The 57,671-nt window shown below is 45.9% G+C and carries 53 protein-coding genes and 1 other annotated feature (1 of these 54 running past the window's edge); of the genes, 19 read left to right on the top strand and 34 right to left on the bottom strand.

Annotated features, from left to right (window positions below; genetic code table 11):
- From ACWQAU_RS11745 to hisJ, 13 genes are all read right to left on the bottom strand, one after another.
- Nucleotides 1-410 carry the 5' portion of a TerC family protein gene (locus ACWQAU_RS11745; protein WP_003642722.1) on the bottom strand. It extends 364 nt beyond the left edge of the window, so only the first 410 of its 774 coding nucleotides appear in the window; its start codon is at nt 408-410; its stop codon lies off the left edge, out of view.
- A gap of 175 nt (nt 411-585) precedes the next feature.
- Complete coding sequence (locus ACWQAU_RS11740; protein WP_013355772.1) at nt 586-1,140, bottom strand: sugar O-acetyltransferase; 555 nt, start codon at nt 1,138-1,140, stop codon at nt 586-588.
- Between the two features lie 185 nt (nt 1,141-1,325).
- Nucleotides 1,326-2,396, bottom strand: coding sequence for a histidinol-phosphate transaminase (gene hisC, locus ACWQAU_RS11735; RefSeq protein WP_013355773.1), 1,071 nt, complete (start codon nt 2,394-2,396; stop codon nt 1,326-1,328).
- Between the two features lie 11 nt (nt 2,397-2,407).
- Nucleotides 2,408-2,728, bottom strand: coding sequence for a phosphoribosyl-ATP diphosphatase (gene hisE, locus ACWQAU_RS11730; RefSeq protein ID WP_003642719.1), 321 nt, complete (start codon nt 2,726-2,728; stop codon nt 2,408-2,410).
- Nucleotides 2,729-2,868: 140 nt separating this feature from the next.
- Nucleotides 2,869-3,195, bottom strand: a complete 327-nt coding sequence (gene hisI / locus ACWQAU_RS11725; protein ID WP_003646591.1) for a phosphoribosyl-AMP cyclohydrolase — start codon at nt 3,193-3,195, stop codon at nt 2,869-2,871.
- On the bottom strand, nt 3,192-3,950 hold the full coding sequence (gene hisF, locus ACWQAU_RS11720; RefSeq protein ID WP_027821874.1) for an imidazole glycerol phosphate synthase subunit HisF: 759 nt from the start codon (nt 3,948-3,950) through the stop codon (nt 3,192-3,194). Before hisF ends, hisI begins: the two co-directional genes overlap by 4 nt.
- Nucleotides 3,944-4,663 carry a 1-(5-phosphoribosyl)-5-[(5-phosphoribosylamino)methylideneamino]imidazole-4-carboxamide isomerase gene (gene hisA / locus ACWQAU_RS11715; RefSeq protein ID WP_003642716.1) on the bottom strand — a complete coding sequence of 240 codons (720 nt, stop codon included), beginning with the start codon at nt 4,661-4,663 and terminating at the stop codon, nt 3,944-3,946. Before hisA ends, hisF begins: the two co-directional genes overlap by 7 nt.
- Nucleotides 4,644-5,270: an imidazole glycerol phosphate synthase subunit HisH gene (gene hisH, locus ACWQAU_RS11710; protein ID WP_003642715.1), complete on the bottom strand. Its 627-nt coding sequence runs from the start codon at nt 5,268-5,270 to the stop codon at nt 4,644-4,646. The genes hisA and hisH overlap by 20 nt, the downstream gene beginning before the upstream one ends.
- Nucleotides 5,271-5,855, bottom strand: a complete 585-nt coding sequence (gene hisB / locus ACWQAU_RS11705) for an imidazoleglycerol-phosphate dehydratase HisB (RefSeq protein WP_003644682.1) — start codon at nt 5,853-5,855, stop codon at nt 5,271-5,273. It abuts the gene before it with no gap.
- Between the two features lie 72 nt (nt 5,856-5,927).
- Nucleotides 5,928-7,214: a histidinol dehydrogenase gene (gene hisD, locus ACWQAU_RS11700; RefSeq protein WP_027821873.1), complete on the bottom strand. Its 1,287-nt coding sequence runs from the start codon at nt 7,212-7,214 to the stop codon at nt 5,928-5,930.
- Nucleotides 7,214-7,870: an ATP phosphoribosyltransferase gene (gene hisG, locus ACWQAU_RS11695; RefSeq protein WP_003642712.1), complete on the bottom strand. Its 657-nt coding sequence runs from the start codon at nt 7,868-7,870 to the stop codon at nt 7,214-7,216. The genes hisD and hisG overlap by 1 nt, the downstream gene beginning before the upstream one ends.
- Nucleotides 7,863-9,014, bottom strand: coding sequence for an ATP phosphoribosyltransferase regulatory subunit (hisZ, locus tag ACWQAU_RS11690; protein ID WP_027821872.1), 1,152 nt, complete (start codon nt 9,012-9,014; stop codon nt 7,863-7,865). The genes hisG and hisZ overlap by 8 nt, the downstream gene beginning before the upstream one ends.
- A 175-nt stretch (nt 9,015-9,189) precedes the next feature.
- Nucleotides 9,190-9,421: a binding site (T-box leader), on the bottom strand.
- A gap of 58 nt (nt 9,422-9,479) precedes the next feature.
- On the bottom strand, nt 9,480-10,316 hold the full coding sequence (gene hisJ, locus ACWQAU_RS11685; RefSeq protein WP_027821871.1) for a histidinol-phosphatase HisJ: 837 nt from the start codon (nt 10,314-10,316) through the stop codon (nt 9,480-9,482).
- 221 nt (nt 10,317-10,537) lie between these two features.
- On the opposite strand from hisJ, the gene ACWQAU_RS11680 reads away from it, so the two are divergent.
- The 3 genes from ACWQAU_RS11680 (at nt 10,538) to ACWQAU_RS11670 (ending at nt 13,055) form a co-directional block, all read left to right on the top strand.
- Nucleotides 10,538-11,701, top strand: coding sequence for a VanZ family protein (locus tag ACWQAU_RS11680; RefSeq protein WP_003646586.1), 1,164 nt, complete (start codon nt 10,538-10,540; stop codon nt 11,699-11,701).
- A gap of 83 nt (nt 11,702-11,784) precedes the next feature.
- Complete coding sequence (locus ACWQAU_RS11675) at nt 11,785-12,693, top strand: magnesium transporter CorA family protein (protein WP_079111830.1); 909 nt, start codon at nt 11,785-11,787, stop codon at nt 12,691-12,693.
- 14 nt (nt 12,694-12,707) lie between these two features.
- Nucleotides 12,708-13,055 (top strand): DUF1801 domain-containing protein, encoded by a 348-nt coding sequence (locus ACWQAU_RS11670; RefSeq protein ID WP_003642707.1) that lies wholly within the window; start codon nt 12,708-12,710, stop codon nt 13,053-13,055.
- Nucleotides 13,056-13,205: 150 nt separating this feature from the next.
- Here ACWQAU_RS11670 and ACWQAU_RS11665 read toward each other — a convergent pair whose 3' ends face one another.
- The 4 genes from ACWQAU_RS11665 to ACWQAU_RS11650 form a co-directional block, all read right to left on the bottom strand.
- Nucleotides 13,206-13,715, bottom strand: a complete 510-nt coding sequence (locus ACWQAU_RS11665; protein ID WP_003642706.1) for a MerR family transcriptional regulator — start codon at nt 13,713-13,715, stop codon at nt 13,206-13,208.
- 48 nt (nt 13,716-13,763) lie between these two features.
- Nucleotides 13,764-14,588, bottom strand: coding sequence for an SDR family oxidoreductase (locus ACWQAU_RS11660; RefSeq protein WP_027821870.1), 825 nt, complete (start codon nt 14,586-14,588; stop codon nt 13,764-13,766).
- 38 nt (nt 14,589-14,626) lie between these two features.
- Nucleotides 14,627-15,142, bottom strand: coding sequence for an SRPBCC family protein (locus tag ACWQAU_RS11655; protein ID WP_003644685.1), 516 nt, complete (start codon nt 15,140-15,142; stop codon nt 14,627-14,629).
- Nucleotides 15,143-15,459: 317 nt separating this feature from the next.
- Entirely contained in the window at nt 15,460-16,521 is a 1,062-nt protein-coding gene (locus ACWQAU_RS11650) for an aspartate-semialdehyde dehydrogenase (RefSeq protein ID WP_003642703.1), read from the bottom strand.
- Between the two features lie 230 nt (nt 16,522-16,751).
- Between ACWQAU_RS11650 and ACWQAU_RS11645 the strand changes: the two genes are divergently transcribed.
- Nucleotides 16,752-17,705, top strand: coding sequence for a linear amide C-N hydrolase (locus tag ACWQAU_RS11645; protein ID WP_027821869.1), 954 nt, complete (start codon nt 16,752-16,754; stop codon nt 17,703-17,705).
- Nucleotides 17,706-17,753: 48 nt separating this feature from the next.
- On the opposite strand, the gene ACWQAU_RS11640 is transcribed toward ACWQAU_RS11645, so the two are convergent.
- The gene (locus ACWQAU_RS11640; RefSeq protein ID WP_003642701.1) at nt 17,754-17,972 is read right to left on the bottom strand and encodes a hypothetical protein; all 219 of its coding nucleotides are present in this window, start codon (nt 17,970-17,972) and stop codon (nt 17,754-17,756) included.
- Complete coding sequence (locus ACWQAU_RS11635) at nt 17,972-18,748, bottom strand: TMEM175 family protein (protein WP_016527251.1); 777 nt, start codon at nt 18,746-18,748, stop codon at nt 17,972-17,974. Before ACWQAU_RS11635 ends, ACWQAU_RS11640 begins: the two co-directional genes overlap by 1 nt.
- A 5-nt stretch (nt 18,749-18,753) precedes the next feature.
- Here ACWQAU_RS11635 and ACWQAU_RS11630 point away from each other — a divergent pair, with 5 nt between their 5' ends.
- Nucleotides 18,754-21,438: an MMPL family transporter gene (locus ACWQAU_RS11630; protein WP_027821868.1), complete on the top strand. Its 2,685-nt coding sequence runs from the start codon at nt 18,754-18,756 to the stop codon at nt 21,436-21,438.
- 461 nt (nt 21,439-21,899) lie between these two features.
- On the opposite strand, the gene ACWQAU_RS11625 is transcribed toward ACWQAU_RS11630, so the two are convergent.
- Together ACWQAU_RS11625 and ACWQAU_RS11620 are read right to left on the bottom strand one after the other, a co-directional pair.
- Entirely contained in the window at nt 21,900-24,074 is a 2,175-nt protein-coding gene (locus ACWQAU_RS11625) for a SpaA isopeptide-forming pilin-related protein (protein ID WP_027821867.1), read from the bottom strand.
- Nucleotides 24,075-24,435: 361 nt separating this feature from the next.
- The gene (locus ACWQAU_RS11620) at nt 24,436-24,873 is read right to left on the bottom strand and encodes a GNAT family N-acetyltransferase (protein ID WP_011101834.1); all 438 of its coding nucleotides are present in this window, start codon (nt 24,871-24,873) and stop codon (nt 24,436-24,438) included.
- Nucleotides 24,874-25,063: 190 nt separating this feature from the next.
- Between ACWQAU_RS11620 and ACWQAU_RS11615 the strand changes: the two genes are divergently transcribed.
- Complete coding sequence (locus ACWQAU_RS11615; RefSeq protein WP_003646579.1) at nt 25,064-27,217, top strand: LTA synthase family protein; 2,154 nt, start codon at nt 25,064-25,066, stop codon at nt 27,215-27,217.
- A gap of 381 nt (nt 27,218-27,598) precedes the next feature.
- Nucleotides 27,599-29,392: a glycerophosphodiester phosphodiesterase gene (locus tag ACWQAU_RS11610; protein ID WP_003642695.1), complete on the top strand. Its 1,794-nt coding sequence runs from the start codon at nt 27,599-27,601 to the stop codon at nt 29,390-29,392.
- A gap of 1,113 nt (nt 29,393-30,505) precedes the next feature.
- Here the strand turns inward: ACWQAU_RS11610 and ACWQAU_RS11605 are convergent.
- On the bottom strand, nt 30,506-31,501 hold the full coding sequence (locus ACWQAU_RS11605; RefSeq protein WP_003642692.1) for an NAD(P)/FAD-dependent oxidoreductase: 996 nt from the start codon (nt 31,499-31,501) through the stop codon (nt 30,506-30,508).
- A 123-nt stretch (nt 31,502-31,624) separates the two neighbouring features.
- On the opposite strand from ACWQAU_RS11605, the gene ACWQAU_RS11600 reads away from it, so the two are divergent.
- Nucleotides 31,625-32,386 carry an alpha/beta hydrolase gene (locus ACWQAU_RS11600; protein WP_003642691.1) on the top strand — a complete coding sequence of 254 codons (762 nt, stop codon included), beginning with the start codon at nt 31,625-31,627 and terminating at the stop codon, nt 32,384-32,386.
- 272 nt (nt 32,387-32,658) lie between these two features.
- Nucleotides 32,659-34,347, top strand: a complete 1,689-nt coding sequence (locus tag ACWQAU_RS11595) for an Ig-like domain-containing protein (RefSeq protein WP_079111831.1) — start codon at nt 32,659-32,661, stop codon at nt 34,345-34,347.
- Between the two features lie 122 nt (nt 34,348-34,469).
- Here the strand turns inward: ACWQAU_RS11595 and ACWQAU_RS11590 are convergent, their stop codons facing one another.
- A complete protein-coding gene (locus ACWQAU_RS11590; protein WP_003642687.1) occupies nt 34,470-35,354 on the bottom strand; it encodes a polyphosphate kinase 2 family protein in 885 nt (294 codons plus the stop codon).
- Between the two features lie 20 nt (nt 35,355-35,374).
- The gene (locus ACWQAU_RS11585; protein ID WP_011101839.1) at nt 35,375-35,935 is read right to left on the bottom strand and encodes a nitroreductase family protein; all 561 of its coding nucleotides are present in this window, start codon (nt 35,933-35,935) and stop codon (nt 35,375-35,377) included.
- Between the two features lie 199 nt (nt 35,936-36,134).
- Between ACWQAU_RS11585 and ACWQAU_RS11580 the strand changes: the two genes are divergently transcribed.
- Both ACWQAU_RS11580 and ACWQAU_RS11575 read left to right on the top strand, forming a co-directional pair.
- Nucleotides 36,135-37,091 carry a nucleoside hydrolase gene (locus ACWQAU_RS11580; RefSeq protein WP_003644692.1) on the top strand — a complete coding sequence of 319 codons (957 nt, stop codon included), beginning with the start codon at nt 36,135-36,137 and terminating at the stop codon, nt 37,089-37,091.
- A gap of 147 nt (nt 37,092-37,238) precedes the next feature.
- On the top strand, nt 37,239-38,123 hold the full coding sequence (locus ACWQAU_RS11575; RefSeq protein WP_027821865.1) for a ribonuclease H family protein: 885 nt from the start codon (nt 37,239-37,241) through the stop codon (nt 38,121-38,123).
- 86 nt (nt 38,124-38,209) lie between these two features.
- Here the strand turns inward: ACWQAU_RS11575 and ACWQAU_RS11570 are convergent, their stop codons facing one another.
- Both ACWQAU_RS11570 and ACWQAU_RS11565 read right to left on the bottom strand, forming a co-directional pair.
- On the bottom strand, nt 38,210-38,980 hold the full coding sequence (locus tag ACWQAU_RS11570; protein WP_003642683.1) for a Cof-type HAD-IIB family hydrolase: 771 nt from the start codon (nt 38,978-38,980) through the stop codon (nt 38,210-38,212).
- An 18-nt stretch (nt 38,981-38,998) separates the two neighbouring features.
- Complete coding sequence (locus ACWQAU_RS11565; protein WP_003646569.1) at nt 38,999-39,937, bottom strand: LacI family DNA-binding transcriptional regulator; 939 nt, start codon at nt 39,935-39,937, stop codon at nt 38,999-39,001.
- Nucleotides 39,938-40,097: 160 nt separating this feature from the next.
- Here ACWQAU_RS11565 and ACWQAU_RS11560 point away from each other — a divergent pair, with 160 nt between their 5' ends.
- Nucleotides 40,098-40,961, top strand: a complete 864-nt coding sequence (locus tag ACWQAU_RS11560) for a MurR/RpiR family transcriptional regulator (RefSeq protein WP_027821864.1) — start codon at nt 40,098-40,100, stop codon at nt 40,959-40,961.
- 95 nt (nt 40,962-41,056) lie between these two features.
- Here the strand turns inward: ACWQAU_RS11560 and ACWQAU_RS11555 are convergent, their stop codons facing one another.
- Nucleotides 41,057-42,034 carry a Gfo/Idh/MocA family protein gene (locus tag ACWQAU_RS11555; protein WP_024002666.1) on the bottom strand — a complete coding sequence of 326 codons (978 nt, stop codon included), beginning with the start codon at nt 42,032-42,034 and terminating at the stop codon, nt 41,057-41,059.
- Nucleotides 42,035-42,259: 225 nt separating this feature from the next.
- Nucleotides 42,260-43,279: a Gfo/Idh/MocA family oxidoreductase gene (locus ACWQAU_RS11550; protein ID WP_003646566.1), complete on the bottom strand. Its 1,020-nt coding sequence runs from the start codon at nt 43,277-43,279 to the stop codon at nt 42,260-42,262.
- A gap of 244 nt (nt 43,280-43,523) precedes the next feature.
- Here ACWQAU_RS11550 and ACWQAU_RS11545 point away from each other — a divergent pair, with 244 nt between their 5' ends.
- The 3 genes from ACWQAU_RS11545 to ACWQAU_RS11535 all read left to right on the top strand — a co-directional run bounded on the left by ACWQAU_RS11545 (nt 43,524) and on the right by ACWQAU_RS11535 (nt 48,529).
- A complete protein-coding gene (locus ACWQAU_RS11545) occupies nt 43,524-45,527 on the top strand; it encodes a Na+/H+ antiporter (protein ID WP_027821863.1) in 2,004 nt (667 codons plus the stop codon).
- Nucleotides 45,528-45,796: 269 nt separating this feature from the next.
- A complete protein-coding gene (locus ACWQAU_RS11540; RefSeq protein WP_013355797.1) occupies nt 45,797-47,548 on the top strand; it encodes a 1-deoxy-D-xylulose-5-phosphate synthase in 1,752 nt (583 codons plus the stop codon).
- A 426-nt stretch (nt 47,549-47,974) separates the two neighbouring features.
- A complete protein-coding gene (locus ACWQAU_RS11535) occupies nt 47,975-48,529 on the top strand; it encodes a cysteine hydrolase family protein (RefSeq protein ID WP_003642674.1) in 555 nt (184 codons plus the stop codon).
- A gap of 60 nt (nt 48,530-48,589) precedes the next feature.
- Here the strand turns inward: ACWQAU_RS11535 and ACWQAU_RS11530 are convergent, their stop codons facing one another.
- From ACWQAU_RS11530 to ACWQAU_RS11520, 3 genes are read right to left on the bottom strand one after another with little or no spacing between them, the layout of a single operon-like run.
- On the bottom strand, nt 48,590-49,363 hold the full coding sequence (locus ACWQAU_RS11530) for an ABC transporter permease (RefSeq protein WP_003642673.1): 774 nt from the start codon (nt 49,361-49,363) through the stop codon (nt 48,590-48,592).
- Nucleotides 49,353-50,063: an ATP-binding cassette domain-containing protein gene (locus tag ACWQAU_RS11525; protein WP_003642672.1), complete on the bottom strand. Its 711-nt coding sequence runs from the start codon at nt 50,061-50,063 to the stop codon at nt 49,353-49,355. Before ACWQAU_RS11525 ends, ACWQAU_RS11530 begins: the two co-directional genes overlap by 11 nt.
- On the bottom strand, nt 50,044-50,433 hold the full coding sequence (locus tag ACWQAU_RS11520) for a GntR family transcriptional regulator (RefSeq protein WP_003642671.1): 390 nt from the start codon (nt 50,431-50,433) through the stop codon (nt 50,044-50,046). Before ACWQAU_RS11520 ends, ACWQAU_RS11525 begins: the two co-directional genes overlap by 20 nt.
- A gap of 187 nt (nt 50,434-50,620) precedes the next feature.
- On the opposite strand from ACWQAU_RS11520, the gene ACWQAU_RS11515 reads away from it, so the two are divergent.
- Nucleotides 50,621-50,902, top strand: a complete 282-nt coding sequence (locus ACWQAU_RS11515; RefSeq protein WP_003642670.1) for a bacteriocin immunity protein — start codon at nt 50,621-50,623, stop codon at nt 50,900-50,902.
- A gap of 842 nt (nt 50,903-51,744) precedes the next feature.
- On the opposite strand, the gene ACWQAU_RS11510 is transcribed toward ACWQAU_RS11515, so the two are convergent.
- The gene (locus ACWQAU_RS11510; RefSeq protein WP_003644698.1) at nt 51,745-52,668 is read right to left on the bottom strand and encodes an alpha/beta hydrolase; all 924 of its coding nucleotides are present in this window, start codon (nt 52,666-52,668) and stop codon (nt 51,745-51,747) included.
- Between the two features lie 116 nt (nt 52,669-52,784).
- Between ACWQAU_RS11510 and ACWQAU_RS11505 the strand changes: the two genes are divergently transcribed.
- From ACWQAU_RS11505 to ACWQAU_RS11495, 3 genes are read left to right on the top strand one after another with little or no spacing between them, the layout of a single operon-like run.
- Nucleotides 52,785-54,584 (top strand): M3 family oligoendopeptidase, encoded by a 1,800-nt coding sequence (locus ACWQAU_RS11505; RefSeq protein ID WP_027821862.1) that lies wholly within the window; start codon nt 52,785-52,787, stop codon nt 54,582-54,584.
- Between the two features lie 17 nt (nt 54,585-54,601).
- On the top strand, nt 54,602-55,018 hold the full coding sequence (locus tag ACWQAU_RS11500; RefSeq protein WP_003642665.1) for a helix-turn-helix domain-containing protein: 417 nt from the start codon (nt 54,602-54,604) through the stop codon (nt 55,016-55,018).
- A gap of 9 nt (nt 55,019-55,027) precedes the next feature.
- Complete coding sequence (locus tag ACWQAU_RS11495) at nt 55,028-55,879, top strand: hypothetical protein (protein WP_027821861.1); 852 nt, start codon at nt 55,028-55,030, stop codon at nt 55,877-55,879.
- 127 nt (nt 55,880-56,006) lie between these two features.
- Here the strand turns inward: ACWQAU_RS11495 and ACWQAU_RS11490 are convergent, their stop codons facing one another.
- Both ACWQAU_RS11490 and ACWQAU_RS11485 read right to left on the bottom strand, forming a co-directional pair.
- Complete coding sequence (locus ACWQAU_RS11490; protein ID WP_027821860.1) at nt 56,007-56,363, bottom strand: DUF6483 family protein; 357 nt, start codon at nt 56,361-56,363, stop codon at nt 56,007-56,009.
- A 14-nt stretch (nt 56,364-56,377) separates the two neighbouring features.
- Nucleotides 56,378-56,692, bottom strand: coding sequence for a LasU family protein (locus ACWQAU_RS11485; protein WP_027821859.1), 315 nt, complete (start codon nt 56,690-56,692; stop codon nt 56,378-56,380).
- Nucleotides 56,693-57,671 lie beyond the last annotated feature (979 nt).

Raw genomic sequence — 57,671 nt, 5'->3', positions numbered from 1 at the left:
ACCGACCAGAAGTTGCTTAGTCCGAAGAAGCGTCGTTGTTGCTTGGGTTTCTGTGCCACCTTGGCCCCATTTTTCGGCTGACTAAAGTATCGATACACCAAGTACCCAAGGTAAGCCGCACCTAACACTTTGATCTCCCAAAAACTGATCAAATACGTGCCAATCCCAATGATTAAAAACCGAAAGATATAGGCCCCCCACAAGCCATAGAATAACGATTTTTCCCGCTCTTGTAAATTATCTAAACTCTGGGTCTGAGCAGCTAAGACAACGGCATTATCAACTGATAGTAAACACTCAATAATTGCTAACGATAAAATGATTAACCAGTCATTAGCAGATGTGATGACGTTACCCCAGTTAGTCGCACTGAAGAAGGGTCCATACAACTGTTCGATTAAATGTAACAAACGGCATCCTCTTTCTCTTAATATTAGTTTGTTAATCTAAGTATACCTGTAAAAATAATTGGTGCCGCTTACGTGGACTAATTTTCAAAAATAAACCTTATTTTCGTCGTATTTACGACTCATCATGCCAATGAGTAAAATAAGTGCCCAAAAAGCTAGCCAATTGCGACCTTTCTTATTCTAATTGTCGAATAACTTTGGCTGGTACCCCGGCCACCAACGTATTATCAGGCATGTCATGAGTAACGACTGCTCCAGCCGCAATCACAACATTATTACCAATCGTCACGCCAGGCGTAATCACCGCTCTCCCCCCAATCCAAACATCATGACCAATCGTGACTGGATGGCCCTGGGCCAAGTTAGCGCGTCGACCACTAGCCGTCAACGGGTGATTGACCGTATAAATATCAACATTGGGGCCAATCATCACGTTATCCCCTATATGAACCGGCGCGATATCCAAAATAGTTAAGTTATAATTACTAAGAAAATTATCACCAACATGAATATTACGACCATTATCACAATTAAAGTCTGCTTGAACGGAAAGATTGCGACCGTAACTACCAAGAATCTCTTGAATCTTGGCAGTTTGCGCATCTGGATTTGTTGCATCGATCTGATTGAACTCTTGGCATAACTTGGCAGCCCGCGATTTTTGAGCGGCCACCTCAGCATCTTTAAATTGATACCATTCCCCGGCTGCTAATTTATCTAATTCTGACATTGTTGTCCCTCCTATATTTTATCACCCTAATTTTACTGCTTAGAGTGGCGTCGAAGTCAACACTTGAGTTAATGGTTTAGCAGGTGTTATTGACAACTATCCTTTCGGACCAGCTGCCTCGAATTTGTTCAGCAGTTAGGGCAACAAAAAAAGAAACCGATTGCTCAGGTTTCTTTGCGCCAATTCTAGGCCTTAAAATCACGAATTAATTGTTGGAGTTGCTGATTATCGCTAGCCGTTCCGACCGTTAGTCGTAACCACCCTGGCCGTAAGCCAGTGCGAATCAGATACCCATGGTGCACTAAATAGTCAGCCAGTTGCGTGGCACTCGGATACTTAAAGAAAATGAAGTTCGCGCCAGATTGATCGTAAGTGACACCCTGATCATCAAAGAATGCCATCCACTTAGCACGTTCCGTCGCATTTTTTTGGACCGTTTGTTTCACAAAATTAGGATCATCGATTGCCGCCAGGGCTGCCACTTGAGCCAAGGAATTCACATTGTATGGAAGCCGAATAGTTTGCATCGTTGTGGCATATTTGGTATTAAAAACGGCGTACCCGATTCGAAAGTTAGCTAACCCATATGCTTTGGAGAATGTCCGCATGACCACTACATTCGGGTACTTGGCTGGTAACTGCATGGCCGTTACTTGAGCCGCGCCCGGTGTAAAATCAATGTAGGCTTCATCAATCAGGACCATCGTCTCCGGGGGTACTTGCTGGACGAACGCTTCAATTGCCGCTAATGATTCCACGGTGCCCGTCGGATTGTTCGGATTGCACAGCCAAACCATCTTCACGCGGGGCGTAATGGCCTTCATTAAGCCTTCGAAGTTCACATGGTCATTAGGCAACGTTGGCACACTGATTAATTGCCCCCCCTCGATTTCAGCATGTAGTCCATATTCTGAAAACGTCGGTGCGGACACTAGCACCTGGTCGTTGGTGGCTAAGAACGTCCGTGATAACATCACGATCATCTCATCAAGACCTACACTAAAAACGATGCTATTCGGGTCGATTCCCTGTTGCTGGGCCACTGCTTGTCGTAACTCCTGTGCGTCGGCATCGGGATAACGATTACTCTGGGTGAAGTCCCAATTCTTCACAGCGGTCGCCACTTTTGGCGAGGTTCCATACGGGTTCTCGTTAGCTGATAACCGGACTAATTCTGTCAATCCTAACTCAGCTTGGAGGGTCGCCAACGGCTTTTCGGGCACATAGGGTTCTAACTGTTCAATACTAGCTTTCATTCGGCTACCTCCTATAGGTTCTTAATTTCGGGCCGATCCTTATAGTCACTCATCTTACCTTCACGTTTAGCCAATTCTTGCTTAATCTGGTCAAAACTAACACCACGTTCGACCAATAACACTAAAACGTGATACAACAAGTCGGCTGTCTCATAGGTTAATTCGTCGTCACCGGGATTTTTGGCCGCCACAATAACTTCGGTTGATTCCTCACCAACCTTTTTTAAAATCTTATCCAGTCCCTTAGTAAATAAATAATCTGTGTAGGATCCCTTCTTAGGCGTTGCCTTCCGTTGTTTGATCAGTTCGTATAATTCTTCCATATTTTGCATATTCGACACCACTTTCTTCTATAATATATTCATCAATTTAATACGGGTTAAAAACAATCCTGCTTATCGACCGTTGGGACCGCATTTTCCAACCAATCAGCCATCTAACTCACAACTCATTCGGCTATCGTCATCAATCCTTAGGCGCCCTGTTCTAGTTCAACCGGGTTAAAGAAACAACTCGTATGTCCCGTATGACAAGCGGGACCATGCGGATGAACTGCGACCAATAGTGTATCTTGATCGCAATCCAACGTCATACTAACGACATCTTGTAAATTGCCGCTCGTAGCGCCTTTGTGCCAAAGTTCTTGCCGAGACCGTGACCAAAACCACGTCTGGCCCGACGCCAATGTCCGTTGATAGCTTTCCGCGTTCATCCACGCGACCATTAAGACATCCTTCGTATCCGCGTCGGTGACGACCGTTGTCAGTAAACCGTCACCCTTTTCAAAGTCTGGTTTCATCTTACGACCACTCCTTGTTTTCTTAATGTCGCTTTGACATCTGCAATCGTTAACTCGCCAAAGTGAAAGACGGAAGCCGCCAATGCACCATCAACCGGGGTTGTGCTAAAAACATCCACAAAGTCTTGTAAGTTACCCGCACCGCCGCTGGCAATGATTGGCACATTGACCGTTGCTCCCAGGGCCTGATATAACTGGGTATCAAACCCCGCCTTAGTGCCATCGCGATCCATGCTAGTGACCAATAACTCGCCAGCCCCTAAGGCGACCGCTTGCTTGGCCCACGCCACTGCATCGAGGTCGGTCGCTTGCTGACCCCCATGTGTATAGACACGATATTGACCAGCTGCCGCATCCCACGCCGCGTCAATCGCAACAACAATGCACTGGTTGCCAAATTTTTCAGAACCGGCACGAATCAGTTCAGGGTTGGCAACTGCAGCCGAATTAATAGCCGTCTTATCAGCACCCGCACGTAAGATTCGTTGCATATCAGCAACGCTTGTAATTCCGCCACCAATCGTCAGTGGCATGAAGACCTGAGCTGAGACTTGTTCGACCATGGCGGCCATCGTCTCGCGGTGCTCATTGGTGGCTGCAATATCTAAAAAGACAAGTTCATCCGCGCCCTGTTGCTGATAGGCAGCTGCAATCGCCACCGGATCTCCGACATCCGTCAAGTTGACGAAATTAACGCCCTTCTTGACCCGACCATCCGCCACATCCAAGCACGGAATAATCCGCTTTGCTAACATTCAGTCACCCCCGCTAATTCGGCCAGTGTCACACCGCCTTCAGCTAACGCCTTGCCAATAATAACATCCTTGAACCCACTGGCTTGTAACACTTGAACATCGGTCAAATTCCGAACGCCACCGCTGGCAATCAGGTTGGCCGTGGGCACCTGTGCTTGTAGTTCTTGGTATAACGCAAGGTTAGGGCCTTGCATCGTGCCATCACGGGCGACATCGGTCACGATAAAGTGCTTGGCACCACTCGTAGTCATTGTCTTCATTAATGTACTCATCTTGGTCTGTGACTGCTCCAACCAGCCTTTAATTGCCACATAACCATTGGTTCCGTCTAACCCAATCACAATTCGCTCACCACCAAACTCACTTAACAGTCGTTTGACCAGTCGTGGATCAGTCAACGCAACTGACCCCAAGATTAAGCGATCGATTCCTAATTCGAGATAACGAGTCGCCAGCTCGTAGGTTCGAATACCTCCACCGAGCTCGATCGTCCCGGTAAATGCTTGCCGGATCGCCGTGATTGTCGCGAAGTTTTCTGGGCGCCCTGACTTGGCACCGTCCAAATCGACCATGTGTAATTGCTGCAAGCCCGCTGCGTTAATTTGTTGGGCTTGAACGACAGGATCAGGATTAATCAATGTCGCCTGTTTAAAATCACCTTGGTAAAGCCGGACACTCTGACCGGCTCGTAAATCAATTGCTGGAAAAATCATTTGCACTCACCATTTCCTTAAAAGCTGCTAGTTGTTGTAATCCGACTCGACCACTCTTCTCCGGGTGAAACTGCATCCCAATCACATTTTGATGCTGAACAATACTTGGAACCTGGACGCCGTGTTGAACTGTCGCCACGATTTCAGTTGCCGGACATACCGCATAGTACGAATGAACGAAGTAAGTATAGGCCGCGTCAATACTGGCAAAGGGACTGTCAGGACGCCGAAGCTCGTTCTGATTCCAACCCATCTGTGGGACTTTGACATTCAAGTCCGTTGGCAAAGCGCTAACCCGGCCGCTTAACAAGCCTAGTCCAGCATGCTCACCGTACTCGGAACTACTTTCAAACAAGAGCTGCATGCCTAAGCAAATACCGAGAACGGGTTTGCCACTCCGCGCCAATGCTTGTAACACGCCGACTAACTGGCGCTCTTTTAAAGCGGCCATTGCAGCTGCGAAAGCTCCCACACCGGGTAAAATAACTGCGTCAGCGGCCGCTAATTGTTGCGGGTCAGCCGTTAAGATGGTTGACACTTGCAGGTAGTCAAAAGCTTTCTTCAAATTACGGGTATTACCCGTATCATAATCGACGATTGCAAACATTTAAATCACGCCTTTCGTAGAGTTGACCCCCTGAATATCTGGATTAATCGTGACAGCTGCGCGCATTGCCCGCCCAAACGCTTTGAACAAACTTTCAACTTTGTGGTGAGTGTTACGGCCGTACAGGATGCGTGCGTGCAAATTCATTTCAGCAGCAAAGGCCACGGCTTGGAAGAAATCTTCGACTGTCTCCGTATCTAAGCCACCGAGCCGCGGATTCGTGAGCTCGGCATCAAAAACTAAGTATGACCGTCCACTTAGGTCGACACTGACCTGACCTAAAGTCTCATCCATTGGCACAAATTCCGTCCCGTACCGTTCAATTCCCTGCTTATCACCCAACGCCTGCTTAAAGCATTCGCCAAGCACGATTCCCGTATCTTCAGTAGTGTGGTGCGGGTCAACGTCGAGGTCGCCGTGACACTTCACGACCAACCCGAAGCGCCCGTGCTTCGCAAATAAGTTCAACATGTGGTTCAAAAAGCCTATCCCGGTATCGATTTCGATACCGCTCTGTTCGTCTAAATTCAAACTGATTTCAATCTGGGTTTCTTTCGTTTCACGTTTAATCGTTGCTTGTCGCATATTCATTTCCTCCTCATCTGCTAAAACGACTACCGGCTGTGATCACAATCAGTATCAACTACTAATTACGCCTTAATCGTAATAGGTGTCAAAACGACTCTCAATCGCACGAGCATGGCCTTCCAGACCTTCGACCCGTGCCAACGTGGTAATCGCCGGAGCTTCCTTAGCCAAAGCGTCCTTAGTGTATTGGATAAAGGACGTTCGCTTAACGAAATCATAGACGCCAAGTGGTGATGAGAAACGGGCCGTGCCACTCGTTGGTAAGATGTGGTTCGGACCAGCAACGTAGTCACCGAGTGGTTCAGAGGCGTAGCGTCCTAAGAAGACCGACCCGGCATTTTTGATTAAATTCAAGTACTGAGTTGGATTCTTCAATTGCACTTCCAAGTGTTCTGGTGCCACCGTATTCATCAAGTCAAACATTTCTTCAACCTTTGCGACAACGGCAATGAAGCCTTTTTCGTTAACAGCGTCGGTAGCGATCGCTTCTCGTGGCAAAACTTTCAACTGTGACGTCACGTTATCACTGACGGCCTGCGCTAAGTCGGCACTATCCGTAATTAGGATTGGCCGGGCTCGACGGTCATGTTCTGCTTGACTCAATAAGTCAGCCGCTAATTGCCGAGGATCAGCTGAATCATCCGCTAAAATACCAATTTCTGACGGGCCGGCCACCATGTCGATCGCCACCTGACCAAAGACCTGCTTCTTAGCAGTCGCCACAAAAATGTTCCCAGGACCAATAATCTTGTCGACCGCTGGAATCGACTCAGTCCCATAAGCTAACGCAGCAATTGCTTGAGCGCCTCCCACTTGATAGATGGCGTCGACGCCAGCGATTTTGGCTGCAGCAAGAACGGCTGGATTGATGCCATCGACTTGTGGTGGCGTCACCATAATGACTTCATTAACGCCGGCAATCTTAGCGGGCAAGGCACTCATCAGTAAAGTCGATGGATAGGCTGCCGTGCCACCTGGAACGTATAAGCCAACCCGATTAAGCGGCATTAACTTCTGCCCTCGTAGAACGCCAGGCTGTTCAGCATCAATAAAGCCAGTCGCCTTTTCCTTTTCGTGAAAACTCGTGATATTGCGTTTAGCTAACAACAAGGCGTCCTTCACTTGCGGGTCCAGATTGGTATAAGCATCATCAATAACAGTTTGTGACAACTTAAAGTCGGTCAAGGTGACCTTATCGAATTGGGTTTCGTAATCCTTGACGGCGGCATCCCCGTTTTTAATCACATTGGCAATAATTTCGCGAACCGCTGATTCAACCTTTAAGTCAGTCAATTGTTGGGTCTTCGTTTGAACTAAGCGTTTTAAACTAGCTAAATCTTCATTAATAATTTTCATTAGACAAACTCCTTTGGATTATTCGTATCAACAACTGTGGCCAACCGATCAACTAAATCAAAGATGGCGGCTTGTTGCTGTTTTAAGGCTAACCGGTTGACCACTAGGCGGGTCGAGACTGGTTGTAAATAGTCATAAATTTGTAAATGGTTCTCACGAATCGTGGTCCCCGTCTCGGTGATATCTACGATGGCGTCGGCTAAGCCAGTCAGTGGTGCTAATTCAACCGAGCCTTCAATCTTAATAATTTCAACATCTTGGCCCAAGCGATCAAAATACCGTTGGGTAATCAATGGGTACTTGGTGCCGATGATTTTGCGTCGTGGTGCAACGGGATCAAAGTCGGCCGTGGATGCTAGCACAAATTGGCACTTACCAACCCCCAAGTCTAACAGTTCATATTGGGTACTCTCGTGTTCAGTCAAAATATCGCTACCAACGATGCCGATATCAGCAGCACCCCGTTCGAGGAAGGTCGTCACGTCCGGCCCTTTCGCTAAAATAAACTCATATGGTTGCGTCTCAGAATCAAAAATCAACCGCCGTTGCTTGTTGCGGACTTGCGAACAATCCAGTCCAGCTTCTTCCAGCAACGGCAGGACTTGTTGTTCGACGCGGCCCTTAGTCAAGGCAATCTTTAAACGTGGTTCAGTCATTGGTCATACCTCCAGTTAAATCAATCAGTTGGGCATTCAAACATTGTGCTTCGATGCGCGCACCTGCTAAGTCATCCGCCAAACTCAAAATGGCGTGCGGTTGTTTCGCTAAGTATGCCTCCGCTTGTGACCACTGTTCAGGCTCAAAGTAAATCAATTGTTCAGCATAAGCGGTCTGTTGGTCGGTGGCTAAAGTCGTTAACAAGTCAACGTTTAACCCCATTCCCACAGCCGGTTCTGCTTCAGCTTGAAAGTTCGTTAACAGTTTGTCGTAACGGCCGCCGCTGAACAGGTAGCCAGCCCCCGCTTGTGAATAACCCCGAAAAGTCAGGCCGGTATAGTATTTTTGTGGTGCTTGGCTACTCAAATCCACCGAGATGACTTGCTCCGGCATCGTTTGTTGCATCCAGGCCACCACCGTTTGAAGCCGTTTCAGACTTGGTTGGACTGTTTCAGGTAGTGGTGCTGCCGCTAATTCTTTGAAGATACGTTCTGGACGCCCGAACAAACGCGGCCATGCTTTGAGAAAATCGTATAAAGGCTGTGCGCGGTACTTGGCAATCAACTTCGTGTAGCGTGGTACTTGCTTATCGAACAGTGCGGTTAAAATGGCTTGTTGTTCGCCTTCGTCACCAGTCAAGCTGGCCACGACCCGTTGTGCAAATTGGGCATCTCCTAATTCGATTTCAACAGCATCGGCAATCAGCTCACTTGAAAGCTGGTTGGCAATCGTTAAACATTCAAATTCGGCTTTCAGCGATGCGTAACCGACTAATTCGACTCCCGCTTGTGTGATTTGGTTATATGAACCTGATAATTGACGGCTTACTCGAAAGATATCGCCGACATAACCAAACTTTTGCGGTAAGGGGACATTCGTCGCGCTAATGAAGCGAGCAACTGGTAAGGTCATGTCCGGCCGTAAGACCAAGGTGCGACCATCGTTGCCAAATAAGCGGTATAGTTGGTAGTTACCCATCTGATATGGATCAAACACCGCTTCGTTTTCTAATAACGGCGTTGCAATTGGCGCGAGCCCGCGTTGTTTAAAATGGGCTTGGATCACCGCGATCAAGTGTTGTTTGGTACGTGCCCGCCGACCAAATTCATCCCGGGTTCCTAGTGGTAATAAGTGTTTCAACATAATTTACGCCTCCTAAAACGTCGTTATTTTTAAAACTAATCAGTTTAATTCATATCGTTACTTATCAATGTGCTTAATCAATTGCTTACATGCTAACCGGAGCGACTTGCGATTCCGTCACGCAAACTTACCGCATGGATCGGTGAAACTAAAAAACGCCCCCTTAGCAATTTGCTAAAAGGACGTTTACGCGTGGTTCCACCTTATTTCATCTACCGTTCGCACGGCAGACCTCATGTTGATCAAGTCAACTTGGATAACGAAACCAATTCGGCTAAGGCTAATGAGACTGGTTCACCTTAGCAGTTCATAGATGTGTGTTCGTTAAGCCTGTCTGTCCGGTTCTCAGCTACCCGGGCTCTCTGGATGAGGAAGACTTAATTACTTGTTCTAATCACAACCGTTTATTAAAATTTGATTAGTCGTTTAATTTATAATTCATTGTAATCACTAAACTGACGGCTGTCAACCCTCAATTAATTTTTTTATAAGATGATAGCCACGCCCCACACTGGCTATGTCGTGGGCATCAGAGCCATAAACCAGCGGAATGTCAAGCTTTTGAGCGCGTTGTAGAATCTGTTCACCGGGATAAAAATCATTACAATACGGTTTGTAGAGACCAGCCAAATTCAAATCTAACTGCCGCCGTTGCTGCTTCACTAACGCCAACGTCTGATCTACTAATTGAAGATTATGGACATCCAAGGGTTCAGTCAAGCCAAAGTAATCCTGATATTTGCGGACGAGACTCATGTGGCCGATCCGTTGTGGTGCGTAAGGGCCCAGATCTGCTTGTACTGATGCCAAGACCGTCTGATAATACTGTTCAAAAACACGTTGGGGCGTCTTAAGCCACTGCCCAAAACCGGCTGCAAAATCATCCGTTGACATGTCAACACACCAGAAATGCTGCCGTAACCCCCGCATGAAATGGACTGACAAAATACTTTCCTGCGTCCGAGGACCATAGGTATTCAGAAAATCACGCGTCCAAGCAACATGCTCTGGTAAGAAATCAACTTCAAAACCCACTGAGATCTCGATTTGCCCGGCATATTTGGTCTTCAGTCCGTTAGCCAGTGCCAAATAATCGGCTACTTGGTCCTCACGCAACGACGCCTCAGTATAACCGGCCGGCGTCCCTTCATACTGGTCACGAAATGCCGGTGGTAACGGTGCGTGCTCCGTAATACAATACCGCTGAAAACCTAGCTGTATCGCCCGTTGAACCATTTTTTCCGTTGCTTCACCACTCCCATGCGGACATAGTTCCGTGTGGGTATGCCCATCCATTAGCATATCCTCACCATCCTCTCATAATTTATGCTTATTCAACCATATTTTTTTTAGATAAGCAAGTATGGTCGAAACGGTCATTCGCGACAATACGCTAGCAGTCACGGCGAAAGTCTAACAATTTACTTATTTATTTATATTAATCGTCACAATTTCTTTATACCATGATATAGTCAACACTAGTTAAAGAACAACGCTATTCCAAAAAAAGGGGGGGACCAGCCATGCACGAACTCATTACAAAACTTTATCAACTCGCACTTTCCAGTCACATTGTCAGTACGTTGCTGGAACCCGTGCACATCGTTATCTTAGCTTTACCCATCATGACCTTACTACTCGCCATGATTATCCTGACTATCCAACTCCGAACACGTCAAACACTGAGTGAGCGTAACTTGATCAGTACCTATTCGTTTATTTGGTACTTGGCAGCAGCCTACTTACTAATTATTCTGCCACTCCCGACTCGCTCATCCGTGGCTAGCCTAACAACTGCTGAGTATAATTTACAACCCTTCTACTTTCTCACCCAGTTGAAGGCGCTCACGCCGTTTGAACTCGGGGACCCCAGTACTTGGTTAGCCGCCTTCAAATCTGACACGTTCTTCCAGCCGTTCTTCAATATTCTATTATTTATGCCGATCGGTGCCTACTTAAAGTGGCGGCACCGCTGGCCGCTCTGGTTGATCACCCTGACGAGCTTCTCGATTTCATTGTTCTTCGAAACCACGCAGTTAACCGGATTATACGGCTACTACTCACGAGCCTACCGGATGTTCGATGTCGACGATTTAATGATGAACACACTTGGTGGGATTGTCGGTGCTGGGTGTCTACATCTGATTCCTAATCAGTGGCGCAATCGCGACCACAGTACCCGGTTGAATTGGCAGGAACACCCCATCAATTGGCGCCGCATTGGGGCGTTGGTCATCGATTGGCTCGCAATTGCCGCCTTTGACACCGTCTACTTCGTCTTAGTCAAACATTTTAATTGGCCATTACCACATGATTTTCGCTGGCTATACCTGGCCGATATCATCCTCTTCTTCATTGGGCCCGCCTGGTGTTGGCATGGTAAAACCATTGGTGGTCGCCTGCTCAATAGTCAGATCGTAACCATCAGTGGTCACCAGGCCAATCTCTGGCAACTGCTTATCCATTACAGTGGGCTCTACTTAATCGGCCTGCCACTTTTATTCTTGGATTTATGGTTATTCAATCGTCTAGGCAACGTTCCTAGTGCCACCCTTAACCGCCTGGATGTCTACCTCGTCGTCGTTTCAGTCATTTTACTGATTATCAGTTATGATTTATTGTTAGCGCTTTTCAGTCGCAGTCACCAGTTATGGTGTGAAAAGTTAAGTAGAACAACTGTTAAATAATTAGGTGGCCTTAAAACTTCCTTTGCGTTGTCTCGCAACTCATGTTAAATTGAAGATATCTCAAAACGCTGGAAGTAAAAACAATGATAAAAGTCCATGAACTAAGCGACGATTTTCGCTGGGTCGCTGTTAATAATTACACTGAAAATGATTATCATCAACTCGTAAGTGAGGAACACGTTACCGACGAAATGTTAGGCTACGCAACCGATCAACACGAACGAGGCCGGTTGGAATATGACGCCAAAAGTGCCATCACGACCATTATTTTTGACGTGGTCACAGAAGACGTTGAGGAAGGTACTTATACCGCCCAAGTCAGTTTCATGTTGATTGACCACACCCTACTGACTTTTACGACCGATAACACAATATTCGTTGAGGATATGTTGGCAGACGAAATCGATGCCGATTGGGAAGATGTCCTGCATCCATACGACCATATCTTTAACGTCTTGTACAAGCTATCACGGCAATATTTTTCGGCCATCAACAAGATCAATAAACAACGCCAAGACATTCAGATAAAGATGAAAAAGCAAATTCAGCGTTCGGTCATTATTCAATTGATGGACTTAGAAACAACGCTAGTCTATTTCCTCACGTCCCTTAAAAGTAATAACGACATGTTGCAGTCACTCAAACGGTTTGTACCGGTCAAATTCTCGGCGGCCCAATTAGAACGGCTCGACGATATTATTGTCGAGGCACAACAAGGATTGGAAATGGCCAACATTGCCTCAGACATCATCGGCCGGGTGTCGAACGCCTACTCGAACATTCTAGACAACAGTTTGAACAACACGATGTGGGTGCTGACGATTTTCTCCATCGTCCTGACAATGCCCAACATTGTCTTCGGTTTTTTCGGGCAAAACGTCGACTTACCGTTCATGAAGAATCCATTCGGTTGGGAGATTACGGTATTCATCGCCGTTGCACTATGTGCCCTAACCATTTGGTTGCTACGACGCAATTCATTTCGTAAATAAAGGAGGTTTTAAAAATGCCTAGTCGAGTTAAAGTCACGGACACCAACGATTACATCAATAAAGCTGCAATCGCTGCACAACCAATCTTGAGCACCCTTGCCCAACTGATTACATCGGAATTGCTTGACTTTACTGCTAAAATCAAGTGGAATTTGCCGTTCTATGAACATGACAAACAATACGTTAGCATTGCTGCTTATCAGGCCCACGTCAGTCTAAGTATTTCAGCCGACCTTGACGATGCGACCCTCACTGCTGCTAAAACTGCTGGTTACGCAACCGGTCAAAAGCGGCTGAACATTGGCCTGGATCAACCCGTACCAGTGGCGCTAGTTAGACAAGTCTTACAACTAATTGCTTAAATATACGCTGCTTTTAATTTCAAAAGGTTCCGAACTGTCAAACAACTGACAATTCAGAACCTTTTATTTTGGTTATTCTTATCCAATATCCAAGCTATCAAAACCAGTTTTTCTGTACAGTTTCATCGATTAAACTGAAACTGCTAAGGACTATCGCTTGCGCAACCGATAATCCTTTACATTAGCAAATCGAGACAGCTCAACCAGTTGACCGGTCGCCTTCAAATACGCATCATATTCCTGGTCAAGACCGGGAAGAACTTCATTAGTACCCGGTACAAAATGAATATCCTCATGTCCGGCAGCCGTAGCGGTCTCATAATACCACTCCTTAAACTTCAAATAACTCATCGTATCCTGTAAGTCGGTAATCCGCTGTTGTAATTCCTGCTCATGCGTTTTGAGTAATTGGTAACGATCGTTTAATGTCGTATCACCTTCGAGTCTGAGCGCAATAAAAGTAGCAATGTCAGCTACTGACACACCCGCATTTTTGAGACATACAATGGTCCTCATCAAATGTAGATCATTATCAGTAAATTCACGCCGGCCAATTGAATTACGCTTCACGAATGGCAGTAATCCCGACTTATCATAGTAACGAATGGTATCAATCGTTACTCCTAACTTATCAGCTACTTGTCCGATTGAATAACTCATATTGAACTGAACCTCCTCGATTGTCGTTTAACCACTATCTTAACGCAGCTAGTCGTCTGTCGATAATGAAAGGTCCTCACGTGACTTAATTTCACGAACAATGCTTTGTAAATTAGCGAGTCCACCTTGATAGGCAAATTCACCTAATGGCAAGTGTGCCGGTACCTCTGCCAAATTGGCCTGATCAAACATAACCTGAGCAATTCGGTGCGGATTGCCCGGTGCCTGAGTAACCGAGTCCGATACCGTCGTAATCGCGTCACTAAACGCGGCGTAATCTGCAATTGTCGGTACCATCTTTTGGGATGACCGCCCTGACCACTGCGTTCGAGCGCCACTTGGTTCAACCGTCATAATTTGAATCCCCAAGTCTTTTACTTCTTGCCGCAAGGTATCACTATACCCCTCAACTGCATACTTTGTCGCACTGTAAAAGCCCATAGTTGGTAGTGTCGTCAATGCCAACGCCGATGATAAATTAATAATTATCCCAGCATGGTGTGCCCGCATGGTCGGTAAAACGGTCCTAGTCACGTTAGCGAGTCCCATAACGTTAACTTCAAACATGTAGCGAACTTTCGCCATATCGCTTTCTTCAATTGTTGAAAAATAGCCTAAGCCAGCATTGTTCACTAAAACATCAATAGTTCCAAAACGTTGAATCGCTTGAGCGACCCCAGTTTTAATTTGTGATTCATTTGTCACATCAATGCTTACTTTCTCAATACGCGTCGCGTCAAAAACATCTAGGTAGGCTAAATCATCGGTGTGGCGGGCAGCCGCAATCAGCTGAGTGTCAGACTGACGTGCAACAATTGTCGCGAGTTCCTTTCCAAAACCACTTGAAGTTCCTGTAATAAACCATGTTTTCATCTTTTAATCACTCCTATTAATCTTGCTGAGCTACTACTTTACTCAGTCATAGTCCTTTTAGCAGCCTTGACTAACCCGTCTAACCAGCTTTGGTGACCATTTAACATCGGATTGGGTGTTTGATTAGCTAAGTCTTTAGCAGGCTGTCCAACTTGCGATTCTTGTGTTAATAATCGAATCCGGCCATCTGTCAATTTTTCAATTAAGAAAGCGTGATAGACATCAAATTGAGTATCTGCATCACCATTTTGCCAGCCATGCCATGCTAGTCGTGCTGTTTCACCATCCGTCGGTTCAACGAGTTCCATGACCTGGGCATCGATAGGAAAACCAAATGTATCAAATCGGAAATGTTCCGCAAACTTTAGTTCAGTATTCGTTTGATCATCCAAAATAATGTTAGTCGCATTGTCATAATACGTCGTCCACTTCGATGTATCGACTAAATTTTTCCAAACAGCCGCTAAAGTCACACCGTCTGTAATGACCTCGTTTGACACGAAATTATCAGTATGCCCTGGTAAATAGTCCGTTGACCAATTAATTGATTTCATTATTAATTCCTCCATATTCGCGTTAAAATTTTATTCTAGCTAGCAAATTAACATCATGACATCTCATTGACCATTCACTAACTTTGAATAAACTTAGCTTATATGCTGGAGCTGACTCCAGGACAAGGATAAAGGACACTCATCAGTTTTAGCTTAACAAATTCTTAATATTGCTTTCTAAAACGAACCTAATTTCAACATGACGCTTATTATATTTTATCTGACTCTAACGCTCGAATAATTCGACATCAAAAAAAGCTGGTCGCCAGAATATTGATTCTAGCGATCAGCTTTTCATTACCCTTAACAAATTAGTTTTATTGCATGTGCAATAAACCCATCTTGTCCATGGTTTCCGCAATCTGAACTGAGTTCCAAGCAGCACCCTTTAAGAGGTTGTCGGAAACGTTCCACATGTGGAAGGCTTGTGGCGTTTCTTGGTCAGGACGAACCCGACCAACGAACGTGTCTTTAGAACCTTCCGCATTATGCGCTTGCGGATAAATTTGGTTATCAGGGTCGTCTTGTAAGACCACGCCTGGTGCAGCTGCCAAAGCATCTTGAATGCCCTTGACGGTTGCCTTAGGATCTTCAACTTCAAAGTAAACTGATTCGGAGTGACTCACTGGCACCGGAATCCGCACACAAGTTGCCGTTACTTTTATATCCTTACTGTCCATGTCGCCGCCACACATAATCTTTTTGGTTTCATGGATCATCTTCCATTCTTCATGGGTGTAGCCATCTTCTTCAAACACGTCAATTTGTGGTAACGCATTGAAGGCAATTGGATAATGCTTCTTGTCGCCCGCAACAGGTAAGATATGAGCTTCCATCTCTTCACCTTTTAAGTAGGCTTCCGTCTCATCATGCAATTCCTTCAAGGCCCGGTTACCAGCACCACCAACGGCTTGATAGGTTGAAACAATGACCCGCTTCAAACCAAATGCCTTGCGCACTGGTTCCAAAGCAACGACCATTTGGATGGTTGAGCAGTTCGGGTTAGCCACGATTCCATGATGAAGCTTCAATGCTTCAGGGTTAACTTCAGGAACAACTAACGGAATCTTTGGGTCCATCCGGAAAGCACTTGTATTATCAACAACTACGGCACCCCGTTTGACTGCTTCAGGGGCGAACTTCTTAGATACTGAGCCACCCGCTGAGAAGAGGGCTAAATCAATTCCTTCGAATGATTCAGGAACGGTCTCTTCAACAGTTAAGGCTTGACCATTGAACTGTAATTGTTTACCGGCTGAACGGCTTGATGCCAAAAGTTTAACTGAGTTGACAGGTAAACTCGTCTGTTCCACCATTTTGATCATCCGCGCGCCAACTGCACCAGTTGCACCGACAATCGCGACGTTATATCCACTCACTATGAAGACCTCGCTTTGATAGTTATTGAAACCTCATTATAGCACGTTTGTAAAGATTAGAAAATAATGAGTTCCATCCGACCATAAATTAATCTGTCACTGATTGCACTGCCAGCTATTTTGCACACGCAGATCATCAAAAAAGTAACCGTTACCATCGTTAATTAAACAGTCATTTAGCTGTCGCCTATTTTGACGTATAATGAACCTAATTCAAAGGAGGCCGCGCCATGTGTACCAGCTTAACTTATCTTGATACTGACAATCACCGCTACTTCGCCCGCACCATGGACTTTCCAACAACGACACCTTGGCGGCCAATTTTTTTGCCGCGCCGTTATCCGTGGCCAACTGGGTTAGCGACGACGCGTATGACGCAGTATGCCATTCTCGGTGGTGGCCGGCTACCTGACCACTTTAAGGCTTGTTTGATGGCTGACGGCATTAACGAAGCTGGTTTGATGTGTGCTGAACTGTACTTGCCCCACGCCGTTGAATACGCCACTCAACCACAAGTCAACCAAATTAATTTAACACCTCAAGCCTTCATCAACTGGGCTTTAGGTGAACACCAATCAGTCGCAGCCGTGATCGCCAATCTGCCAAGTGTTAACCTGGTCGGTGCGTCCTGGGGTGATGACACTGGTGAAGTCTATCCCTTTCACTGGTATCTCAGTGATGCACACACCAGTGTCGTCATCGAACCCACTGGTGGCCCACTGACGGCGCAACCGAATCCAGCCGGCGTCCTGACCAATACACCAGTCCTAAGCGACCATCAGCGCCGACTAAATCTTTATTTAGCAATATCTGGCAACCAGATTACAACTGCCACTCGTCAGGCTGCTCAGCACGTGATTCAGACTAAGCAACCATTACCGAGTGGGCCGATTCCCACTGATCGTTTCATTCACATGGCACTTCGACGACTGGGAACACCGCAGTTAGCACCGCAACAAGTGCCGACCACTTTATTCCGCTGGTTACAAGAAGTAAGCTTGCCATACCACGCCGACCGTCGCCATCTCATCAGCCACAACTACACGCACTATCGTTGTTTGATCACGTTAGCGACTCGTACTTACCGCTTTATTCCACGCACGACTGGTCACGAACAACGACTGACACTAACACCTGAAATGGCAGCAACCTGGCGAACACCGTACCTCTTCCCTGCCGATTGAAACTAAAAAATCACGATGTTGAGACTGAACTCACATCGTGATTTTTAATTAATGACGCTGTTTCAAAAAATGATCAAATTCCTGATTGATTGCCGCTCGTACTTGGGGCTCATGTAAATCAGCTTGCGCTGCATTCGGACCACCCGTAACTTGACTAACCACTTGCAAATAGCCGAACAAGACCTGGCTGGGGTCAAGATGATACTGCTTGGCTAACGTCACGGCGAGATCATAACGATCAGGTCCTAATAAACTTGAATAATCCATTATGCCGTCCCTCCCTTCGCCTGTTCTAGCTGGCGACTCATCCGTAAGTAGGCCAAAAAGTGAAAAATGATGCCACCTGCTAGTAAGATTGCACCTAACCATACCGACCAAAACGTTGCCACGATGGCTAAGCCATAAATCGTGACACTTCGAACCGGATCAAACTTAATTGCGGCGTAAAAAGCCATTGAGATTCCCGGCTTCTTTAGGTCCTGGTGATGATGCAGATAAGCGTACATGAAATAAAATGTCGCCGAAATAAACAGGGCAACCAAATCATAAACAATAAATGCCGTTTGCATATCCTGTCGATTACCAGTTGTCAACGCATCTGCCACTAATGACATCGGGTAATCCAATAAGGTGATACTAAAGAGCATTAATAAGTTTAGCATATTAACGTTGCGATCAATTCGTTGTAGCATGTTGAAATAATCATGATGAAATAACCACAGCGTGCCAACGTAGAAATACGAAAAGACGTACGACAAGATCAACGGCCATTGCGCTAATAGTGCCGCCAGTAAATGTCCCGGTTGGTAATCAGGAATGTGAAATTCTAAGACTAAAATTGTAATTAAAATGGCAAAAATACCATCACTGAACGCCTGAAATCGATCTGTTTTCAAAATCAGCACCTCCCACAGCGTTTTAGGATACCATAACTCACAAGTAATTACTGTAATTAACTTTTCAAACTGACGACCAAACCGCTTCTCTAACACCTGATATGGTAAGATTAAGTCAAAATAAAGTAATTGATGTGGGGGCGTCAAGACGAATGCGAAAATTATTAAAACCAAAGTGGTTGTTCTTATTTTTCTGGGGAATCGTGGTGTTTGCAAGTATTCTGATTTTACCGAACATTACCACGTTTGTGAATGAACAAACCGCAATGCCACAAGATGCAACAACGAGTCCTAAATATCAACAACAATGGGGTCACGGGTTAACCAACAGCCAGTCCTTAACGTTAGTCTTCAACAATTCAAATGGTAAATTATCCAAACAGCAACGCCAACAAATCTCCACGACCCTAGCCAAACTTAATCGCCGAGCCGATGATTATGGCATTAACCAGCTTCGAACGCCAACCGGTATGACTAATGACCGGCACTTATTACGTTCCAATGATGGTTCCACCGAATTAGCCCTTGTCGCCGTTCAGACATCCCGGGCTGACCTATCTGTGATTGCAAATCAACTTAATAATGCGATTGCAATCGCCGACCTCAATACGAGTGTCACCAGTACGGACTTGATCTACCAACAACACGTGCAACAACAACGTCGCAACTTGCTGATTAGCATGCTTGTCGGTAGTCTGCTCAGTTTAATCATTCTCGGCCTCATCTTCCGCTCACTGTTAGTGCCATTACTGAACTTACTGTGTCAAGTGGTCACTCTGATCACAACGATTAGCTTTATCACTAACGCGCGTTTAGCTTGGCATTGGCCACTGACGGCTAATGCGCTGAGCCTTGCTGGTCTAATCAGTTTAATACTGACTAGTCTATTGACATGGCACTTTATGTACGCGTATTGGCAATCGAGCGCACCAACCGCACCGACCACTGTCAGTCTCAAAATTCTGACACTTCAATATCGACAGTGGGCACTTGTTTTTATCCCATTAATACTCATAACCATCACTTTACACTGGACTGCCTTCATCTCATTAGCCGCTGCTTGGGCCATTACTGTAGCGCTTGGAATTACCTTACTGGCGGTACCGCCGCTCAATTACGCCTTTACCGCTTGGCTCGGTGATAATTTATTTTGGCCAGGAACAACGGCTTGGCCGACCCGTCCACGCAATCTATGGGGCCAATTGAGCAAGTTCGGCTACTGGCAGCCAGCGCTTGGGAGCTTGGCCGTCGCACTGTTACTACTCCCCGGCCTCATTCTTGCTAACGGCCAGTTTGCCGATGACAACTTACGACCCTGGCGCCAAAATCAGCTTAGTAATGCTGAATTAGGTCAGCAATTAGTCCAAGCTCACTTCGGTACCGGTGCCACGGCGCCAATCACAATTACACTACGAGCACCGCAGAATTTAACGCAGCAGCAATCATTACAAACAATCGATCACCTGACGACTAAACTGCGGGCCGTACCAAATGTGGCTCAAGTCATCTCAGTGACCCAGCCCACCGGCCAACCACTAAGTAATTTCTACGTTAACCAGCAACTTGCGACTATCAACATTGATTTGGCTGGTAAACTGACGAGTATGGCGAAACTCAAGAGCCAACTCACGACTGACCAACAAAGTCTGGAACAAGCAGCGACTAGTCGCCATACCAAGTCGGTCGACCAGTTGTCCGACCGCATCAATGATTTGGCTGAACTGAATGATCAAGTGCAACGGCAATTACAGGCTATTGACACGACGCTAACGACATCAGCTGAGGCTGAACCCGATTTAACCAAAGTCAATCAGCAGGTCACCAAGTTAGATCACCTGACTGACCGCATGACAACCGCACTAAATCACGTGGTAACGGCCCAAACTACGGTCGCAACCGAAGCTGGACACGTTGATCAGCGTGTTCACCACGTCAACCAATCATTGAAGCAGACCGTTCAACCCTTAACCACCTTACTCGCTTCACTGAAAAATACGAAGACCTATCTACATGATTTAGCCGCTAGTCAAGTTGGCCGGAGTTTTTACCTGCCTGCTAACGCGGCTACTAATCAGGCCTATCAAAACAGTCTTTTTACTAATATTAGTAGTGATTTAAGCATGACACAGCTAACGGTCACTTTGAAATCAGCGCCGGCTAGTGCGGCTAGTCGCAGGACCCTGCAACGACTTCAGGCAGTCACCCACGACATCCTACTCGCCACACCCTTAGCGCACGCCAAAATCCTAACAACCGGGGTAACACAGCAACAGCACTATCAGCATACCCTGATTGCGACCCACGCACTGAGATGGCTCACAATCGGATTAATCATCGGCATAGTTGTTTTATGGTTCGGCCTGCGTTCATTGACCTTCAGTCTGTTAATGACCGCGTGCTTAACTGGCGTGACGTTAACTAGTTGGGGTTGGACCCAGTTAATATTAACACGCTGGTTGCAAACCGGGCCGCTCAGTAGCAGTGTCTTGCTTGGTAGCTTGATGTTGTTGACACTGCACTGGCTAATGATTACCACCGCAACCAGTTACCGTCAAAGTTGGTTACGACACTTGGAACCCACTCAACTGCAGCAACACTTTTATACTAGTGGACGATTTGTTTGCCCGGTAACAATGATTGAATTGACCTACTTACTGCCACTGCTTTTGACGACCGCACCAACCTTAAAGGGACTTGCACTCATGAGTCTCATTGGGATTACGATAAGTAACCTCATCGTTCCATTGGGATTTTCAGGGTGGACACGTTGGGCTAATGAGCCACCAGCTATAGCCACGCTTTGGCAGCACTTTCGCCCATCATCTACCAACCGCTAGCAATTGATTAGCCTAATCTTTGAGTAAAAAAAGTTGCTTTTCCAGACGTCAAATCTGGAAAAGCAACTTTTTTACAATACTAAATTGAATCGTAGCAAACTGCCAATCGTTTATACTTAATGATTGTGTGAGCACCGGTAATCTGATAGTCACCGCTGACTAACTCAATATCGTCATACTAGCAACGACAAAGACTAATAAGGTCATCGCCATCCGCCATTCACTGTGCCAAAGATTTTGCGTGTGCCACCACACGGCTAACAATCTCCACATCAGCTAGCTAGACCATATTGCTTAATCGTAACTCACACGATGATTCAAATTTATTGATTGAAATTCTGAACTGACCCCGTAAACAATGTTAGCTCTACACATAACCAAAACAATGCCCCAGAAACCATAAAATTTCTGGGGCATCATCAATCCCTACATGATACTTTAATAAATCAATTCATGCGTCTTCAAGCACGACGGCGATAACCGATTCCCACCGCGGCAATTAACAAGCCCAAAAGCCCGGCAAAAATCACCCAAATCGGCGACTGCTTCTCGCTGGTTTGCGACAAAGTTCCGTGGTTATAGCCAGCTGATGTGCTTTGGTCACTACCAGTTGGCGTTCCAAAGCCGTTCATACCAGTTGTCACACCATTACCCACAGTGCCACCAGCACCATTGACACCCGTGCTTGGTTGCTTGATCAGTCCTGGTAATGCCGGTTGACCTAATCCAGATTGTCCCGGTTTAGGTGCAGCGGGTTGGCTTGGACCGGGTACAGCTGGTCGTTCCGGTTGTGGCGCGGTTGGCCCCGTGGTTCCAGGGTTACCTGGCTCAGTCGTTCCTGGTTCGCCTGGTTTGCCTGGTTGGCTTGGTTCAGTTGTTCCTGGTTCACCCGGTTTACTTGGCTCAGTCGTCCCTGGCTCACCCGGTTGGCTTGGTTCAGTTGTTCCTGGTTCACCCGGTTTACTTGGCTCAGTCGTCCCTGGCTCACCTGGTTTACTTGGTTCAGTCGTTCCTGGTTCACCCGGTTTACTTGGCTCAGTCGTCCCTGGTTCACCCGGTTTACTTGGCTCAGTCGTCCCTGGTTCACCTGGTTGGCTTGGTTCAGTCGTCCCTGGTTCACCTGGTTGGCTTGGTTCAGTTGTTCCTGGTTCACCCGGTTTGCCTGGTTCAGTTGTTCCTGGTTCAGTGACCGGTTCATCAGTTGCTGCTACCGTTACCACTGCCGTTTGATTCGGCTTGATTGTAAATGATAACGGTGCCGCATTAAGCTGATAACCACTAGGCGCTTTAGTTTCAACAAATTGATAATTGCCCGCGGTCAGACCAGATACGGTAAGTTGACCAGTGGTATCCGTCGTTAATCCCATCTTGAGCACTTTGCCAGTGGCATCTTGCAATTCATAAACGGCCCCAGCCAATGCCGCCTTGGTCGTGGCATCAGTCTTGGTTAACGTGACATCACCAGTTGTCGGCACAACTGGTTGCTTGACATCATCCTGACTTACCTGAAAAGCAACCTCTGGCTTAATACCGCCGAGAGTAAATTTTACTGGGGTGGTATTAAGTTCATACCCAAGCGGAGCCTTGGTTTCAACGAACTGATAATCACCAGCACGTAGATTTTTGACAATCAATTGTCCCTGCGAATCAGTCGTCAACCCAGTTTGGATTACCTTGCCCGTACTATCTTGCAATTCATAAACGGCTCCAGCCAACACGGCCTTGGTTGCCGCATCATGCTTCGTTAATTCGATGGTATAGGTCATCCCTGCTGTTCCATTGCCACCATAGGTAATATCGGCCGTCGCATCAACGCCTAGTCCGTCCAGTGCAGCCGTATTATGCCATTTAGCTGTGTCAGCCGGATTAAAATTCTCAACCTTAGTGTTATAAGTAATCACAAACGGCGAATGAATGTTGTTAAACGTAAAAGTAATTACGTTACCATTAGTTGCAACAGTCGGTGTTAACGGTTGCTGTGGCACTTGGATACCATTGATAATTTGCACGGCCTGTGCCGCAACCGAATCTGGAATGAATGTCTGATTGGGCCCTAGCGTATCTGTAACCACAACCGTCGAGTTATTGCCCGGTGTCACGGTAATGTGCCACCCCAATACCGTTGGCGCACCATCACTTCCCGACGAAACAACCAAGCCACTTTTAGCAATTTCGGCTGATCCTTCCGTCGCCGTCGCATTGCCCTTCGCATTCATGCTCAGTGTGCCAGCCCGACTATTGAGTGTACCCAACGCATCCGTAAACGTGATCGTCCCAGTACTGGCACCTTTCGTATACGTAAACGTGCCCAAGGTTTGCCCAGCAGAATCTGTTAACGGCATCACAACATCATGATCGATACTGACGTACGTTGGAATCTCAACGGTTGCTGTATCACCGGCCTTAAACACTTCAGAATCTGGAATACTCCAATGATACGTTAATTGGTAGCCAGCCTTATCATTCAACGTACTTGTGTCAGTAACGGGCTTGCCATTCGCATCAAGTACGATGGCATTGCCAGCCGTTAAACCCGTAACACTGATTTCTTTAGCATGTGCAGTACTCCCCAGCATAAATAGCGCTAATATTACCGTCAACATGCTTAGCATATACCCAACTAGCTTTCTTCGCATACGCTCCTCCCCCATTCAAAAAAAGCTTTGTCTTTGTCATTCTCACAACCCAACACACCCTCACAGTCGCGTATGATTGTCAGGGTCGGCCACCAGTTAGTGATTCACGCTAATCAGCTCCATATGTACAATACTGCAACCAACTAGTTTACTACGAATCAAAACTTTTATTTGCGAACTATCCGAACTAATCGTTTAGCAAAAAAGGCCTCTAGAACTATGCCTAGAAGTCTACCGGAAATTCCATTTACATTGTCTCGCTAAAAACAGCCACAAAGCTAAGCCTTAAGTTGAAGGCACCTTTATTCTGGAATATGACTCGAATCAACAACCTAACCAACTGAAAGTTACGTCAATATGCTTACGATAATGCCAATATCATCGTCTGATGTCGCAAACCCGCCTCCATAAACGGGCGCCCTTGTGGCTGATACCCTAATTGTGTATAAAACCCTTGTGCAGTGACTTGAGCGCCTAGTACCAACTGTCGCCAACCACGGCTCAGCCCATCCGCTGCAATACGTTGAAGCAATTGCCGTGCATAGCCCTGCCCTCGCGCCGCTTTCAACGTGGCAACTCGTTGAACATGTCCCGTCCATTGGTCGCTAGGTGTCACTCGCGCTGTGGCCACCGCCTGCTTTTGATCATCATACAAGACGTAGTGCCACGTCGCTGGAGTGACCGTATCAATTTCCAAAGTTTCATCGATATGTTGTTCCTGCACAAAGACTGCCCGCCGGATTGCAATGGCATCCGCATAAACTGATGAATCAACCTGGTTACTCATTTTTATCTGCATCACGTTATCACCCGTTCTTCTGAAATACTTTGAGAATACGCGTTTCACCGGTTATCGTCAAACTAACTCGAAACGAAATTAACGCATTCTTAAAATTGTTAGCGATTACGAGTTCCGATGTTATGTTAAAATGATTTGATGACTGGTTATCGAGTCATATCCAAATTTGTTAAAAATGAGGTCTTTATCGATGTTTACCAAATTTCGCCAATACGTTAACACGCGAATTGGATTTTTTTGGCTACTAGTCTTCTTATTCTGGGCCAAAACGATCTATGCGTACTTAACCGAATTTTCACTAGGCGTTGCCGATCCACTCCAGGCATTCCTGATGCTCGTGAACCCGATTGCAACGACGGTCTTTCTGTTTAGTCTGGCGTTCTACATTCGTAAAACCGGTGTATATTACTATATTTTGCTATTCATTGATGCACTCGACACCATTTTACTGTATGCCAACGTTATCTACCATCGTGAATTCACGGATTTCATGACTGTTAGTACGATTACCGGCGTGTCCAAGGTCAGTCAGGGACTTACCGGCTCATCGTTAGCCCTAGCGAGTTGGGGCGATGTTCTTTACTGGGCGGATATTATTGTCATTCTGGCCTTGGTCATTCTTCATCGGATTAAGCAAGACACACGACCAATTAAGAAACACACGGCCTTTGCGTACACCTCTGCCGCGATTGCAGGTTTCGGTCTTAACTTGACCTTAGCAGAATCCAACCGACCACAACTACTAACCAGAACGTTTGACCGCACTTATATCGTCAAATATCTTGGTATAGATGCTTTTACAGTCTATGATGGTATCAAGGATGAACAGACCAATCATCAACGCGCCAGCGCAAAGAAATCAGAATTAGATACCGTTAAAGATTATACTGAATCACACTATGCCGCGCCAAACGCTAAGATGTACGGTCTGGCGAAGGGTCGCAACGTCATTGTGATTCATCTAGAAAGTTTTCAACAATTTCTTATTGATCAGAAAGTCAACGGTAAGGAAGTTACGCCGTTCTTAAATAAACTGTATCATAGCAACTCAACTTACAGTTTTAAGAACTTTTTCCACCAAGTTGGTCAAGGGAAAACTTCTGATGCCGAAAATATGCTTGAAACTAGTACTTACGGGCTCTCAACTGGCTCATTATTCTCCCAATTAGGCTCAGATAATACGTTCCAGGCCGCTCCCGCGATTCTAAACCAACGGGCCAATTATTCCTCCGCCGTCTTCCACGGTAACGTGGCCAGTTTCTGGAATCGAAATAACACGTATAAGAATATGGGGTACCAATATTTCTTTGATGCCAGTTATTTCGATACGACTGGTGATAAATCAACTGGATATGGTCTAAAGGATAAGCTGTTATTTAAGAATTCAGTTCAGTATCTTGAACGGCTACAACAACCGTTCTACGTCAAATACATCACGGTAACGAACCACTTCCCATTCACACTTGATAAGGAAGACACGACGTTTAAGACAACGGATACTAGTGATTCCGCCATTAACGGTTACTTCCAGACCGCCCACTACCTCGATCAATCCGTCAAAGAATTCTATACCTACTTGCAAAAGGCTGGTTTATTAAAGAATTCGATGATCGTACTCTATGGTGACCACTACGGCTTATCCAACAGTGAAAACTCGACCTTGGCACCTATTCTCGGTAAATCTGCGGACGATTGGACTTCCTTTGATAGCGCCCAGCTTCAACGTGTGCCATTCATGATCAATATTCCAGGAATCAAGAGTGGTAAAGTCGAATCGACTTATGGCGGTGAAATTGACGTCCTACCAACGATTCTGCACTTACTAGGGATTTCAAGCAAACGTTATATTCAGTTTGGGACCGACCTCTTCTCTAAACAACACGATAGTACCGTTGCGTTTAGAAATCGCGATTTCGTCACGTCTAAATACACCGTCCTTAGCGGCAAAATTTATGACAACGCAACTGGCGAAACGATTGATGATGATGAGGCAGTTCAGAAGACTGTTGATAAAGATCAGAAGAAAGTCGACAAAGAATTAAGCCTCTCTGATTCACTTAACAATAAAAATTTGTTACGTTTCTACACCCCTAAGGGCTTCAAGAAAGTCGACGCTTCTAATTACAATTACGCCGATGGCCTTGAAAAAGAAATTCAAATTCAAAATAAATTAGCTGGCAAGTCAACCAGTCTCTACTCGAAGAATGGTAATAAGTCAACGGACTCGTTGTATACGACCGACGCACCGGAAGCTTCGCATAAGAAGACTGATTCTACTCGTATCAAGATTACCAACCCTGATGATACGGATAGTACCACGACTAGCTCTAGCAGTTCCAAATAGCAACAAGCATTCCATTTACAATGCAAGGCGCGACGGCAATTTATTTGCCATCGCGCCTTTTTATGACCTCCTTTAAATATGACGCTGCCCTCACCCATCTGGCATCGGTTGCATGATAAAATACTAATTGTGGTTTGTATCATGCTTGCGCATTACGATGATTAACACGTGCCATCTCTTAAGTTCAGTGCCGTTCATCAGCCATTCGCGCGGATTACCGAAACGTGCTCGGTAGCCCCATTATGCTTAGTTGAAAGTGGTTTCCTAGAGTGACTAATCTAAGCAATTATTTAGATAAAAATAACTAACACAATGCGTGTTACAATAAAATTAATAATGACTTGATTCGTCAATGCCGGATCAAGGGAGGAGGCACCACGCATGGGCGCTTGGCGTTTTTGGTGGGATAGTACCCGCCGTTTTTATAAGAACTGGGGCAGTTACGTTGCCCTGATATTTAGTACCAATTTGGTCATTAGTTACCTAGCAATTCCTTTTTTTAATTGGGTGCTAGAAATGTTACTCAAGTGGCAACGGGTCAGTTATGTCTCGTACACGAATATCGGTAGTATTATTATTCACCAACCACTGGCCGCACTCGGTATGGTGGCGATCTTATTAGCCATTATTATTTTAGTTTATTGGCAATTTGCGTTTCTGCTACTGGGTATTATGAATATCTTTCGTGGCCGACCACAAACTGTACGCGCGGTCTTGCGGTCAACGGTCACTAGTCTGACTGGCACCTCACCCAGCACTTTCTTATTCTTTATCGGCTACTTTATTGTGATTTTGCCATTTGGAAGTTTCATCTTTACAACACCATTACTCAACAAGGCCAAAATTCCAGCCTTCATTGTCAGCTATCTCATGGAAAACCCGTGGATGACGCTCGGCTTGGGGTGCTTCTACTTGCTGGCTGGTTACCTTGGAATTCGCCTAATTAGCCTATTACCGCTAATGATTGTCGATCGGCTTCCATGGAAAACGGCCGTTACTCGTAGTTGGCAACAAACGCGCCACCATCTTTGGCGCTACTTATGGACCATGATTGTGACCTTATTTATGATTTTTCTGATCGTCACGACCATTTATACGTTGATTTACGTAGCCCAGCTTCAATTCGATAAAACAAGTTTTGCCATGGCCGCTGCCACTGTTAATCTCTTTATCATGGAAGCAATCACCGAAATTATTATTTGTTATACCACGGCCATCTTCATGATGTTAATTATTGTTTGCTATCGTCAAGACTTTACACTCCTCCGCCAACAACCGCAATACTTTAACGAGGCACCACGGTTGCGCAAATTGACCCGGGCGAGTGTTGCAATTGGCTTGCTGTTAGCGACAAGTTTGCTAGTTGCCGTTAATTTAGTCTACTTAAATGGACTAGTGATTACCAAGCCAATCATGATTTCCCACCGCGGCGTCGATAACGGAAACGGCGTGCAAAACACAATTCCTGCACTGATCAAGACCAGCAAGGAACATCCGGATTACGTTGAGATGGACATCCAAGTCACCAAGGACCATCAATTCGTTGTCATGCATGATCCAACCTTAAAAGCCTTAGCTGGCGTTAAGAAAAAGCCATCTCAATTAACATTAAAACAACTAGAAAAAATTACTGTTCGTGAAAATGGCTATCAGGCAAAGATTCCAAGTTTCGATGCTTACCTGAAAGCGGCTCACAAGCATCATCAAAAACTATTAGTCGAAATCAAGACCAGCTCGGCTTACACCGCCGCCGATACTAAACGGTTCATCGATCGTTATGGTGCGACCCTACTGGCTCATCATGACCAAGTCCATACGCTTAGTTTCAAAGTCATGCGTGACTTGAAACGCTTAGATCAAAAACAATTCGTTAGTTACATCTTGCCTTATAATCTCACGTTCCCACATACAGTCGCGAACGGCTACACCATGGAGGTCACCACATTAAACGACCAATTCGTTGACAAGGCTGACCGCAATCACAAGACGGTTTACGCCTGGGACATTGATAATACGGACCAAATGGATCAAATGATGTTCATGGGCGTCACCGGCGTAGTCACTGATAATCTAACGGAAATGCAGCAAGAAGTTAAGAGCAACACCGACCATCCCAGCTATGCCAAACTCTTATTGACTTTTATGAATGAATTAAGTCTAACTAGCAACGAGTAATCCACATTATTTCAAAGTTGCTGTCACAGCGAGTGCATAAATCATTCAGCAACCACGAAAATTCTGAATGATGTCGTTGCTGAAAAAGTGACTTCCAGCTGATGACGAATCGTAAGCGCCATCTGAATGCATAAGTGCATTTGGATAGCGCTTTTTTTGATCTGATTAGCCGTCGCGGTGATTGAGATGTTGGTAAAAAACTGTATTAAAGTGCGCAGCGCTCCGGGTTATCTGCCATTTTAATTTCTAAAGCGCACGAATGCCGATAGTTGATCAGCCACTGATTTTTAATACTTTTACCGCCAATTAGGTGCTCATATGGAATGACCCAGAAACAGGGTCTGAACCATGAAGTCCTTTGATGACAGTACGTTATCAGGGACGTCAATATTAGATAAAAACCAGAAAGAGCCATGAGTTATCATGACTCCGTAAGCAACAGATTGGTAGCAGTTCGTCCTACTTTTGCTTGTGTCTCAACACAACAACCGAAATACCCAAAATTCCAAGAACTATTGGAACATCGATTGCGGTAACCGGCAATCCAAATTGCGATAGAATGTAAATGAAGCATACTATTAATAAAACACCACCGTATTTTTTAAAAAAACCGATAATTACATTGTCTGGATAACGCTTTTTTAAATACAGTAATAGAAAAATAAAACACAAATAAAGTATCGTATGCTTCACAACACTTAGTGACATATAAAATCTAATCATCTAAACTAACACACCATCAATAATGGAACCTTTTGCCATAAACAGAATCATCCTCTCAAATTCTACGTTAACAACAGGCAGTATGTTACGAATTTATCTTAACAACAGCGTTTCTTTATCGTTATCAATTTTCAGTAAATTTTGTGTATTTTTTTGTACAAACTTATACATTGTAAAAGTTTAGCCGGAGCGACCGGTTGTTTTTTTATTTTAAGACACACCAAAGCTATCTAGATTAAAAAAACATTTGCCTTTCTACCACTTCATGGTACAACAGGCCGCCAATAAAGCGGGTTCTTAAAGGAACAAGCAAATAGGACGAGAAGCCAAGATTCGGTTTCTCGTCCTATTTGCTTGTATAGCGCCAGTTATATCGCAGCTCTTTTAAACTTACATTTTTTCAAACACGGTCGTACTATGCAGTGGACTCCGTCGTTCGGGATACAAGGTCATCATTAACTGATTGACCGCGTTAGGAGCTTCCCCGAAGCCACTGGCAATCAAGCCTAACTTGCCCGCGTAAGTCACCGTATCACCAATAGCCGCAATCCCAGGTACGTCGGTATTCATCTCCGTATCAACGGTGATGAGTCGGTGGGCCATGGTTGGGGTCACGTGCCAGTTTCGGATGACTTTATTATCCGCGATAAAGCCATAGTTAACAATCAAATCATCAACGGCCAATGTTTCTTCAGTTGTGCCGCGAACCTCTTTCATCGTCAGCTGTAACTGTCCGGTAGCCGTCTCTGCAAGTTGCTTAATCAAAAATGGCGTCTTGATTTCAACGGAAGACGCTTTTAACAAGTCCACATTGTGTTCCATCCCACGGAACCGATCACGCCGATGCATGATATAAACGTGCTTAGCAACGGGTTCAAGCATCAAGGCCATATCGATGGCTGAGTCGCCACCACCCGCAACTAGTACCGTTCGATCCGCAAATTGCTTGACACTTGGAATGTGGTAGAATAATTGCTTATTCTCAAATTCAGCCGCATTATCGACTGCTAAGCGCCGGGGTTCAAAAGCCCCACTCCCAGTCGCTACGATAATCGCTTTGGAATGTGACTGCTGTCCACTCGCCGTGGTAATCGTGAAATCACCCATCGCTCCCGTGACATCCGTCACCGGGCTCGCCAATTGAATGTCAATTGGAAATTGTGTGAGTTGCTTTTCAAGTTGTGCCACCAGTTCACGGCCCTTGATTGCCGGATATCCCGCAACGTCATGAATGATCTTCTCAGGATACAAAGCCTGAACCTGACCCCCTAATTCGGGGAGACTTTCTAATAACTGAACCCGCGCATTACGCATACCAGCATAGAAGGCTGCAAACATGCCGACCGGGCCACCACCAATAATTGTTAAATCATATTCTGCACTCATCGTTTCCCAGCTCTCTTCTATGTAGACTTATTGCTTCTCATTCTAGTGGATTCGGCGAAGGTTTGCAAAAGCAATTTTTACTAATTCGACTATAATAGGATTCAAAGGCGAGGTGGATCAGTGATGCGACGAATTAAAATTATTAAAATCATGGCCATTATTAGTGCGACCCTGGTCGTAGGGATTGGATCCTATTGGCAACATCGCTTGACCCCATTACGAAAAACGCGGGTCGCCCAAACGAGTATTCCGACCATCTTCGTCGGTGGCGATTACGCGCGCGCATTTTCTACCGACGGCTTTGTGCACCGCTTAACCGCGGCACACCTGATGACGAAAGGATTGGTCGTCCATGTTAGTCACGCCGGCCACGTGACCGTCCAACAGTTCGGACCACTAAAAAACAACCCAACGATTCAGGTTATCTTTGCCGATAATCATCATGCGAAACGTCAAGCTCGGCAGTTTGCTACTGTCATGCAAGGGCTCGCAAAACGCTACCACGTGACCCGCTACAATGCTGTCGGTCACTCATCTGGAGGTAATATCATCTTTGATTATCTGACAGCGCAAGTCCCCCAGCGCGCACAAATCAATAAGTTTGTGACCATTGGCTCGACCTATCCGGGCTTGACCACTCAGCAGTTAAACCGGTTACCACGGTCCTTGCCGATATTGAATATTGCCGGCCATGTTTGGCATACAAGTGGTGATGGCGGCGTCAATTTACAAGCCGTACTTAAATTCAGCCATCAATTATTGGCAGCTGGTTGGTCACCAAAAACCCAAATCATTCACGGTAGTCCCCTGACCGCCAGCCACTCAATGTTGCATATCAATCCACAGGTCGACTTACTCATCATCCAGTTCTTGTACGGCAACTGATCAATTCATCGAGGCGTGCTGCCAATCAACCTGAAGCACGCCACACTTCTAATTTAACAGGATTCGGACACCCTTACGTCCCTTGGATGGGATGGCAAATGGTGTCTTTTCTGGTATCCTAAAACATCACATATCAGTTAATAACGCAATCACAAAAAAGTCTGCTAAATCTGGCCGCATACCGTTAGTTAAGCTAGCAAACGGTGTTTTGTCAGCGATTTCCATGTACAATGGTGGTAATGTATGGGTATATCTTAATGGAGGCGATTACCATGCGCAAAAAATGGCGATGGTTATTATTAGCACTCACTGGAATTTTCTTTTTGATGTTCGGGCCACCCTTAGTTAGTCAGGCCCGCAACGTAATTGAAGCAACGGGCAACGATGTTAATAGTGCGGTTATCAAAGATAGTAAGGGCAAGATAATGGCTCACGATGCACAATTGCCAGAAGACCAAGAATACACAGTCAATTACAACTGGCGCATCCCTGATAACCTCAAGATCAAGGTGGGCGACACGATGGCTTTCCAAGTCCCCGAAAACGTTCGTATTCCGCATGACGAGGCTTTTCCAATGAAAGGAACCACTGCAGGTACCATCGGAACCTTCTTCATTGCTGCCGGCGCACATACGGGTCTCGTCACATTTAATCAGGCCTATCAAACCAGACCACGTAATCGGAAAGGGTTTGTTCAATTGGACGCCTTCGGAACCGTTCCTAGTCATCCTGGTAACTTAGCCCCAATTTTATTAGAGAAATCAGCTGAATGGGCTGACGAAGCTAATCCACGGCGGATCAACTGGACAATTCGTGTCTTGCCTAATAACAATCAGCTCGTCGATCCCACCTTTGTTGATACGTTGAGTCCGAACCAAACGTATGTCAATGGCAGCGCCGTCCTACGCGATGAGACAGGTAATATTATTCCCGTCAATACGAGCGTGAATGGTAATCAATTGACGTTTAATGCCACAGGGTCGTTTACGTCAGAGTTAGCTTTGACCTACCAAACTAAGACTAACGAACCCACTGGCGACGCAACTTTTGAAAATAATGTCACCTATACTGACAAGAACGGCAACAAGGGATCCGCGACAGCCACGATTTCACGGCCAGTCACCGAACCGGACGTTCCCGAAAATCCAGGTATTTCGGAACCAACAGATCCCGATGAAGATGAGGAACCAGGAGTTACTGAACCGGAAAAACCTGGGACTACCGAACCCGAGAAACCCGGAGTCACCGAACCAGAGAAACCTGGGACTACCGAACCCGAGAAACCCGGAGTCACCGAACCAGAAAAACCTGGGACTACTGAACCAGAGAAACCCGGAGTCACCGAACCAGAGAAACCCGGAGTCACCGAACCAGAAAAACCTGGGACTACCGAACCCGAGAAACCCGGAGTCACCGAACCAGAGAAACCTGGGACTACCGAACCGGAGAAACCCGGAGTCACCGAACCAGAAAAACCTGGGACTACTGAACCGGAGAAACCCGGGGTCACTGAACCAGAAAAACCTGGGACTACTGAACCGGAGAAACCCGGGGTCACTGAACCAGAAAAGCCGGGTACCGTCTCACCAGAACAGCCGAGTGGTCCTAAGCCCACCAATCCAGGAACCGTAACACCTGAAAAACCAACGGCCGTCACTCCAGCCGTTCCAAATGAGTCGTCTCCATCGACCCCCGAACCAAGCGTCAGTGGTAATCTGTCAGCACCTGCCAATCCAGCGACAAATTCGACTAACACGACCGCCACAACGGTTCCGGCAACTAATCCCTTACCAGCATCGGCAGCTACAGATTTTGCAGGCTCAGCACCGATGAATAAGTCGTTGCCACAAACTAACGAACACTCGGCAAGTTGGTCAGTAGCTATCGGTCTCGCCTTATTGATTGGATTACTCGGTAGCGCTTTTGTCCTGACACGCCGAACTAAGCATCGGCATTCATAATTAGCTTGTCACACCGTCAAAAAAATGAGCTGCTCACGTCGCGTTGAACTGACGATCAACGGTGTGAGTAGCTCATTTTTTATAATTTCAACTTGCTGCTAGTAACACTGCGCGATACTTTGTTAGTCGGTCTCACGATCTAGTTGCTCCAGCGCCGTTTTTAATTGTGCTTGCGCACTCGCATCCAGTGAGGGATACGCTAATGGCAATTCCGACAGGCGTTGATTGATGATTTCCGAAACACAGAGCCGCGAATACCACTTACTATCCGACGGAATGACGTACCACGGTGTCGCTTTAGTAGCCGTCTTGGTGATAGCATCATCATAAGCACGCTGATAATCATCCCAATACTGCCGTTCCTGAATATCGGCAGCTGAGAATTTCCAGTTGTGACTTGGAATTTCAATACGGCGAATAAAACGTTGCTTCTGTTCCGCCTTTGACATGTGTAAGAAGAACTTGAGCACTAAGTAGCCGTTGTGTTGCAAGTAATCTTCAAAGTACCGAAGATCGTTAAAACGACGTTCAAAAAAAGCATCATCCACTTGTTTCTTATCGTTAATCTCACCGACGTGCTCATTCACAATAATTTCCGGATGGACTCGACTAACAAGTACGTCTTCATAATACGACCGATTGAAGATCCCAATCATGCCGCGTTTGGGGACCCGATCATGAATTCGCCATAAATAATCATGCGCAATTTCTTTAGTAGTTGGTTGCTTGAACGATGTGACTTCACAGCCTTGGGGGTTGACCCCACTCATGATATGGCGAATCATACTGTCCTTACCCGCCGCATCCATCGCCTGAAAAATGACTAAAACACCAAATCGGTCTTGTGCATATAACTTACCTTGCAGTTCAGTCAGTTGCTTAATATTCTTGGCGATTTGCGCCTTGATGACCTTTTCGTCTTCAAATTCTGGATCAACCGCCGTTGCTAATTTAGTTAATCCTAATTTTTGCTTTCCAGTATATCGGTAGTGCTTTTCAAAATTCACGTTCTAGCTTCCCCTCAATATTATCGATAATCAACTAATGTCGCTAGCGGTTGATGATCTGCTGGCTTGCCAGCAACGGCCGCTTTGCCAATTGAAACGAGCAATAGTGGCCGATACCGCTGGGCGTCAAGTTCCAAAATAGACGTGAATCCGGCAGCATCAAACCCGGTCATCGGATTCGTATCAAAGCCATGATCTTTAGCCACTAACATAAATTGCATCGCAATCAGGCCAGCATCTAGGGCGCCAATGGTCTCGTCACCAGTATCAAATTGTTGCCCCTGACTGGCCTGAAACGCTGGCGCTTGGTGTTGGTTTTCACGATCCAGCACAAATAAGACGACGGCACTGGCCGTAGTTAACTGACTGGTATTACCAGTCGCGGCACACAACCGTTGTCGCAAGGCTGCATCCTCAATCACCAACGCCCGAATCGGTTGTTGATTCAATGCGGTTGGTGCCAAAAATGCGGTCTGTAACATCGCGGCCATTTCTTCACGCCCAATTTTAGTTTGGCCGTCATATTGCCGAACCGAATGGCGCGCATTCATGATTGCTTCTAATGGACTATTCGTCGTCATCAGCTTCACCTTCCTTAATTGTCAGTATAAAACAGCCTTCAACATTTCGCCAGTAAGCGTGGTCGTGAAATATTTCCGAACATTTTTCTGTTCAATGTTAATTTAATTCGCCGCTAGCCGTTGTCAGCATCAGCTGAAACGTTTACAATTAAAACATAGCTTTATAGCGCTTCAGACCTAATCAGGGAGGATGTTTTACATGGCAAAACGTAAAATGATTTTAGACTTAGACACCGGGATTGACGACGCAATGGCCATTGCCTACGCAGTCGGTGCACCCGACGTTGATTTAATTGGGATTATCAGTTCTTATGGGAACTGCCTAGTGGATCAGGCGGCGATTAACAGTTTACAAATTCTAGAACTACTAGGTGCCACTGACGTACCCGTCTTTCTAGGTGAACCCCACTCCAGTACGACGGAACACTTTGACGTTATGCCGATTTCACAGCAGATTCATGGCATGAACGGTATCGGCGACGTGAACCTTCCTGAACCGAAACGCGCCGTGGAAAAGCAGTCCGGTGTCGACTTCTTAATTGATGCCGTTCACCAATATGGCGCCGATCTGACCCTAGTGCCAACCGGTCCCTTAACCAACTTGGCCGAAGCACTCGAAAAAGCACCAGACATTGCCAGCACCATTGGTAATGTGACCTTAATGGGTGGTGCACTGACTGTTCCAGGTAATGTCAGTCACTACGCTGAAGCCAATATTAATCAAGATGCCGAAGCGGCCAACGCCGTCTTCACCAGTACGATGCCTCTTACGATGGTCGGACTCGACGTAACGTTACGGACATTATTAACCAAGACTGAAACACAACAATGGCGGGACTTAAAGACAACTGCGGGCGAAAAATTTGCTGACATTGTTGACTATTACATTGCGGCTTACGATATTACGAGTCCTGACTTACACGGTTGTGCCTTACACGATCCACTGGCAGTCGGCGTTTCACTCGATCCAAGTTTTGTCACCACGTTAGACCTGAATATGTACGTCCAGGCTAGTGGTGAAGATTATGGCCGGACAATTGGTGACCCTGCGCGACTCAATGACCCAACTAACGTCACGGTTGCGTTAACGGTCGACAAGGATCGTTATTTGAAGACATTCATGAATTACCTGACGACATTATTTAAAGCCCATTAGTTATATTTCATCATGGCAACCGGATCACAGAAGTTCGCTTCCGTGATCCGGTTGTTATTATTTATTTACAAGTCTGCTAATTTTTCATTTTTCCCCGGCAATTTATGTTAAATTAGCAGTATCACCATTCAGAAAGTAGGTATCGCCATGGCACAAAAATATTACGCTGTTCGTAAGGGACGCCAACCTGGTATTTACCGCACCTGGCCCGAAACTCAAAAGCAAGTTAGCGGTTATCCACAAGCACAGTACAAGAGCTTCACAAGCGAGAAAGACGCTCAGGATTTTATGGCTGGTAAGGCCCCAGCTCACTCAAAATCAATATCTAATCAAGCGCCGGTCAACGCAGCCATTACTGTTTATACTGATGGCGGTTCGCGAAATACCGGAAACGTTGCCGGTCAGCACGTGCACCAAGATGATAAGGCTGCCTGGGCTTATCGGATTGAAATGCCCGACCAACTCGTCACTGACTCTGCCGGCGAATGGGGTGCCACCAATAATCGCATGGAAATCATGGCCTTCTTACGAGCTCTTGAACAATTGCAACAGCTTGGCCAAACTAAGACTGGGATTCTGTTCGTACTTGATTCACAGTATGTCCTCAACGCAGTCACTAAGGGCTGGCTGGCTGGTTGGAAACGACGCGGCTGGAAACGCAGCAATGGTCCGTTAGTTAACGCTGAGTTATGGCGTGAAGTCGACCGGTTGCTTCCAGCATTCACTGCACTTAATTACCGCTGGACTAAGGGCCACGCTACCAATCAGGGCAATGTCTTTGTCGATCATTTGTTGAATCAAACTATGGATCAAATGCACGCTGGTCAGCCGGCCCAAGCCTCGACTGGTGCTAAAATTAGTCCACAGCCAGCTAAAACTAGTGTGCCACAGCCGACTATGTCGAACCCAACACCAACTAAGTCTAATCAATCGGCCACTGTACGCTCGACACCAGCTGAAAAAAAGCCAGTTGATCCCGAACAAGTCGCCCGTTCAGTAGCGGCGATCAAGAAGATGCTACGCGATAACTAATCAAAAACTGTGACCCCAACATACTGATTGCTGGAACCGAATTCCGCAAGTCAACTGTTTGGATCACAGTTTTATTTCATTAAAATTTATAGCCAACCAATTTTTTTTAGTCCATTGGCGATGCCATCGTGATCACAATCGGTCGTCGTAATGTCTGCTAATGCTTTAATCTCAGCTTTCGCGTTACCCATAGCGACCCCAATACCGGCGCTCTGAATCATCTCTCGGTCATTATCATTATCACCAAAGGCCGCAACGTTACTCGAATCGACATTAAGTGCCGCTGCCAGTTTTGCAATTCCTTGCGCCTTAGATCCCACTTTGGGAATGATATCAACCCCGCGTTCATGAAAACGAACAAAGGAAAACTCATCTGGATGCGGCAACAATCGATTTTGGACATCCGGGTAAAACATCATGGCCTGATACACATCATGGTGCTGATAGTAATCAGGGGCATAATCCAACTCAGGTGCCCGAAACGTGTTCAACACCTGGCGCGTCGTGGTGGACGGATGTGTGTGGATATGTAGCCCATCCAGTGATTCGACCACAATATCAATATTCTGTTTATCCGCCGCCGCAACCAATTTGCCAACATTGTCTTTAGATAAGGTGTGTTGATGAATTTGTTGGCGACCAGCAAACGCTGCTGAACCATTGCACAGTACATAATCTTGTAATTGTAAGGCATTAATAACTGGCCGGGCCATCGCTAAATTGCGACCCGTGGCGATGGCTACATGAATCCCGTCATCTCTAAGTGCTTGAATACTTTCAATGGTGCTCGGTAATAATTGCTTATTGCGAGCCAATAGTGTGTCATCAATGTCAAAAACTGCTAATCTTGCTACCATATTAATTGCTCCTCCAAGTTATCGCGGGATAAATTCTGATTTAATCAATTCATGGGTACGGGTCTTGCCGATTGCCAATCGAAATGCTGACTGACCCAATGATTCTAGATGATGGTCGATCGTCGAAAACTTTAATAGTCGACTCGTCAGCAAGTTCTCCTGCCCAATCACTGGAATGGGGGCTAACCCGTGATCCATAAAATATTGATAGGCGCCCGCCCCAATATCATCGCCATTTGCAAAAATCGCGGCCACGCGAGACGCTTGATTGGCAAAATACTTACCAGCGTGGTAACCGTCTTCATAAGTGGCAGCACCGGTATAGAGTCGCTCGTCATCCAACTGACCATATACTTCGTGGTAGGCTCGCCGCGTAACCCGTGTACTAGCACTAATGACGTTATTACGGCTCAAAATAACGCCCATCGTCGCATAACCTTGTTGCTTCGCCCACCGTAATGCCGTAACATATGAAGCCATGCGGTCCGTATAAGCTGCGGCCAATGCCCGGTCATCACCTGGATCTTCACAACAGACGATTTGACCATACTTGCGGTAACGTTCCAGTGTATCCAGTGAACTACTACGTGACGTAAAAATCAGCGCATCATAGGCTTTACTTCTTAAGTCTTCTAAATAATGGCGTTCAATCGTCATATCATAATTAGTCGGTAGCAACATGATTTTATAACCCGCCGCAAAGCCTGCACTGACGATACCATCAACTACCCGTGCGAAATACGGGTGATTCGCATACGGTAGTACCACGCCAATTGTCTTCGTCCGCCCCCGACTTAAATCACGAGCGACCCGGTTAGGTACGTAATCCAGTTCTTGCATAATAGCCTCAACTTTGGCCCGTTTATCATCCGCAACGTACTTCTGATGGTTAATTACCCGCGAGACTGTCGAGACGGAATAACCCGATAGTCGCGCAATATCATGTATATTCGTCATCACAGAACTTCCTCTCTCAATTGATGATACCACGTTGTTTCATATAATTACCATAATTTATGAAACCGGTACCAGGTCAAGCTGATTTTACTCAGTTTTATGATAATCGTCGCTTTTTTCCAATATTAACCGTATGATACTAACTATGGAGGTCGATGACATGTCAATATTAATTGCCTTGCAACAACAGTCAGACTTTACTAGTACTGAACAGCGGATCAGTAGCTATATTCTGGCACATCTAGATCAAATGCCAACTATTCTGATCAAAGACCTAGCCGCTAAGACGTACACATCCCATTCAGCAATCATTAGGTTGGCCCAAAAATTGAACTACCGGGGCTTTCGCGATTTCCAACGGAAATTGACTGCCGAAAGCATTGCCCAGGCACATCAAGCCGCCACTGTGGATGCCAATTTTCCGTTCTCGGCGACAGATTCGGTCGCCACAATCAGCCAAAAGATGGCCGCCTTGAATATTCGGGCCATTCAGACAGCCCAGCAGCAACTTGATACGAACCAATTAGCCCAAGCTGCTGACTTATTGACGCGATCAAAACGAATCTTTATCTTCTCGCAAGGTGACTCACAACTACGGGCCCGTAGTTTTCAAAATAAACTCGTCAAAATCAATCGTTTTGCTATAATCGCCGAAGAATATGCTGACGAATCCTGGAACGCAGCCAACTTAACAGCTGATGATTGTGCTCTGATTATTTCATATGCTAGTACTACTAAAATCCATCAGCAAGTTGCCACCTATTTTCACGCTCATCAAATTCCCATGATTGTCCCAACAGGTAATCCACAATCACCACTCATCAGTCAAGCGACCCAGCACTTGCTCACCGTTCAGAGTGAATATAATTTTGCCAAAATCGGTACTTTTGCATCCCAAGCGGCGTTTGAATACGTCTTAGACAGTCTTTTCGCAGTCATGCATGCACATGATTTTCATCACCATTTACAAGACCTGCGACAAAAACAGCACCTAATCCAGGACGGCCCGCTCACCACAAAATAACACATCTAACGACTCAAAAGCGCGTCCTACAGTTTCTAGGACACGCTTTTTACAATATCTTCTATTTATTGTGCAGCCACGTTAGCAACGACGCATTAGCCCAATTGCAATCCCGCGCTCGCTAACGCTTGGTCAACAACTTCCATGACCGCTTGGGAATGATCTAATTGCCGCTTAACGGTTACCATATCGTGATTAGCAATAAGACGTTCAAACGCCACAAACTCAGCATACATCCGATGCTCAGCTTGATTAAGCGCTAAATCAGTTGTCGTTCCATCATGTGCAATTTCAGTGATACTTTCGACCGTATTAGTAGGACCGTTGACAATGATCGAACCAGTCGTCCCCTGAATCGTGGAACGTACCGGTGAAGTCGAATCCTTGGCACCGATACAAACGACTTTAACATTCGGATAGGTCAACACTAAGATGCCTGATGTATCAATATTTCGTTCAACATTAGCTAAATACTGCACGTGCGTTGGTGCGCCTAACAAGCCAACCACAAAATGAATATTATAAATATTCAAGTCCATCAGGGCGCCCCCACCAAGCTTAGGATTAAAAGCTGGTAAGATCGTTCCGGCTTTAAACTGATCATAACGTGATGAATACTGCGAATAGTTGCATTCGATAATTTTCAAGTCGCCCAACTTGGTCAAATCACGTTTGATTGCCTGATAGTTTTCCAAATACTGATTCGTAATTGCTTCGATTAACACTAAGTCTTGGCGACCTGCCAATTCGATTAGTTCCGTTAACTGGGATGCCACTAACGTAAACGGCTTCTCACAAATGACGTTCTTCCCCGCTTGCAATGCCCGCTTCGCATAGCCATAATGTAACGAATTCGGCAAAGCGACGTACACTGTATCAATTGTCGTATCGGCTAGCAAAGCTGCATAATCTGTGTAGACCGTTCCAATACGATACGTGGCTTGCAGCTCGCGTGCTCGCGCCACACTCCGCGGCGTTGACAGCAATCCCACCAATTCAATCGCGGGAATGCTCTTCACCATTGGCAAGAAGTCCTGAACAATCTTGCCTGTTCCTAAAATTCCTAATCGCATCATAATCCTCCTCATAATTTATATTAACGAATTAATACCGGCCAAATGCAACCAGCTAAGGCCCACTGAAAAAAGCTCAAGTTTACGTAAACATGCTTAGCCAGCGTCGGCTTGCGCCGACCGCCAACAATTGGCACCAACCTCCTAGGACGCACACCGGTAGCCGAACAACAATCTAAAGCTGACACGTACCAATAGCTGGGCTAGTGCAACACGCAAGAAGCGCTAATGTCGGCATTGTTGAATACCAGTTTCTAACATTTTCACTTGCAACAACGTTTCCTCATCTTTGACTAACTTGGGTTGTCCATTGATGATGCTGTCGTAAACGCCGGCGTAAACCCGACTGTAGTCACCAACTTCCGAAACGACTGCCTCTTCGTGATACTGACCCGCATCGTCGATATAAGTTAACGTGCCATAGTTTTCAGGTTGATCAATGCCAAAGTCAGCGTGATTCGGCATGTAAAAATGTTTCAGATCGTATTCCTGACGATCCTTAGTCGCCTTTACGAACATGCCCTTTTTGCCATAAACCACGAAGCTCGGCCGTGATTTAATGCGGAAATAGCTAGATTTTACAGAGACTTTCAAGGCACCGTAATACAGATCGATATCAAAATAATCATTCATCCGGTCACTTCCCAATAGTTGCCGAACATCATAGTGCACGTCATCCGGCTCCCCGAAGTATGCAATCACTTGGTCTAAAGTATGGCAAGCATGACCATATAAATAACTCGTATCTAATGAAAAATGGTCAACATTGGTTGGAACCTCTGGCCGGAAATAATCAAAGTGCATTTCGACTTCCAGCAAGTCACCGAGGACGCCGCTTTCAATGACCTTTTGTGTCGTCAAATAGTCCGAATCAAAGCGCCGATTCTGGTAACACTGAATAAACAAATGCTTTTGCTTAGCCAATTCAAAAAGTTCGCGGGCTTCCGCTGATGTTTCCGTAAATGGTTTTTCCACCAAGACATTCTTACCATGGTTCAAGACATCCTTAGCTACCGAATAGTGCGTATGACTAGGTGTTGAAACAACTACGAGCTGAATATCAGGGTCCTCATAAATATCTGCTAACGTAGTCGTGTAATGCACGCCCGCAATTGGTTGCCAATTCTGGTGTCCTGAACGTGAATAGATGGTCTTCACCTTAATTTGATCTTTGAGTTTCAGTGCAAATGGTAAGTGATAGCGGTTAGCACTCTTACCGTTGCCGATATAAGCAATTGTTAACATCGCGATGTCCTCCAGTTAAGTTGATAATTTCATTATACTGACTTAGAACGTCACGCCAAGCTAATGACATACTTTAGGTCAAAACGTTCAATAATTAACTTCTAATCGGTCTTTTTTTAAACATTAGGTCCAGCCCCAAATTAATCATTGCAGATAATACTTTTATTCATATGATTGCGTTAAAATTAAACTACTGATTGCGTTAAAATTAAACTACTTTACAAAATCCAGGAGGAAATTTGGTTTGCAAACCGTTTTCTTAGTCTTATTACTCGTTGCGACTGTCGTCGTTGCTAACGCCGTCTACGCACGTTTCAATCAAATTCCAGTCGCCTTTTTACAAATTGGGGCTGGGTTAATCTTGTCTCTGATTCCGTTGTATCGAAATTTTGAATTGGAACCTGAAATTTTTCTATTCGTCATTATTTCGATTTTAATGTTTAATGATGGCCAAAACACCAATATTCGCAAGCTCAGTCACCAGTTTGGCACGACCCTTTCGCTTTCGGTAGTGTTAGCCATCGTGACCATCCTAATTGTTGGTACGGTCACTCACTTACTGATTCCCGAGTTTTCGCTGGCACTTGCTTTTGCCCTTGGCGCTATTATTACGCCAACCGATGCCGTCGCGGTCTCATCGATTACGACTAAAGTTGCGATTCCAAGAGCAGTCATGACGACGCTTGAAAATGAATCACTGTTCAATGACGCCTCCGGAATCGTGGCCTTTAACTTAGCGATTGCTGCGATCGTCACTGGTAAGTTTTCAGTCTGGCACGGAATCACTAACTTTTTATATGTCTTTGCCGGTGGAATCTTCGTCGGCCTAATCATCGGTTATGTCATTGTTGCTGTCAGGATTATGCTGATTCGCATGCGGGTCGATACACCTTCTGTGATCGTCCCCTACACATTACTGACACCGTTTGTCGTCTATTTCTTAGCTGAATCATTAGGCGTTTCCGGTATCTTGGCTGTTGTTGCCACCGGTCTCATTCATGGTGTCCAGTCCGATCAATTACGGTTGACCACTTCCCGGCTACAAATCGTGATGACAACGACTTGGTCAATCGTGGCTAGTATTTTGAACGGTATCGTCTTTGTGTTATTAGGTGTGTCGTTGCCAAGTGTCATCAACCACTTACAGCAACGTGATACTAGTTCGGTCGCGGTATTAGTCGGTCTGGGAATCTTGCTCTACCTAATCATGACGTTCGCCCGTTTTCTCTGGACGCGCTTCGACTTAGCCCGTATTCGCGCGTGGGATAATCATGAAAAGACCCGTAATGCATTCGTGATGGGTCTGAGCGGCGTTCACGGCACGATTACGCTGGCGATGGCTTTTTCATTACCACTAACACTCAACGGCAGTGCTTTTCCTTATCGCAACGATATTATTTTCGTTGCCGCAGTGGTCATTCTAACTAGTCTGCTGGTGCCAACACTTTTGTTACCGTTGACGTTGCCAAAACAAGTTGTTAAGGTCACTGAAGATGAATTGGCAACCGCCAAAGCTGACATGGTAACTCACGCTATTGATCTCATGCAAGCACGCCATGGTAATAATGCTGGCACTAGTAAAGTGATTGCGATTCTGTCCGGCCAACGAGTACTAGATGGTCGTCCTAAGCGCTCGCAACTGGCGAGCTTGTTCGACGCCACTTTCAAAGTTGAACAAACCACTATTGATGAAATGGTTGCCAACAATGAAATCACGCCCCATGCCGCCGAAAAGTACATGCGCGTCGCTAGTCAGACGCGTCTGCAGAATCAACAAACTTTCTTCGAACGTTTGAAATTATTTTTCCGGTTTACACTCAGCAAATGGTCGCTCAGCAAAAAAGCTCGTGCCCGACGTAAAATGTTCCGACAATACCGGCCCCGTGGTGGTCAGAGTCGAACTGAGCTCATGACTCGTAATCGGCAAATGTGGCAACAAATGCGACAGATCGAACAAAAGCCGTATGAGGCCGTGTTAGCTTATTTAGCCGACACGATTACTGCTGACAATCAGCAAGCTATCGGGATCGTTCGCCGCGCCTATGATGAACGTCATCGCCGCCTATCTGGTGAACGGGATTTCCAGGAAACTCAAAATGAGCTTCTAATTGAAGCATTCCAGTTGGAATATAACTTCATTCAGACCCAATTAGCCAATAAAACATTCAGCTCAGAACTTGGTAACCAACTCTATGAACAAATTTCAACTGATCAGTTAGTTTACTTGCAATCGATCAATACCGACTAAATTCGTTTAGTAATGTCAATAACGTGACCAACTGTCCACACCACTATTTGGGCATCGGGTCCGTTACACTAACGTTGTACCATTGGTCGAACTGCCAACTGAACGTCTCAACAAGCCCCCCAATCTTGTGACCATGGTAACCTAATGACGCCTGACAACTTGTCGGCGTCATTTTTTATGATATTTTTGAAACAAAACACTTGTCTTAGAGTGGCTCTAAGGTGCTAATCTATAAAAGTATTCATGAATGAGAAAGTGAGCGATAGATAATGGAAACACCGATTTTAGCACGCATTGATCAGCCGGCCGATCTGAAACAATTATCCTTGCCGGAATTAACACAACTCGCAAGCGAGTTACGTCACGTCCTACTCAATAAAGTTAGTCAAACTGGTGGTCACGTTGGCCCTAACTTGGGCGTAGTCGAATTAACCATTGCCTTTCACACCATTTTTAATTCACCAGTCGATAAGGTTGTATGGGATGTTTCACACCAATCCTACACACACAAGATTCTAACGGGCCGAAAGCAAGCTTGGCTTGACCCCGCTCATTATAATGATGTCAGCGGCTACACTGCCCCAGAAGAAAGCCCCCACGACTATTTCAATATTGGTCATACTTCAACCTCGATTGCCTTGGCAACTGGCATGGCTGTTGCTCGTGACCTTGAGGGCAAAACAGGCAATGTCATGGCAGTGATTGGTGACGGCTCATTATCCGGTGGTTTAGCATTGGAAGGTCTAAACATCGCGGCCACCTTAAAGTCTAACCTCATTATTCTGGTTAACGATAATGGCATGGCAATTGCAGAAGACCATGGTGGCATTTACCAAAATCTCCGTGAACTCCGCGAAACTAACGGCACGAGTTCCCATAACTTGTTCAAAGATTTTGGCCTCGATTATCGCTACGTTGATGATGGTAACGACCTTGAGACCATGCTAACGACTTTTAAGGAAATTAAGGATGTTGACCACCCAATCGTGTTGCACGTCCATACCGAAAAGGGTCACGGCTATCAACCCGCGATCACTAATAAAGAAGCTTTCCACTGGCACGTGCCGTTTGACCTAGCGACCGGTCAGACGTTGCATCCCAACACCAAGGAAACGTATACGGATGTCATTCATGCCACGTTAGCCGATGAGTTAGCAGCCAAGACGCCTATCACGGCAATTACGGCGGCTGTTCCAGGAACTTATGACCTCAAACGCTTTGCTCGCCAATATCCAGACCGGTACTTTGACGTCGGCATTGCCGAACAAGAATCGATTACATTTGCTGCCGGACAGGCCCAACAAGGCTTACGGCCAATCGTCTTCCATTCTGGTACCTTCTTGCAACGGGCCTATGATCAACTATCCCATGATCTTGGCATCAATAAATTGCCCGTTACGATCATGGTTGCCGGTGGCCGCATTAACGCAGGCGATCCAACTCATCAAGGTATCTTTGACGTTGCCATGCTCAGTAATATTCCTAACTTAACTTACTTAGCGCCAACGACCAAGGAAGAACTTCAAGCCATGATGCACTGGGCTCTCCATCAAAATAACGGTCCGGTTGCCATCCGGGTACCAAGTAATGACGTCCAGTCAGTACCTCTAGCGCCTGATTTTGACGCAACTAAGATGCACACATTACACGCTGGTCAGCAAGTTGCTTTACTCGGTGTAGGCAGTCTCCTGCCTTTAGCAACAGCCGTGCAACAACAATTAGCTGAGCAACACATTGACGCGACGCTCATTGATCCCCGGGACATTTCTGACCCCGATACGACGACTTTGGCCAACTTAAAGGCCGACCATCAGTTAGTTGTCACGGTTGAGGAAGCCAGTCTCAGCGGTGGTTTTGGTGAAAAAGTCAGTCGCTACTATGGCAACAGCGCTATGCACGTTCTGAACTTTGGTGCTGCCAAACGCTTTAATGACCGTGAAACAACTAATGAACTGCGGCATGAATTTAAGCTGACCCCTGACCAAATTGTCACGGCAATTACTGATCAACTAGCAGAATAATCATCAGGCCAGCGACTCAACTTTCGTTTACCCATCAAAAGTCTAACCAGCATGTTGTCGAACTCAACAGCACGCTGGTTAGACTTTTTATATTTAACTGACAATAACCCCGATTGGGAAAACAGGACGGCGGCTACTTTGCCAATTTGGGGCAAAGATCAGCAATTAGCAAACAGAACGCCGGCTAATAAGTCGCCATTCGCAATTATTTATATTAACGTCCGATACCTGGCGCCTTGGTCGGCCACAAAATATTATTAATATTTTATTGTTCAGAAAAGACTTTCAGCAAGCGGCTGTCCTTATAGCTCCAAATCTCATTAATATAATTATTTAGTCAATCCAACGCTAGTTAAACAATTGACAGTCCCATCAGAGTTGTTTACAGTAAAACCAATCTCAAACCTAATATTGGAGGCCTTTATTATGGCAAGTCACCAAGCCTTACTGATTATTGATTATACGAATGATTTTGTGGCTGACGGCGGGGCACTCACTTGTGGGCAACCCGGCCAAGCGCTCGCACCAACGATCGTCAAACTCGCCAACCAAATGGCTACAGCAAGCGACTGGGTCTTACTGCCAACCGATGTCCATACCCCGCATGATCCTTACCATCCCGAAAGCAAGTTGTTTCCACCTCATAATGTTCGGGGTACCTGGGGTCGTGAACTCTATGGGCCACTCAAAGATTGGTACGCTGATCATCAAGCCGCCGATAATGTTTGGGCATTCGACAAGACGCGTTACAGTTCATTTGCGGGTACTGATTTGGATTTACGTCTGCGAGAACGCCATGTTGACACCCTGCACTTAGTCGGTGTTTGTACCGACATTTGTGTCCTTCACACGGCTGTTGACGCCTATAATTTGGGTTACCAACTCGTCATTCATCAGGATGCCGTTGCTAGTTTTGACGCCGCTGGTCACGAATGGGCGTTGCGTCACTTCAAAAACAGCTTAGGTGCAACCATCGTTTAAAAAATGCGCAATAAAAATCACTCATTCAATACGAATGAGTGATTTTTTAGGATTACTAAATTAATTCAAGGTTGGCTCAACCCATTTTTGCAACATCAAGGTATTCAACACACCTTCAACTAAGATAACTGCCAACATGACGAGACTACCGACCCATAAAGAATCGATTTGTCCCTGGTTGACTAGCTGACTGGAGAGAAAGCTGACCATGCTAATCAACAAATTAGCTAAGCGGAAAGCTACGTAAATGACCACCACCGTGATAATCACATTGACGAACCGTTGCCGAAATCGTGGTAAAAAGCCCTTGGTCGCATTCGTAACAAAATGGCAAAGCGTTATCGTGCTCCAAATCAGAATCGTCACAAGAACTAAGACTAGCAACGTTCCGAGTGCGAACTGCACGGCACTACCCGCATCAAACTGGCTAAAGAACAGCGACGCTGATGTTAAGCCTCCCATCAGTTCATTCCAACCAATCCACAGAGTTAAGCAGAATAAAATCACTTGGACCAACCAAACATAAACAATATCAACCAACGAAACGACTAAATTAATCGTATAGCGTCGCCAATCGCTAATTGGCAATAACCAGAACGTCCCCGCCCGGAAGAATTTTTCATTTGAAACTGCCAATAAGATAAACCCAACGATTAAAGGTAACGCCATCCAAGCACATAAATTATAGAATAATGTGGCAGCTGTGAAGTTTCCTTTGATGGCAGTCCACAAACTAGTAACAATCACCGCCAAAGCTTCGATACCAATCAATAAACTCATTTGCTTAAAGCGTGGCCAACTGAGGGCCTTAAATAGTGACCAACTACTTGTCATCCGTCACACCTCCCATATATAAGCTCTCATAATAATCTTCAAGTTCCATGCCATGTTCGTCGCGAATCTCATCTGCACCCTGATGAACAACAATTGTTTGGTCCTTAACGACCACGATTTCATCAAGAATCGGCGCGATTTCAGTGACATAATGATCACTAATCAATAATGTCGCTTCGGCAGGCGTCCACTTGATAATACTGTTAATAATTTTTTTGCGGCTCATACTGTCGATCCCACTAAACGGTTCATCTAATAAGTACAAAGCCACTTTGCGACTCAGGGTCAGCGCAATGATTAATTTCTCGCGGGTCCCCTTAGACAACTCACCCAATTTTTGTTGTTGGTTGAGTTCCAGAAAGTCAACCAGCTCTTGATAGCGTTTGGCGTCAAAATCAGGATAAACAAGTTGATAAAATTGCGCGATTTGTTGTAATTTCATACCGGCACTAAAACCAGTCAAATGATCCGTGAAACTTACCTGCTGCTTACGGGCTACGGCAGTTGTCGCACCATTGATCACAATACTGCCCTGACCCTTGGCACTACCCGTAATTAGTCGCATCAAGGTCGTTTTCCCCGCCCCATTTTCACCTAATAAACCGACAATCTTGCTGGGCGCCAGGGTTAATTGAACATTTTGTAAAATCATTCGTTGATTATGTTTATAACGTAAATCCTTAATCGTCAATGCTGTCATGATTGTGCTCCTCTCGTTGGGCAATGTATTGTTGCAGACTCGCCACGATTTCGGCGTCACTTAAATTTAGTGCGTGCAATTGGTCGTACGCTAATGCTAATTGCTCGTTCACCAGTGTAGTCCTCAATTGCATAATATGCGCCTGATCTTCCGTTACGAAATTCCCCTTACCTCGTTGGGACGTCAGAGTGCCTTCCGTAATCATCTCACTGAGTGCCCGCTGAACTGTATTAACATTAACCGTCAAGTCCAACGCAAGCTGCCGGACTGCGGGCAACTTTGCCCCTGGTGGTAACGTTCCGTCAATCATTTTATGATAAATATACTGTTTGATTTGATAATAAATCGGAACCTTGTCATCAAATTTCAATTTAACGGCCTCCTTAGTGTTCTATTTTTCTATTACAATATAACACAGCTGATACCAAAAGTACAATAATGACCTACCGTTACTTGTGATAGCGGTTACATTTGTAACTTGAATCTCAATTTAGGAGCGCTATACTTAAATTAGGACGTGGACTAAGTTCGCCACATCACAGGAGAGGGATGGTAGCATGTTAAAAAACGAAAACGCCATTGCGCTAATTCGCGCCATCGATGTCGCTTATAGTGACCCCGAAGTACGCGCAATTCCCGAATTACAACAAGCCTTAGCTAAGGCCGCACAAGACTTAGACTGTGTTGCGGACCACCATCAAGTCGCTAGCCGCCTAAACCAGTTGCTAACTACTTGGGGGGCTCGTCATTCACAAGGCCCCGCCGTGCTTGACCAGTTATACCTGATCACACTCAAAGATGGCGTCGATGTACCTTGCCAGGTCCCATACCGGGCATAATTATCTTAATATCACAAAAGCTCCCAGATCGAATCAATTTGGGAGCTTTTGTGATATTAAGAGGCCGTTTGTTTGATTCCTGTTTGTCAGCAATGATCATCCGATTCCGACCTCCGGGGCTGGGTGACAATTGCTGGAACGTAAGCCGACGTCGATTTGAGCCCGTGCACAACCCGCCCGGTCTCAAATACGAGTCTTATTCTAAGCCGAAAGCACCCCACTTCCGACTAAGAATAATTTGGCTACTGAGCATTGTCACCCAGCGCCTCCAGTCGGTAAGCCGCTCGAATGGCTGATGAACGGCCACTGAACTCGGTACAATTTGTCGTTGGCTATTTTGGCAAAGGAACCTCCAACGAAAATTTAAGGTTACAGCAACCGCTTTGTCTAGACGGTCAATTATTACTATGTTGATTGAGGAATAGGGCGCTATCACAATATCACCTTCAGCCTGACAGTTGATTGAGAAAATTACTGTTTATGAAAAGTAACGACAAATCGATCAAAAGTTGAGTACATCTCTATCAGCCATTCGAATACTCTCCCGACTGGAAGGCGCTTCTGACAATGCCCAGTGGTGAAATTTCACTTAGCAAGCGTCTTGTGCTTGGTTAGTGAAAGGTCAGTATTTGAGACGTGGTTTTTCGGCTCAAATCTGTGCCCACCACGTTCCGGCAATTGGCAGAAATGCCTGGAAGTCGGCGTAGGACGAACTAACTAAGCAAGGTTACGCTAACTCGCACTTTTTCCAGTGGTCCATAGCTGGCTGCTTTTGTCCTTGAAAGTTAGCATCCTAATATCACGATTCATGACAAATCAGTGCTAATTCAAGCAAGCTAACATTACTGCACGTATTGTTCCAAGAATGCGGCGACGTGACGCTTGTAACGTTGGTAATTCTGAGTAATGGCCGTGGTGTGGCCGGCTCCCTTCACCAACCATAAAGACTTGGGTTGGTGAGCATTGCGGTACAGCGTCTTGCCCATGCTAGTCGGGACAAAATCATCCCGGGTGCCGCTGATAATCATGATAGGCAAGTGGTTTTTACGAATCTGAGCGATTGCATCCGCCTCTTTGAAGCTATAACCAGCACGTAATTTAGTAATGAGACTGGTTACGTTGACTAACGGAAACGCGGGTAAATGATAGAGTTGCCCCGCTTGATAACTAATAATCGCATCAGCACTCGTAAACGGACTATCGACGACGTACGCTTTGATCTGTGGCAACTGCCGTTCACCACTGGCCATCGTCATCCCGGCTGCACCCATACTGATACCGCTCATCACGATTTGAGTTGTGGCCGTTTTATGTACGACGGTTTTGGCCCACTGCAAGTCGTCGCGGCGCTCCAGCCAGCCGTAGCCGACCGCTTTTCCCTGGCTCGCACCACTTGCTCGGGAATCAGGAACCAGCACGTTGTAGCCGAGTTCATGATACATCCCCGCCCACGCACCCATCAAACCCTTATTCCCAGCAAATCCGTGTGCCAAAACAACAGTCCTCTTAGAATTTTTAACTGGAATATACCAAGCAACCAACCGTAAATGATCCGATGACTCAATAGTCCAAGTTTGCTTACGCGCATGTAAATACCAATACTTTTGGTGATAAACCGAACTTTTTTTCGATAGCTTTGTACTCTGCGTAACAAATGACTTATCACCACGGGCAATTGCCACGTGGTAAAAATAACTGCCAGCACCAATCACAGCTCCCGCTACCAGAACAACGAGTACCCCCAGTGTGATCCACCATTTCTTCATTAAAATTCACTCCTTGATGAGACAAAAATCTGTTTTGAGCGGGAAAATTTCGCCACTACTTCATAATAACCGTTATAATTAAAGATAACTAGACCAGATTGAGGAGGCTTCTTTTTATGCACTATTCCGAAACGTGGGATTTGGACAGTATCTTTGCTGGTGGCATTGATTCCCCAGCACTAACTGCAAAAATGTCCACGATTAAACAGCAGTTGACCACGACAGCAGACACCTTAGTTCACTGGCGTGCTGCCGCTGACACACCAGACGCCGACTGGTTTACCCAACTCGTCAACAGTCTGCAAGCCATTCAAGCCGGTATTGACCAAGCTACCGTTTTCGTGGTTGCTTATCAATCCGCACATGCGGACGACACCAAAGCCGCCCCACTATTGAACCAAATTTATCAACTTGATAATCAGTTAAACAATTTATTAACCCGCTTCAAGAAGCAGCTCGTTAAGTTAGATCAAGCCACCTTTGACACGCTCGTGCAACAACCGGCACTACAAGCCATCGCCTTTAACTTAACCGAAATGCGTCAGCAAGGCTTAGCGCTCCTAGATGACGACACTGAAGCCCTAATCAATGACTTAGCACTCGACGGTTTTCAGGGTTGGAGTGACCACTACGACACGTTAGTTAGCCAAATTCAAGTGCCCTATACCGATGAAAACGGGATAACCCAACAACTATCCGCGGGTCAAGCTCAAAACATGTTAGCAGCCGCCATGCCGAACGCTCAACGCGCCGAATTAATGTGCAACTGGGAGCACGCTTGGCAAACTCACGCCGCTCCCTTTGCTGATACGTTGAACCACTTGGCGGGCTTCCGACTTGCCAATTATCGTGCGCATGGTACGACGAACTTCCTACAGAAACCACTAGAACTCAACCGCATGAGTCAAGCGACACTAGACACAATGTACCAAGTTGTCGCTGACAGCAAGGACATTTTACTAAGTTACCTGAAGCGTAAGGCCCAGTTACTCGGTAAAGATCAACTAGATTGGCAAGATATTGAAGCCCCACTAACCTTGGGACAACTTCCTAGCCAAACTTACGATCAAGCTGCCGATTTTGTCATTAACAACTTTCGCCAATTTAGTCCAAAGATGGGCGCTTTAGCCCAACACGCCCTTGAACATCGTTGGGTTGAAGCTGAGAATCGCCCTAATAAGCGGCCTGGTGGCTATATGGAAAATCTACCAGAGACCCACGAATCCCGAATTTTCATGACGTTTACGGGTTCACCTAATGACACAGCCACCCTCGCCCACGAATTAGGGCACGCCTTTCATGGCAGCGTCATTCAAGATCTACCACTTTGGCGTCAAGATTACGCGATGAACGTGGCCGAAACCGCCTCAACATTCGCCGAACTGATTGTCGCTGACGCCAGTGTCAAAGCGGCCGATGATGCCAAAACCAAATTAACTTTATTGGATGCTAAAATGCAAAATCCGTTAGCCATGTTTCTGGATATTCGAGCCCGCTTCCTGTTTGAGACGCGCTTCTATACCGCCCGTCAGCACGGGATCGTCACTCCTGACACTTTGTCAGACTTGATGCTAACCGCCCAAAAAGACGCCTATGGTGATGCCTTAAATACTTACCACCCGATGTTTTGGGCTAGCAAGTTGCACTTTTACATTGACGACGTCCCGTTTTATAACTTTCCATACACATTTGGCTACCTTTTCAGTCTCGGTATCTATGCTCAAGCTAAAACACAATCGGACTTTGAAGACCGCTACATTGCCCTATTGCGAGACACCGCCAACATGTCGACCGAAGCCCTAGCTGCCAAACACCTCGGTGTTGATTTGACCAAGCCGGCCTTCTGGCAAGCTGGTGTGGCTTTGATCAAGCGGGATATCGATGAATTCATGGCGTTATCCGCACCGTTAATCTAAGGAATGGAAGTGAGCACATGTTTCCAGAACGTTTAAGAGCACTACGTCGGGGGCAAAAAATGACCCTCGCTCAACTCGCGGCGGCCCTCAATCAAATGCCGACCGCAGACAAGACGACTCGTCAAAATACCGCGGCTCAAATTGGTAACTGGGAGCGGGACTTACGGACCCCGTCCTACCTAGAAGTTCGTAAATTAGCCGAATTTTTCAACGTCACGACCGATTACTTGTCAGGTAAATCAGACCAAGAAGAGTATGACCTCGGTCGCATCTTTTTATCGGGCAAGCCGTTGACGTTTAATCAAGAACAATTATCCAGTGAAGACCGCTATGAACTGTTTCAGTTGATGGATGGTTACTTACATGGTCGCCAGCATCGGGTTTCAACGGATGCGACCGGCCAAGAAGAATTAGACTTACACTTTGATGACTAGGAGTTTTTTATGAATCCCAAGAAGTTAAAACAATTAAAAAAGCGGGTCAAAAAGCAAGCCGGTGCCCCGTATATTCAACAGTTGATGAAGTACCGCGACTTATTTAAGGATGATCCCCAAATTCTAGTACTGATCAATAATGTCTTGGAAAGTGACCGCTTGCTGGCAGCCGGCTTAGCTCCCCAACAATTGCCAGTCTTAGAAGTCCCTGATGATTTTCAGGACCATCTCTTTGAGCGCATCAATCAGCAATATGCCATGGGTGATCCTGCTGGTGATGCGGCTTGGAACCAACTATCAGCCGCTCTCCCAAAAGTTGACCAACTTCTACGCAATTTTCGAGACTATATCGAAGAGCAGTACGGGATGTGGGCCTATATCAGTGCGCCATTCCTGAAAGACCTAGCTGACTTCACCGGCAGCGCGCCAGTTCTGGAAGTCATGGCCGGTAACGGCTATATTTCCAAGGGCCTCAAACGTCTCCATCCTGGTCAGCCAATTTATACCACGGATTCAAAGGATTGGACACACGAAACTGGCAATCAGACGGGACGCCACCCAGTCACGACGATTGAAGCGTTGGATGCCGTCAGTGCCTTCAATAAGTACGCCGCAACTATTAAATACGTCATTATGGCCTGGTCACCGGACAAATTGACTATTGATTGGGACTTGTTACAAGCTATGCGGCAAAGTCCTTACGATATCCCATTGATCGTCATTGGCGAAAAATACGGCGCCACGGGTTCCAAACAATTTTGGGACCACGCTAATTATCAGGATAACGAGGCCGTTACCAAGTTAAATGCTCATTTCCGACCATTCGACCTGATTCACGACCACGTCTATGTGGTCCGATAATTGAACACGCGTTAAATTAAAAGTCGTGCTTTCAGGATTAAATTCTGAGAGCACGACTTTTAATTTTTCCGTCATAGCTGAATCTCTTTTTTGCCAAATTCATTCGTGATTTGCTTAAATCTTAGCATCACATTTTCAATTTTTGCAGTTGTTCCAATCCCGCCACCAACGATGTTCGTGAAATTCCCCCGGCAGCGAGACTTTGGTCGTCAAATTGATTAAGCGTCGCATAAAGCCAAATTCCGAGCTGCAAGAATTCAGCTTCCGTCATTGCGAACTGCAACGCTAACAACCGATGAGCGGCTTGAGCATAAGCCTTTCTGTCAATGAGTTGTGCCAATTCGACTTGATGTGGCAACGGCTGATCTTGATCTTGCGGAAACACCACCTCAGTTGTGCCTCCCTTATGACGACTAAGCGTGTACCCTAACTCCGTTGCGAACGCATGTAACTGCCGCATTAACCAATCACTTTCATCTTGCATTAGCATTAATCCCCCTAATTGTGTGCCATCCAATAAATCGCTAAAATTGTCAAAATGACTGATAACGTACACATGTACCAGTAAAATTGTTTTTCCGGTACTGTTCGACCATGCTTTCCCTGATAGGCATCCGCCATACTAGTGATAAACGTCGCCAAAATTGTATATAAGATCAATAACGTAAACGCGTAGGCCGTCCAAGCCGTCCCCATCGGTTGGTGCATTGCTTGCAAGCCCCAGCCAATCAACCATCCCACCAATAAAAGACCCGTAGGCGCTGCAATTAACCGTCGCTTCATCCTCATCACTCCCCCTAGAATTAGCTTCATTATCCGCTTTTAAAACTCTCAGACCAAGCAGAATGACGCCCTAAAATTATATCCGCATGATACCAAGCCTTTTCTGCACGAAATATTGTTAAAAGGTTCCGGTTTAAGATCAAAAGCAACCAGCTTAGGCCCGCTGGAAAAAGTTCGAATCAGCGTAAACATGCTTGGTTAAACGCGTCCTACGCCGACTTCCAGGCATTTCCGTCAATTGCTGGAACGCGGTGGACACAGATTTAAGCCGCAACCCACGTCTTAAATACTGGTCTTCCACTAACCAAGCAAAGGACGCTTGCTAAGTGAAATTTCACCGCTGAGCATTGACCGAAACGCCTTCCAGTCGGGACAGTGTTCGAATGGCTGACACGTGCGTTCCGAACTTTTGCTGGACTTGTCATTGTTTTTTACAAACAGTAATTTGTCAATTAACTGTCAGGTTGATGATGCTATTGTGATAACTTACCATTTCTGAATTACCTTAGTAATAGTTGAATATTTCGACAAAGTAGAGAATACACATTGATATTTCACTAAAAGTTCCAATAAAAAATAGTCAGCGACTAATTGTACCAAGTTAAGTGGCTGTTCATCAGCCATTCGAGCGGCTTCCCAAAACGTGTTCGGTGCCACTAAAGCCTGTGCTTGCTACGCCAACAGACAAATGCCAAAACCGCATTAATCAGTTGGCTAGGCAATGCTCGACTTCAACCCGTGGCCCCTCACAAGCTAGAGACTGGAGGGGCTGGGTGACAATGCTCAGTAGCCAAATTATTCTTAGTCGGAAGTGGGTTGCTTCCGGCTTAGAATAAGACTCGTATTTGAGATGACGCGGATTGTGCGTTAGCTCAAATCGACGTCGGCTGCGTTCCAGCAATTGTCACCCAGCCCCGGAGTTCGGCATAGGACGCGCACTGGCTGACGAACAGGAATCGAGTTAACCGGAACCTTTTAACAATGATTCCTGACCTATCCTAGAACAAAA

The sequence above is a fragment of the Lactiplantibacillus sp. 3062 genome (genome assembly GCF_055413545.1).
The sequence above is the reverse complement of the archived record's forward strand: the minus strand, read 5'-3'. Positions and strand labels throughout refer to the sequence as shown.

Excerpts from the sequence above, each read along its gene's own strand:
- ACWQAU_RS11570 (WP_003642683.1), bottom strand. The coding sequence starts at position 38,980 with ATGGTAGCAAGATTAGCAGTTTTTGACATTGATGACACACTATTGGCT.
- ACWQAU_RS11550 (WP_003646566.1), bottom strand. The coding sequence starts at position 43,279 with ATGTTAACAATTGCTTATATCGGCAACGGTAAGAGTGCTAACCGCTAT.
- hisZ (WP_027821872.1), bottom strand. The coding sequence starts at position 9,014 with ATGTTGAAACACTTATTACCACTAGGAACCCGGGATGAATTTGGTCGG.
- hisE (WP_003642719.1), bottom strand. The coding sequence starts at position 2,728 with ATGCAAAATATGGAAGAATTATACGAACTGATCAAACAACGGAAGGCA.
- ACWQAU_RS11575 (WP_027821865.1), top strand. The coding sequence starts at position 37,239 with ATGGCACAAAAATATTACGCTGTTCGTAAGGGACGCCAACCTGGTATT.
- ACWQAU_RS11490 (WP_027821860.1), bottom strand. The coding sequence starts at position 56,363 with ATGCAAGATGAAAGTGATTGGTTAATGCGGCAGTTACATGCGTTCGCA.
- ACWQAU_RS11525 (WP_003642672.1), bottom strand. The coding sequence starts at position 50,063 with ATGACAGCATTGACGATTAAGGATTTACGTTATAAACATAATCAACGA.
- ACWQAU_RS11535 (WP_003642674.1), top strand. The coding sequence starts at position 47,975 with ATGGCAAGTCACCAAGCCTTACTGATTATTGATTATACGAATGATTTT.
- ACWQAU_RS11580 (WP_003644692.1), top strand. The coding sequence starts at position 36,135 with ATGGCAAAACGTAAAATGATTTTAGACTTAGACACCGGGATTGACGAC.
- ACWQAU_RS11740 (WP_013355772.1), bottom strand. The coding sequence starts at position 1,140 with ATGTCAGAATTAGATAAATTAGCAGCCGGGGAATGGTATCAATTTAAA.
- ACWQAU_RS11680 (WP_003646586.1), top strand. The coding sequence starts at position 10,538 with ATGCACGAACTCATTACAAAACTTTATCAACTCGCACTTTCCAGTCAC.
- ACWQAU_RS11510 (WP_003644698.1), bottom strand. The coding sequence starts at position 52,668 with ATGAAGAAATGGTGGATCACACTGGGGGTACTCGTTGTTCTGGTAGCG.
- ACWQAU_RS11485 (WP_027821859.1), bottom strand. The coding sequence starts at position 56,692 with ATGAAGCTAATTCTAGGGGGAGTGATGAGGATGAAGCGACGGTTAATT.
- hisF (WP_027821874.1), bottom strand. The coding sequence starts at position 3,950 with ATGTTAGCAAAGCGGATTATTCCGTGCTTGGATGTGGCGGATGGTCGG.
- ACWQAU_RS11505 (WP_027821862.1), top strand. The coding sequence starts at position 52,785 with ATGCACTATTCCGAAACGTGGGATTTGGACAGTATCTTTGCTGGTGGC.
- hisC (WP_013355773.1), bottom strand. The coding sequence starts at position 2,396 with ATGAAAGCTAGTATTGAACAGTTAGAACCCTATGTGCCCGAAAAGCCG.
- ACWQAU_RS11655 (WP_003644685.1), bottom strand. The coding sequence starts at position 15,142 with ATGAAATCAATTAATTGGTCAACGGACTATTTACCAGGGCATACTGAT.
- ACWQAU_RS11595 (WP_079111831.1), top strand. The coding sequence starts at position 32,659 with ATGCGCAAAAAATGGCGATGGTTATTATTAGCACTCACTGGAATTTTC.
- ACWQAU_RS11515 (WP_003642670.1), top strand. The coding sequence starts at position 50,621 with ATGTTAAAAAACGAAAACGCCATTGCGCTAATTCGCGCCATCGATGTC.
- ACWQAU_RS11665 (WP_003642706.1), bottom strand. The coding sequence starts at position 13,715 with ATGAGTTATTCAATCGGACAAGTAGCTGATAAGTTAGGAGTAACGATT.
- hisG (WP_003642712.1), bottom strand. The coding sequence starts at position 7,870 with ATGACTGAACCACGTTTAAAGATTGCCTTGACTAAGGGCCGCGTCGAA.
- ACWQAU_RS11620 (WP_011101834.1), bottom strand. The coding sequence starts at position 24,873 with ATGCAGATAAAAATGAGTAACCAGGTTGATTCATCAGTTTATGCGGAT.
- ACWQAU_RS11555 (WP_024002666.1), bottom strand. The coding sequence starts at position 42,034 with ATGCGATTAGGAATTTTAGGAACAGGCAAGATTGTTCAGGACTTCTTG.
- ACWQAU_RS11600 (WP_003642691.1), top strand. The coding sequence starts at position 31,625 with ATGCGACGAATTAAAATTATTAAAATCATGGCCATTATTAGTGCGACC.
- ACWQAU_RS11640 (WP_003642701.1), bottom strand. The coding sequence starts at position 17,972 with ATGGATTATTCAAGTTTATTAGGACCTGATCGTTATGATCTCGCCGTG.
- hisH (WP_003642715.1), bottom strand. The coding sequence starts at position 5,270 with ATGTTTGCAATCGTCGATTATGATACGGGTAATACCCGTAATTTGAAG.
- ACWQAU_RS11540 (WP_013355797.1), top strand. The coding sequence starts at position 45,797 with ATGGAAACACCGATTTTAGCACGCATTGATCAGCCGGCCGATCTGAAA.
- ACWQAU_RS11625 (WP_027821867.1), bottom strand. The coding sequence starts at position 24,074 with ATGCGAAGAAAGCTAGTTGGGTATATGCTAAGCATGTTGACGGTAATA.
- ACWQAU_RS11615 (WP_003646579.1), top strand. The coding sequence starts at position 25,064 with ATGTTTACCAAATTTCGCCAATACGTTAACACGCGAATTGGATTTTTT.
- ACWQAU_RS11670 (WP_003642707.1), top strand. The coding sequence starts at position 12,708 with ATGCCTAGTCGAGTTAAAGTCACGGACACCAACGATTACATCAATAAA.
- ACWQAU_RS11560 (WP_027821864.1), top strand. The coding sequence starts at position 40,098 with ATGTCAATATTAATTGCCTTGCAACAACAGTCAGACTTTACTAGTACT.
- ACWQAU_RS11500 (WP_003642665.1), top strand. The coding sequence starts at position 54,602 with ATGTTTCCAGAACGTTTAAGAGCACTACGTCGGGGGCAAAAAATGACC.
- ACWQAU_RS11495 (WP_027821861.1), top strand. The coding sequence starts at position 55,028 with ATGAATCCCAAGAAGTTAAAACAATTAAAAAAGCGGGTCAAAAAGCAA.
- ACWQAU_RS11530 (WP_003642673.1), bottom strand. The coding sequence starts at position 49,363 with ATGACAAGTAGTTGGTCACTATTTAAGGCCCTCAGTTGGCCACGCTTT.
- ACWQAU_RS11630 (WP_027821868.1), top strand. The coding sequence starts at position 18,754 with ATGCGAAAATTATTAAAACCAAAGTGGTTGTTCTTATTTTTCTGGGGA.
- ACWQAU_RS11565 (WP_003646569.1), bottom strand. The coding sequence starts at position 39,937 with ATGACGAATATACATGATATTGCGCGACTATCGGGTTATTCCGTCTCG.
- hisJ (WP_027821871.1), bottom strand. The coding sequence starts at position 10,316 with ATGCTAATGGATGGGCATACCCACACGGAACTATGTCCGCATGGGAGT.
- hisD (WP_027821873.1), bottom strand. The coding sequence starts at position 7,214 with ATGAAAATTATTAATGAAGATTTAGCTAGTTTAAAACGCTTAGTTCAA.
- hisI (WP_003646591.1), bottom strand. The coding sequence starts at position 3,195 with ATGAAACCAGACTTTGAAAAGGGTGACGGTTTACTGACAACGGTCGTC.
- ACWQAU_RS11605 (WP_003642692.1), bottom strand. The coding sequence starts at position 31,501 with ATGAGTGCAGAATATGATTTAACAATTATTGGTGGTGGCCCGGTCGGC.
- hisB (WP_003644682.1), bottom strand. The coding sequence starts at position 5,855 with ATGCGACAAGCAACGATTAAACGTGAAACGAAAGAAACCCAGATTGAA.
- ACWQAU_RS11660 (WP_027821870.1), bottom strand. The coding sequence starts at position 14,588 with ATGAAAACATGGTTTATTACAGGAACTTCAAGTGGTTTTGGAAAGGAA.
- hisA (WP_003642716.1), bottom strand. The coding sequence starts at position 4,663 with ATGATTTTTCCAGCAATTGATTTACGAGCCGGTCAGAGTGTCCGGCTT.
- ACWQAU_RS11675 (WP_079111830.1), top strand. The coding sequence starts at position 11,785 with ATGATAAAAGTCCATGAACTAAGCGACGATTTTCGCTGGGTCGCTGTT.
- ACWQAU_RS11645 (WP_027821869.1), top strand. The coding sequence starts at position 16,752 with ATGTGTACCAGCTTAACTTATCTTGATACTGACAATCACCGCTACTTC.
- ACWQAU_RS11585 (WP_011101839.1), bottom strand. The coding sequence starts at position 35,935 with ATGACGACGAATAGTCCATTAGAAGCAATCATGAATGCGCGCCATTCG.
- ACWQAU_RS11610 (WP_003642695.1), top strand. The coding sequence starts at position 27,599 with ATGGGCGCTTGGCGTTTTTGGTGGGATAGTACCCGCCGTTTTTATAAG.